54 protein-coding genes, 1 pseudogene and 1 other annotated feature are annotated in these 52347 nt (G+C 55.4%); of the genes and pseudogenes, 13 read left to right on the top strand and 42 right to left on the bottom strand.

The features are described from left to right. Positions 1-121: 121 nt before the first annotated feature. From cigR to ABVN44_RS19345, 5 genes are all read right to left on the bottom strand, one after another. Positions 122-601 carry an anti-virulence regulatory inner membrane protein CigR gene (gene cigR, locus ABVN44_RS19365; RefSeq protein ID WP_023231591.1) on the bottom strand — a complete coding sequence of 160 codons (480 nt, stop codon included), beginning with the start codon at positions 599-601 and terminating at the stop codon, positions 122-124. A gap of 101 nt (positions 602-702) precedes the next feature. Continuing rightward, positions 703-789, bottom strand: a complete 87-nt coding sequence (gene mgtU / locus ABVN44_RS19360) for a magnesium transporter protection protein MgtU (protein ID WP_251009859.1) — start codon at positions 787-789, stop codon at positions 703-705. Between the two features lie 12 nt (positions 790-801). Continuing rightward, positions 802-894, bottom strand: coding sequence for a protein MgtR (mgtR, locus tag ABVN44_RS19355; RefSeq protein ID WP_001082118.1), 93 nt, complete (start codon positions 892-894; stop codon positions 802-804). Between the two features lie 21 nt (positions 895-915). Beyond that, a complete protein-coding gene (mgtA, locus tag ABVN44_RS19350) occupies positions 916-3642 on the bottom strand; it encodes a magnesium-translocating P-type ATPase (RefSeq protein ID WP_023205353.1) in 2727 nt (908 codons plus the stop codon). A gap of 219 nt (positions 3643-3861) precedes the next feature. Next, positions 3862-4557 (bottom strand): MgtC family protein, encoded by a 696-nt coding sequence (locus tag ABVN44_RS19345; protein ID WP_000392699.1) that lies wholly within the window; start codon positions 4555-4557, stop codon positions 3862-3864. Positions 4558-5062: 505 nt separating this feature from the next. Here ABVN44_RS19345 and ABVN44_RS19340 point away from each other — a divergent pair. Further along, positions 5063-5965 (top strand): EamA family transporter, encoded by a 903-nt coding sequence (locus tag ABVN44_RS19340; protein ID WP_001682335.1) that lies wholly within the window; start codon positions 5063-5065, stop codon positions 5963-5965. A 42-nt stretch (positions 5966-6007) separates the two neighbouring features. Here ABVN44_RS19340 and ABVN44_RS19335 read toward each other — a convergent pair whose 3' ends face one another. From ABVN44_RS19335 to dagR, 8 genes are all read right to left on the bottom strand, one after another. Beyond that, positions 6008-6949 carry an Rpn family recombination-promoting nuclease/putative transposase gene (locus ABVN44_RS19335; RefSeq protein ID WP_023231592.1) on the bottom strand — a complete coding sequence of 314 codons (942 nt, stop codon included), beginning with the start codon at positions 6947-6949 and terminating at the stop codon, positions 6008-6010. A 235-nt stretch (positions 6950-7184) separates the two neighbouring features. Beyond that, positions 7185-7928, bottom strand: coding sequence for a 2-dehydro-3-deoxy-phosphogluconate aldolase (locus tag ABVN44_RS19330; protein WP_001186146.1), 744 nt, complete (start codon positions 7926-7928; stop codon positions 7185-7187). Continuing rightward, a complete protein-coding gene (dgaE, locus tag ABVN44_RS19325) occupies positions 7915-9024 on the bottom strand; it encodes a D-glucosaminate-6-phosphate ammonia lyase (RefSeq protein ID WP_023231593.1) in 1110 nt (369 codons plus the stop codon). Before dgaE ends, ABVN44_RS19330 begins: the two co-directional genes overlap by 14 nt. A 3-nt stretch (positions 9025-9027) precedes the next feature. Next, a complete protein-coding gene (locus ABVN44_RS19320; protein ID WP_001526325.1) occupies positions 9028-9888 on the bottom strand; it encodes a PTS system mannose/fructose/sorbose family transporter subunit IID in 861 nt (286 codons plus the stop codon). Then, entirely contained in the window at positions 9885-10634 is a 750-nt protein-coding gene (locus tag ABVN44_RS19315) for a PTS sugar transporter subunit IIC (RefSeq protein WP_023231594.1), read from the bottom strand. Before ABVN44_RS19315 ends, ABVN44_RS19320 begins: the two co-directional genes overlap by 4 nt. Before the next feature lie 145 nt (positions 10635-10779). Further along, a complete protein-coding gene (locus ABVN44_RS19310; protein ID WP_023231595.1) occupies positions 10780-11265 on the bottom strand; it encodes a PTS system mannose/fructose/N-acetylgalactosamine-transporter subunit IIB in 486 nt (161 codons plus the stop codon). A 10-nt stretch (positions 11266-11275) separates the two neighbouring features. Next, positions 11276-11701 (bottom strand): PTS sugar transporter subunit IIA, encoded by a 426-nt coding sequence (locus ABVN44_RS19305; RefSeq protein WP_000214111.1) that lies wholly within the window; start codon positions 11699-11701, stop codon positions 11276-11278. 218 nt (positions 11702-11919) lie between these two features. After that, positions 11920-14718 carry a transcriptional regulator DagR gene (gene dagR / locus ABVN44_RS19300; protein ID WP_001252675.1) on the bottom strand — a complete coding sequence of 933 codons (2799 nt, stop codon included), beginning with the start codon at positions 14716-14718 and terminating at the stop codon, positions 11920-11922. A 196-nt stretch (positions 14719-14914) separates the two neighbouring features. On the opposite strand from dagR, the gene ABVN44_RS19295 reads away from it, so the two are divergent. Both ABVN44_RS19295 and ABVN44_RS19290 read left to right on the top strand, forming a co-directional pair. Further along, positions 14915-15208 carry a YicS family protein gene (locus tag ABVN44_RS19295; protein ID WP_000824212.1) on the top strand — a complete coding sequence of 98 codons (294 nt, stop codon included), beginning with the start codon at positions 14915-14917 and terminating at the stop codon, positions 15206-15208. Between the two features lie 105 nt (positions 15209-15313). Continuing rightward, positions 15314-16696 (top strand): glycoside hydrolase family 1 protein, encoded by a 1383-nt coding sequence (locus ABVN44_RS19290; protein ID WP_023227863.1) that lies wholly within the window; start codon positions 15314-15316, stop codon positions 16694-16696. A 59-nt stretch (positions 16697-16755) separates the two neighbouring features. On the opposite strand, the gene nepI is transcribed toward ABVN44_RS19290, so the two are convergent. Continuing rightward, a complete protein-coding gene (gene nepI / locus ABVN44_RS19285; protein WP_001004798.1) occupies positions 16756-17949 on the bottom strand; it encodes a purine ribonucleoside efflux pump NepI in 1194 nt (397 codons plus the stop codon). A 215-nt stretch (positions 17950-18164) separates the two neighbouring features. Between nepI and ABVN44_RS19280 the strand changes: the two genes are divergently transcribed. Together ABVN44_RS19280 and ABVN44_RS19275 are read left to right on the top strand one after the other, a co-directional pair. Continuing rightward, positions 18165-18524, top strand: coding sequence for a type II toxin-antitoxin system RelE/ParE family toxin (locus ABVN44_RS19280; RefSeq protein ID WP_001217953.1), 360 nt, complete (start codon positions 18165-18167; stop codon positions 18522-18524). Further along, complete coding sequence (locus tag ABVN44_RS19275; protein WP_001274842.1) at positions 18508-18831, top strand: DNA-binding transcriptional regulator; 324 nt, start codon at positions 18508-18510, stop codon at positions 18829-18831. The genes ABVN44_RS19280 and ABVN44_RS19275 overlap by 17 nt, the downstream gene beginning before the upstream one ends. 456 nt (positions 18832-19287) lie before the next feature. Here ABVN44_RS19275 and ABVN44_RS19270 read toward each other — a convergent pair whose 3' ends face one another. From ABVN44_RS19270 to rbsK, 8 genes are all read right to left on the bottom strand, one after another. Next, complete coding sequence (locus ABVN44_RS19270) at positions 19288-19740, bottom strand: DUF1198 domain-containing protein (RefSeq protein WP_023231596.1); 453 nt, start codon at positions 19738-19740, stop codon at positions 19288-19290. Between the two features lie 192 nt (positions 19741-19932). Beyond that, positions 19933-21324, bottom strand: coding sequence for a hexose-6-phosphate:phosphate antiporter (gene uhpT, locus ABVN44_RS19265; protein ID WP_393954303.1), 1392 nt, complete (start codon positions 21322-21324; stop codon positions 19933-19935). A gap of 142 nt (positions 21325-21466) precedes the next feature. After that, the gene (locus tag ABVN44_RS19260; protein WP_000948164.1) at positions 21467-22795 is read right to left on the bottom strand and encodes an MFS transporter; all 1329 of its coding nucleotides are present in this window, start codon (positions 22793-22795) and stop codon (positions 21467-21469) included. 9 nt (positions 22796-22804) lie between these two features. Then, positions 22805-24307, bottom strand: a complete 1503-nt coding sequence (uhpB, locus tag ABVN44_RS19255; protein WP_001091257.1) for a signal transduction histidine-protein kinase/phosphatase UhpB — start codon at positions 24305-24307, stop codon at positions 22805-22807. After that, complete coding sequence (gene uhpA, locus ABVN44_RS19250) at positions 24307-24897, bottom strand: transcriptional regulator UhpA (protein WP_000633672.1); 591 nt, start codon at positions 24895-24897, stop codon at positions 24307-24309. The genes uhpB and uhpA overlap by 1 nt, the downstream gene beginning before the upstream one ends. 74 nt (positions 24898-24971) lie before the next feature. Beyond that, complete coding sequence (locus ABVN44_RS19245) at positions 24972-25985, bottom strand: aldose 1-epimerase family protein (protein ID WP_000213206.1); 1014 nt, start codon at positions 25983-25985, stop codon at positions 24972-24974. 11 nt (positions 25986-25996) lie between these two features. Beyond that, on the bottom strand, positions 25997-27313 hold the full coding sequence (gene fucP / locus ABVN44_RS19240; protein ID WP_000998359.1) for an L-fucose:H+ symporter permease: 1317 nt from the start codon (positions 27311-27313) through the stop codon (positions 25997-25999). Positions 27314-27343: 30 nt separating this feature from the next. After that, the gene (gene rbsK, locus ABVN44_RS19235) at positions 27344-28264 is read right to left on the bottom strand and encodes a ribokinase (RefSeq protein ID WP_000350272.1); all 921 of its coding nucleotides are present in this window, start codon (positions 28262-28264) and stop codon (positions 27344-27346) included. 324 nt (positions 28265-28588) lie between these two features. Between rbsK and ABVN44_RS19230 the strand changes: the two genes are divergently transcribed. Further along, entirely contained in the window at positions 28589-29374 is a 786-nt protein-coding gene (locus tag ABVN44_RS19230; RefSeq protein WP_198870406.1) for a DeoR family transcriptional regulator, read from the top strand. A 1-nt stretch (position 29375) separates the two neighbouring features. Here ABVN44_RS19230 and ilvN read toward each other — a convergent pair whose 3' ends face one another. The 3 genes from ilvN to ivbL form a co-directional block, all read right to left on the bottom strand. Beyond that, the gene (gene ilvN, locus ABVN44_RS19225) at positions 29376-29666 is read right to left on the bottom strand and encodes an acetolactate synthase small subunit (RefSeq protein ID WP_023231599.1); all 291 of its coding nucleotides are present in this window, start codon (positions 29664-29666) and stop codon (positions 29376-29378) included. Positions 29667-29669: 3 nt separating this feature from the next. Continuing rightward, a complete protein-coding gene (gene ilvB / locus ABVN44_RS19220; protein ID WP_023231600.1) occupies positions 29670-31358 on the bottom strand; it encodes an acetolactate synthase large subunit in 1689 nt (562 codons plus the stop codon). A gap of 106 nt (positions 31359-31464) precedes the next feature. Continuing rightward, complete coding sequence (gene ivbL, locus ABVN44_RS19215) at positions 31465-31563, bottom strand: ilvB operon leader peptide IvbL (protein ID WP_001541152.1); 99 nt, start codon at positions 31561-31563, stop codon at positions 31465-31467. A gap of 522 nt (positions 31564-32085) precedes the next feature. Here ivbL and ABVN44_RS19210 point away from each other — a divergent pair. The 4 genes and pseudogenes from ABVN44_RS19210 to emrD all read left to right on the top strand — a co-directional run bounded on the left by ABVN44_RS19210 (position 32086) and on the right by emrD (position 34626). Next, positions 32086-32200: pseudogene (locus ABVN44_RS19210) on the top strand (hypothetical protein). After that, complete coding sequence (gene tisB / locus ABVN44_RS19205) at positions 32197-32286, top strand: type I toxin-antitoxin system toxin TisB (RefSeq protein WP_000117642.1); 90 nt, start codon at positions 32197-32199, stop codon at positions 32284-32286. The pseudogene ABVN44_RS19210 and the gene tisB overlap by 4 nt, the downstream one beginning before the upstream one ends. Positions 32287-32378: 92 nt before the next feature. Beyond that, positions 32379-33239, top strand: a complete 861-nt coding sequence (locus tag ABVN44_RS19200; RefSeq protein ID WP_129339409.1) for a DMT family transporter — start codon at positions 32379-32381, stop codon at positions 33237-33239. A gap of 202 nt (positions 33240-33441) precedes the next feature. Further along, positions 33442-34626 (top strand): multidrug efflux MFS transporter EmrD, encoded by a 1185-nt coding sequence (gene emrD / locus ABVN44_RS19195; RefSeq protein WP_000828744.1) that lies wholly within the window; start codon positions 33442-33444, stop codon positions 34624-34626. Here emrD and ABVN44_RS19190 read toward each other — a convergent pair. After that, positions 34553-35638, bottom strand: a complete 1086-nt coding sequence (locus ABVN44_RS19190) for a cellulase family glycosylhydrolase (protein WP_000238925.1) — start codon at positions 35636-35638, stop codon at positions 34553-34555. The two genes, emrD and ABVN44_RS19190, sit on opposite strands and share 74 nt — an antisense overlap. Before the next feature lie 63 nt (positions 35639-35701). Next, positions 35702-36625, bottom strand: coding sequence for a DNA-binding transcriptional regulator DsdC (gene dsdC, locus ABVN44_RS19185; RefSeq protein WP_001541637.1), 924 nt, complete (start codon positions 36623-36625; stop codon positions 35702-35704). Between the two features lie 225 nt (positions 36626-36850). Here dsdC and dsdX point away from each other — a divergent pair, with 225 nt between their 5' ends. Then, positions 36851-38188 (top strand): D-serine transporter DsdX, encoded by a 1338-nt coding sequence (gene dsdX / locus ABVN44_RS19180; RefSeq protein WP_023231602.1) that lies wholly within the window; start codon positions 36851-36853, stop codon positions 38186-38188. A gap of 17 nt (positions 38189-38205) precedes the next feature. Beyond that, positions 38206-39528, top strand: coding sequence for a D-serine ammonia-lyase (dsdA, locus tag ABVN44_RS19175; protein ID WP_023231603.1), 1323 nt, complete (start codon positions 38206-38208; stop codon positions 39526-39528). An 81-nt stretch (positions 39529-39609) separates the two neighbouring features. Here dsdA and ABVN44_RS19170 read toward each other — a convergent pair whose 3' ends face one another. From ABVN44_RS19170 to ibpA, 6 genes are all read right to left on the bottom strand, one after another. After that, positions 39610-40140 (bottom strand): radical SAM protein, encoded by a 531-nt coding sequence (locus ABVN44_RS19170; protein WP_000147833.1) that lies wholly within the window; start codon positions 40138-40140, stop codon positions 39610-39612. Further along, the gene (locus ABVN44_RS19165) at positions 40137-40499 is read right to left on the bottom strand and encodes a DUF202 domain-containing protein (RefSeq protein WP_001113454.1); all 363 of its coding nucleotides are present in this window, start codon (positions 40497-40499) and stop codon (positions 40137-40139) included. Before ABVN44_RS19165 ends, ABVN44_RS19170 begins: the two co-directional genes overlap by 4 nt. Next, a complete protein-coding gene (locus tag ABVN44_RS19160) occupies positions 40489-40836 on the bottom strand; it encodes a YidH family protein (protein ID WP_000703964.1) in 348 nt (115 codons plus the stop codon). The genes ABVN44_RS19165 and ABVN44_RS19160 overlap by 11 nt, the downstream gene beginning before the upstream one ends. A gap of 443 nt (positions 40837-41279) precedes the next feature. Continuing rightward, positions 41280-42941: a putative transporter gene (locus tag ABVN44_RS19155; protein ID WP_001279793.1), complete on the bottom strand. Its 1662-nt coding sequence runs from the start codon at positions 42939-42941 to the stop codon at positions 41280-41282. Positions 42942-43134: 193 nt separating this feature from the next. Beyond that, on the bottom strand, positions 43135-43563 hold the full coding sequence (ibpB, locus tag ABVN44_RS19150) for a small heat shock chaperone IbpB (RefSeq protein ID WP_001246919.1): 429 nt from the start codon (positions 43561-43563) through the stop codon (positions 43135-43137). 109 nt (positions 43564-43672) lie between these two features. Then, the gene (gene ibpA, locus ABVN44_RS19145; protein ID WP_001532742.1) at positions 43673-44086 is read right to left on the bottom strand and encodes a small heat shock chaperone IbpA; all 414 of its coding nucleotides are present in this window, start codon (positions 44084-44086) and stop codon (positions 43673-43675) included. Next, positions 44080-44153: a sequence feature (ROSE (Repression Of Heat Shock gene Expression) occurs in the 5'-region of heat shock genes and acts as an RNA thermometer to modulate expression.), on the bottom strand. Its footprint overlaps the gene before it by 7 nt. Positions 44154-44395: 242 nt before the next feature. On the opposite strand from ibpA, the gene ABVN44_RS19140 reads away from it, so the two are divergent. Next, complete coding sequence (locus ABVN44_RS19140; protein WP_001581211.1) at positions 44396-44728, top strand: YceK/YidQ family lipoprotein; 333 nt, start codon at positions 44396-44398, stop codon at positions 44726-44728. 1 nt (position 44729) lies between these two features. On the opposite strand, the gene ABVN44_RS19135 is transcribed toward ABVN44_RS19140, so the two are convergent. The 9 genes from ABVN44_RS19135 to ccmA form a co-directional block, all read right to left on the bottom strand. After that, positions 44730-45956 (bottom strand): DUF3748 domain-containing protein, encoded by a 1227-nt coding sequence (locus ABVN44_RS19135; RefSeq protein ID WP_023231605.1) that lies wholly within the window; start codon positions 45954-45956, stop codon positions 44730-44732. Between the two features lie 121 nt (positions 45957-46077). Further along, on the bottom strand, positions 46078-47121 hold the full coding sequence (locus ABVN44_RS19130) for a cytochrome c-type biogenesis protein CcmH (protein WP_052895192.1): 1044 nt from the start codon (positions 47119-47121) through the stop codon (positions 46078-46080). Further along, positions 47118-47675: a thiol:disulfide interchange protein DsbE gene (dsbE, locus tag ABVN44_RS19125; protein ID WP_000828304.1), complete on the bottom strand. Its 558-nt coding sequence runs from the start codon at positions 47673-47675 to the stop codon at positions 47118-47120. The genes ABVN44_RS19130 and dsbE overlap by 4 nt, the downstream gene beginning before the upstream one ends. After that, the gene (locus ABVN44_RS19120; protein WP_001522061.1) at positions 47672-49603 is read right to left on the bottom strand and encodes a heme lyase CcmF/NrfE family subunit; all 1932 of its coding nucleotides are present in this window, start codon (positions 49601-49603) and stop codon (positions 47672-47674) included. Before ABVN44_RS19120 ends, dsbE begins: the two co-directional genes overlap by 4 nt. Next, complete coding sequence (gene ccmE / locus ABVN44_RS19115) at positions 49600-50079, bottom strand: cytochrome c maturation protein CcmE (RefSeq protein ID WP_001053607.1); 480 nt, start codon at positions 50077-50079, stop codon at positions 49600-49602. Before ccmE ends, ABVN44_RS19120 begins: the two co-directional genes overlap by 4 nt. Then, positions 50076-50288 carry a heme exporter protein CcmD gene (ccmD, locus tag ABVN44_RS19110; RefSeq protein ID WP_000074113.1) on the bottom strand — a complete coding sequence of 71 codons (213 nt, stop codon included), beginning with the start codon at positions 50286-50288 and terminating at the stop codon, positions 50076-50078. Before ccmD ends, ccmE begins: the two co-directional genes overlap by 4 nt. Continuing rightward, complete coding sequence (locus ABVN44_RS19105; RefSeq protein ID WP_000265997.1) at positions 50285-51022, bottom strand: heme ABC transporter permease; 738 nt, start codon at positions 51020-51022, stop codon at positions 50285-50287. Before ABVN44_RS19105 ends, ccmD begins: the two co-directional genes overlap by 4 nt. Positions 51023-51073: 51 nt before the next feature. Further along, complete coding sequence (gene ccmB / locus ABVN44_RS19100; protein ID WP_000990033.1) at positions 51074-51733, bottom strand: heme exporter protein CcmB; 660 nt, start codon at positions 51731-51733, stop codon at positions 51074-51076. Beyond that, on the bottom strand, positions 51730-52347 hold a 618-nt coding region (gene ccmA, locus ABVN44_RS19095), incomplete at its 5' end, for a cytochrome c biogenesis heme-transporting ATPase CcmA (RefSeq protein ID WP_023242830.1). The genes ccmB and ccmA, both read right to left, overlap by 4 nt.

Below are 52347 nucleotides of genomic sequence, written 5' to 3'. Positions count from 1 at the left end.
TGCGGCGGCCCGAAGGGCGAGCGTAGCGAGTCAAACCTCACGTACTACGTGTACGCTCCGGTTTTTGCGCGCTGTCCGTGTCCAAACTGGCTGCGCCAATAACGCCTGGTGGGATAGGCTCTTAATCAAATACGCCATTAATAATCGCCGTGACCACCGCGGTACTGAGCGCGATCAGCACCAGATTATCCCCAACGATTTTCCACTCATAGCCCGGATAATAAGGTAATTGTCCCAGCATAGACTCCGGCACCGTTTTTTTAGCGATTCCCGGCGGCAGCGGTTTTCCTCTCGCCAGATTTTTCGCAATCCCCGGAGGTAAAGACTGATAACCCGTCAGCCCTAAATTCACTGCCAGTTGCCTGGCGACAGCGTAGCTAATGTCCGACTCGACGTGATCCGGTTTACCGCCATTTTTACGGTGTTCCGTTTTTTGCCCGGCATTTCCTTTATGTCCGTTACCGTTATTACCCTGATTAGCCGCGTTATTACCATGTCCGCCGCCATTGCCATTTCCCGGATTCGCCAGCACAGGCGTAGCGCTCAGGGAAAACGTAATCAACGTCGCCAGGACGGCGGTTAAACCACGACGATTATTCATGATATTGCCCTTCTGATGTGGGATACCATGAAAATAGCGCCCCACCATAAAAAGAACAACTACATCGATTCTTATTTTAAGCGGGGCTCGCCAACAGCAGCTTATCGTATCCAGATAGTCAGTAAAATCAGGATGATTGCTATCAGGACAACCTGATAAAAAATTTTGTCCAACCCTTTTTTTTGCATGGCGTCACCTCGTTATAAAACGATTTGCCAGAGGGCTAAACACAACACCAACAGGCTAATCAGTAAAAATATCAGCGCGATGATTTTATCGGGTGAGCGATTCATCTGGGCGATCCTCAAACATCATTAAAACCACTGGCCAAAGCGTTTGATATAAAAGCGCTTCATGCCTTGCGCCACCAGACAGTAGCTCAATAGTGTCGCCACCAACCACGGGAAGTAGCTCAGTGGCAGCGGCTCCAGTCCAACCATCGCGCCCAGAGGTGAGAATGGAATATAAATGCCTATCGCCATAATCAAGCCGGTCGTCAATAATACCGGCAACGTCGCCCGACTTTGGATAAACGGTATTTTCTGCGTCCTTAGCATATGCACAACCAGTGTCTGCGAGAGCAGACCCTCAATAAACCAGCCGGACTGAAAGAGCGCCTGCGCCTCTACGTTATTAGCCGCAAAGACGTACCACATCAGCGCAAAGGTTGTGATATCGAAAATAGAAGACGTTGGGCCAATCCATAGCATAAAACGACCAATATTTTTCGCGTCCCATTTCCGCGGCTTACGCAGGAACTCTTTATCCATTTTGTCCCACGGCAACGACAACTGCGAAATGTCGTACATCAAATTCTGGATCAACAGATGAATCGCCAGCATCGGCAGAAATGGAATAAACGCGCTGGCTACCAGTACCGAAAAAACATTGCCGAAATTAGAGCTGGCGGTCATATTCAGATATTTAATGATATTGCCAAAGGTTTCCCGCCCTTTGATAACGCCTTCCTCAAGCACCATGAGATCTTTTTCCAGCAGAATAATATCTGATGACTCTTTAGCAATATCGGCGGCGCTATCGACGGAAATTCCCACATCCGCATCACGAAGCGCGGGCGCGTCGTTGATCCCATCCCCAAGAAAACCAACGGTATGACCATTTTTCTGTAGCGCTTGTAAAATACGTGTTTTTTGTAACGGCGTCAGCCGGGCGAATACTGCGCGTTTCTCCACTTCAGACGCCAGTTCGGCATCCGACATCGCCTCAACCTGGGTTCCGGTCAGGATATCGTGCGTATCAATACCCACTTCCAGACAGATACGCGCCGTCACGACCGGATTATCGCCGGTGAGGACTTTGACCGCCACGCCGTTATCCCGCAACGCGGCAATCGCTTTACCGGCGCTCTCTTTCGGCGGATCGAGAAAAGTGAGCATCCCTTCGATGGTAAGTTCGGTCTCATCCTCCACACTTAATGTCGGATTGTTCCCGGAGCCATCCAGCTTACGTGTCGCTATCAGCAATACACGGAATCCCTGCGCATTGTAATCTTCGGTTTTCGCCAGCAGCAGCTCGCGGCGTGTTTCCGTCAGCGCCACTACACGATCGCCTTCGCGAAGATGGGTGGCTACCATCATCATCTCTTCAACGGCGCCTTTGCAGATCAGGCATCTGTCTCCATGCTGCGTATCCTCCACCAGTACCGATACCCGGCGACGTACAAAGTCGAATGGCAGTTCATCGCGTTTAATGAAGCGCGCTTTTGTCGATGGTGCGATTCGCCCCTCGCCAAAACGCAGTATGGCGCGATCCATCACATTCCGGGCGCCGCTCTGGCTGCTACTATTCAGCCAGGCCAGCATCAATACCCGGCTGCTTTTTACACCGCTCACATCCAGATGATGCTCCAGAAAAATATTGTCCTGGGTTAAGGTGCCGGTTTTATCTGTACACAGCACATCCATCGCGCCGAAGTTTTGAATAGCGTTCAGGCGCTTGACGATCACTTTGCGCCGCGACATCGCAATCGCGCCTTTTGCCAGGTTGGAACTGACAATCATGGGCAACATTTCCGGCGTCAACCCCACCGCAACTGCCAGCGCGAACAGCGAAGCCTCTACCCAGTCTCCCTTACTGAAACCATTGATCAGCAGGACAACCGGCACCATGATCAGCATAAAGCGTATCAACAGCCAGCTCACGCTGTTGACTCCGCGATCGAAAGCCGTCTGGGTACGCGTACCCACAATGGATTTCGCCAGCGAGCCGAACCAGGTACGGCTTCCCGTCGCGACCACGACCGCTTGCGCTCTGCCGCTGGTTACATTGGTTCCCATCAGACAGATATTGCCCAAATCTAGCAGGCTTTTATCTTTATCAGGCAATTGCTCGCTGTCTTTACCTGCCACATCAGCCATAACATCGTATTTTTCTACGGGTAATGATTCACCACTAAGAATTGACTGACTGATAAAGAGATCGCGCGACGCCAGCAGTCGAACGTCGGCGGGCACCAGATCGCCTGCGGCCAGAAAAACCACATCGCCCGGCACCAGTTCTTCAATGGGAATCTCTTCCTGCACCGCGCCTATATTGCCCGGCCCACGACGCAACACCGTGGCGGTGGTGCGCACCATCTTTTTCAGCGCCTGTGCTGCTCTGTTAGTGCGAAACTCCTGCCAGAAACGCAATAACCCGCTCAAACTGACCATCGTCAGAATAATCAGCACGCCGGTGAGATCGGTCTCTTCGCCACGGCGTAACGGGAGCCAGTAATCCGTGATGAAACTGACCCCTGCCAGTGCCATCAGAACGTAAATAAACGGGTTATTGAATGCCTGCAGAAGCTGAACCAGCACCGGAGGAACTTGCTCATGCGCCACTTCATTGCGCCCATACACTTTCAACCGTTCGCTGGCCTCTTCTATCGTGAGGCCCTGACGATGGCTGTTCAGCCGCGCCAGTGTCTCCTCCGGGCTATGAAAAGCTTCCGCTTCGATCGGAAATACTTTTTTATGCTGCTTATCATTTTCTGACGCCGGGCGATTGAGTTTCCGGTTTTCAATGTTCATGTCAGTCATGATGAATCCCCAAAATTAAGGTGTAGTGTTTCCTGCATATCACGCCCAGGGAATAGCAAACTCACGATTTGAAGGTGAATGCCCCGGGAGAATTATCTATGCATAAAAAAGGTTATTGCTTACTCACTATTTTGAGTGGGTTTTATTTTATCGACTCGGGAATATCCATCATTCCCTCCTTATACGCCTGGCGTAATGTTGCAATTGAATAAAAAACTATTATTGACTATCAATGCTCCAGTGAATTGCGGTGATATTATCGTTATCACCTATTCTGGATATAATCAGTTCTCGCGTTTTACGATAATCAGCATGACCCACGAGCTCGGCACGAATTTCTTTATAGCCCTGTTCCTGAGCGGGGACCGAACCTAACCCTTGTAAACAGATCGCGGCCTCTTTTACGATATTCAGTAACCACTGACGAACCGCGCTCTCATCTTCTTTATTACAGGTTACTTTCAGGATATAACGTTTTTCTCCCTCGGCGGATACCGGGAGTTGATTTATACGCTGCGCCGCTTCACGCAATAAAATATTGGCACAAAGAATAATGATCGTCGCCGCCAGCGCATTTTTGAACTGCCCTAAGCCGCATAACACGCCGATGCCCGCCGAACACCATAGCGTTGCCGCAGTGTTCAGTCCGCGCACATTCATCCCTTCGCGCATGATGACGCCCGCCCCCAGAAAGCCAATACCAGAGACAATCTGCGCCGCAATTCTCCCGGGGCTGTCTGGCGATGTCGTCATGGAACTCAGAATAAAAACGGCGGCGCCTGTCGCCACCAGCGCATTAGTGCGTAATCCCGCCATACGTTGACGCCATTGTCTTTCCGCGCCAATCAGTGCGCCCAACAGCATAGCGGCCAGTAAATTCAAAATATAAGGAAACATTAACATACGTTCCTCCATTTTTTCTGGAAGAATAAGTACGTGCTATATTTAGCACACGACAAATTTCTGCCCTGAGGCAATTAGCGTCGTGTTGACGGCGGAGGAAATAAAGCGTGTTTAAACATGAACATGACGATTACCTCGCGACAATGCGCGTGTTGTAACATTATTGGGATGACAATCGTCACAAGGGGAGATTGCTGCCCACCGGTTCGGCAAGCAGCGCAGGAATAGCGTGCGTTAACTTGCCAGATGATTTACGTAAAAGTGACTGTCCAACATATTACTCCTGAATGAATTTGCGCTTATTATAGTCAGTCAATATGTTCTGTAAAGTGCAAAGGCGGGGATAGTGACGATTTGTTTAAGTTTGTTTGATATTTCCTATGGCAAAAAAATGACAATATTATGTCAATAACAGGCTCGTCTGAAATCATTAAACAATAAATTCCTGCTTAATACCGACGATAGCTCTGTTATGATGCCTGCACGTAAAAAAATAAAACAACATGACGAGGAAAAAATGGGTTCCACCAGAAAAGGGATGCTAAACGTCCTGATTGCCGCCGTATTGTGGGGGAGTTCAGGCGTTTGCGCGCAGTACATCATGGAGCAAAGCCGTATGTCGTCACAGTTCCTGACGATGATACGTTTGTTATTCGCCGGGCTGATACTGGTGACCTTCTCCTTTATGCACGGCGATAAGATATTTTCAATTCTTAAAAACCGCAAAGATGCCCTGAGTCTGCTGATTTTCTCCGTGGTGGGCGCGCTCACCGTTCAGCTAACCTTCCTGCTCACGATTGAAAAATCCAATGCCGCCACCGCGACAGTGCTGCAATTTTTATCGCCGACCATTATTGTAGCGTGGTTTGCATTAGCGCGAAGAACACGACCAGGCATTCTGGTCTTAACCGCCATTCTTACATCGCTTATCGGCACCTTTTTACTGGTGACTCACGGCAATCCAACATCGCTGTCGATCTCTTCAGCCGCGCTGTTCTGGGGTATCGCCTCCGCATTTGCCGCCGCCTTTTATACGACCTGGCCTTCCAGGCTAATCGCCCAATACGGCACGCTGCCAGTGGTCGGCTGGAGTATGTCCTTTGGCGGCCTTATTCTGCTGCCCTTCTACGCTAAAGAAGGAACGCACTTTGCGGTGAGCGGCAGCCTGATTCTGGCCTTTTTCTACCTGGTGGTGATCGGTACGTCGCTGACGTTCAGCCTGTATTTGAAAGGCGCGCAACTGATTGGTGGCCCCAAAGCCAGCATTTTAAGCTGCGCGGAACCGTTAAGCAGCGCCCTGCTGTCGCTACTGCTGTTGGGGATTAGTTTTACCTTGCCGGACTGGCTGGGCACGCTGCTCATTCTCTCGTCAGTGATTCTGATCTCTCTCGATTCCCGTCGACGCGCGCGGGCCGCTTAACGCCGTTGATAATCACGATGACCGGGCGGAAAAGGGAAAAGTTTAATGGCGCTTTGCCTTAATCTCTTCGTCAGAAAGCCCGGTAATCATCAGCACCATCTGCCGATCTATCCCCTGTTCCAGCATCGTATGCGCAATACGCAAGGCTTCCTCCTGCTTACCTTGATGTATACCTTGCTGTATGCCTTGTTGCACGCCTTCACGCTTACCTTTTCTGCGCCCCGATTCACGTATTCTGTCTACGATCGTCATTAATCTCTCCTTGTGTTGGGGAACACGACGCGCCACCTCGCGGATAAACTTGCCAAAACGAGGCGTGCTGCCATGCTGTATTAGCAAATAATTAAACAGCGCTTTTAGCTGACTGTCATTAGCGTTTCCCGTAATCAGAAGTACCGCTAAGCGCTCGACCAATCCCATCAGGTCGCGCTGACGTATATGCTTTTGTACCAGCTCCAGCATCGCGATACGTCGATGCTGCATAATCTCGTTATCCGGCACCACCGTAATGTCTACCAGTGGAAATGCCGTCGCATAAAGCTGACGCGCCAGTGCAGGATCGTCAAACTCATCCAGCCAGCACAGCGAAAAGGGATACGGGCTTTTCGCGCCATGGTAAAACAGCATGGGAATCACCAGCGGTAACGTTTTATGACCAGCATCCAGATGGCGCTGCATCGCGGCAGTCGCGTAACGCATTAACCGGAACGCCATATGCGCGTCCGGCGTACTCTGATGCTCTATAACGACATAGATATAACCGTCGCCTTCACACGTTTTTAGCGACCAAAGGACATCGGAATAAAACGCGCGTAAATTTTTCTCGATAAAACTGTCCGGCGCCAGTTTCAACGTCGTCAGATCGCAACGTATTCTTAGCGAATGGGGAAGATGAATATTGAGAAAATCCCGCACGGTATCCGGATGGCGTAAAAACGTTTTGAATACCGCATCATGAGGCGTGGACGTGGGGCTTTTTTTCATGGCGATCCGTCACCTGAGGAATAAGATGACGCCACTGTACTCGCCAAAAATACAGACAGCATTCAGGAAAATTTAACCCTGCGAGGAGGCTCGAAAGGGAATCACTGACGGCTGCAATACGTACATTTTTGCCCAGCCTGCTACGCATTATCGCCCGGTAGCGTAACGCTAACCGGGCCTACAAATACACGTCATCTGTAGGCCCGGTAAACGCAGCGCTCTTCGGCGATAAATCTCACACCAGAGCTTTGACTATCTCCATCAACCGAATGATGTCTTCGGGGCGCGTATTGCCGGTTTGCGGATCGATAATCGAGCTGTAAACATGCGGCATGACGCGCGGCACGCCTGCTTCCAGGCAGGTTTGCAGGATAATACCGAAATTATCCAGTGAGATACCGCCGGTCGGCTCGATAAGCGTCATGCCGTGGCGGGCGGCGGTTGTCGCCAGCGCATAGAGTTCCGGTAACGACTTCTCGCCGCCCATCGGGAAAAACTTCGCCGCATGTGCGCCCATATCCTGCATCATGCGTACCGCCGCTTCACAGGAAACGCGGGCTGGCGTTCCCTGGCTGCTGCTGACGCCGGTAGAAATCACCACCTCGCCAGGCGTTCCCGTCGGGCTGACCAGGGCGTTAATATGTGTTTGCTCGCCGCCTGTCGCCGCCAGTGCGCCCGCTGCGAAGCCGCTGCCGGTAAAGGTCTGGTTAACGTGGGCCGGGTGAGTATGGGCGGCAATCATCGCCGCTTTGTAGTACTGCGCCGGGTCGCCTGCGCCCAGTCCCACCGAGATAGACGGCACCTCCGCCATCCAGCGTTTCACCTCCGGCACGCCCTCTTCTACCGTAGCGAACTGCGCGGAAAGTACGCCGATGACCGCATGGCCTTCGGCGGCTTCATAGATAGCCTTCGCGTTGGCGATATCCTTTGCCAGTACGTTAATCGCTACCCGCTGACGATAAAAATTAATCTGCTGCATGTTCTGCAATCTCCCTGAGTCGCGCCACAATCAATGCCATTTCCCCTTCGGCTACCGTGCGTGGATCGAGGCTAAAAACCCCCTGATGAAGCTGATATTTGCGGGCGTAAATCGCTATCTCGCCGCCGCGCAACTGCGCTTCGACGTCCTGCGCGTTCAGTCCCAATTCAGATGCGTTCACCCGCACACGAATACGCCAGATTGCACGCCCGGCCTCATCCTGTTCGATATCGGCATAAAGCCCATGGATGGCGGAAATCGCTTCCGCGACCGGCTGTAACTGTGCTGCGGTCACGGTCGTCTGGCCCTGGTGGTAATTCTCCAGCGCATACACCAGCCCAACCATGTTTTCCTTGCCGATTTTCATTGCTCTGGCAATGCCATGATGCTGCGCTTTGCAGGCGGCAATCCACGTTTTCTTACCAGTGATAAAGCCGGAGGTTGGCGCATTAAAGGCTTTCGCGCCGCTATAGATAACCATATCCGCGCCGCTCGCCACCCAGCCGTGCAAATCCTCTTCCGCCGCGGCATCGACAATCAACGGCAGGTGGTTGGCCTGCGCCACCTGTACAAAATCGTCAATGCTCAACATGCCTTTCTGTACGCAATGGTGTGATTTCACATAGAGTAGCGCGGCGGTCTTTTCATTAATGGCGCTTTCCAGTTGCCAGCGGGCCGCCAGATTGCTCGACCCCACTTCCACTATGCGCCCGCCGCCAAGACGAATGGCGCTGGTGACTGGCGCGCCGTAGTCCACATTATGCCCGCGCAGCATCACTACCTCATTGGCCATACCGGTACTGTCCGGCATCAGGGCGACGCGCGCCCGATCGCCGTGGGTGATAGCGGCAGCGACGGCAATGGCAATACCCGCCGAGGCGCACGAGGTGATATAGCTATCTTCAGCACCCGTATAGCGCGATACCAGTTCGCCGGTTTTTTCCACCAGCGCGTCAATCTCGACAAAAGCGGAAGCCGCGCGCGCGGTGGCCTGCATGACCTCCGGCGCGACGCTTGAGACGCCCAGAATGGTCATTTTGCCGCAGGCGTTAATGACCTTTTTCAACCCCAGTTGTTGATAGATATTCGGCGTCATGATTTACAGCACTCCCAACAACGAACAGACTATGCTCAGTGCGACAATCGACAGCAAAATGGTGGTGTAGCGCGGCCCTTTTTTTACCAGATAGAAGTAGATGGCGAATACCGCCGCCAGTGGCAGTAAGCCCGGCGCGATAGAGTCGAGGATCTGCTGAACCACCACTTCAGATCCTTTCAAAGCGCTAATTTTTAACGGCGTGGTGATTTTGACGTAGCTGGCGGAAAGCGCGCCCATCATGATCAAACCCAGCACGTTGGCCCCGTAGATCAGTTCTTTGATTCGCCCCCCTTGCAGCAGGCCGATAATCGAATCACGCCCCAGCGTATATCCCTTGTGGACCATACCGTAGCTGATCGCCAGGGTGATCGCCGGGTAGAGAATCAGCGGGATAATACCGCCCATCGCGCTGCCATTTGCCGCGAACGGAATAAAGATCGCTATCAACAGCGGCATCACCGCCGCCCAGATAATCGAGTCGCCCATCCCGGCAAGCGGCCCCATCAGGCCAGTTTTAATGCCGGTGATAGACGAGTCGTTAATCGGCTCGCCGCGCGTTTTTTGTTCTTCCATGGCAATAGAGATGCCCTGAATCACCGCGCCGAAGGTCTGCTCGGAGTTAAAGAAGTTAAGGTGGCGTTTTAGCGCTTCTACCTGCTCCTCTTTTTGTGGGTAAAGTTTTTTGATGATCGGCGTCATCGAGGCGCAGAAAATCAGGCTTTGTAAGCGCTCATAGGAGCTGGAAACCTCGGCGCCCAGCCAGTAGATAAACCAGGCTTTGGTGATATCTGCTTTGGTCAGCGCCCCGCTTTCCCGCGCGCGCTCAACCAGTTCATGTTGCATTACGTCACTGCTCATCATGCTACTCCTTCATTTTTCGCCAGGCCTTTAATCAGGAAGGCGACACAGGTGCCGAAGATGGCCATCGCCATGATGTCGACCTTGAGGTATAACACCGCGAAGAACCCGCCGATAAACCACGGCAACAGGCTCTTTTTACCGATCACCATAATGGTGATGGCAAAGCCCAGCGCCGGCAGAATGCCGCCCATGATTTCAAAGGAGTGGGTTAACCAGTGCGGCATCAGTTTAAGGAAACTTTCCACCACATCCTGGCCAAAGTAGTTAGCGGCAAAGACCACCGGGAAGCGCAGCACCAGCCCCAGCAATGCCGGGTAAAGAAAGGCGCAACGCATGATGCCCGCCATGTTTGCCGTTTCCGCGTGTTTATCCGCCATATGCACCCAGGCGGCGTTCAGCGTGCGCCTAAGCTGATCGAGAAACACGCCAATCACGCCAAACGGGATTGCCAGCGCGATCGCCAGGTTTGGGTCCATACCGGCCTTCACCGCGATAGGAATGGAGATACAGGCCGCCAGCGCCGGGTCCGACGGCACGTTGCCGCCCGGCGTTGAGGTCACGCCCAAATAAACGAGCTGCATCCCTGCGCCGATGATCATCGCAGTCTGCATATTGCCAAGCAAAAGCCCGACAAATACCGCGATCACCACCGGTTGTAACAGCATCGCGGAGAAGGTGTAGCCGAGGCGTAAACGGGCAAACCAGTAATACAACCCCATCAGGCTTGCAAAAAGTAAGGTATCCATAGTGTTATCCTATACACTTCATCCTTCAGGCTGCCTCTTTGTTGGCTGCCTTCGCTCACCCCAGTCACTTACTTTAGTAAGCTCCAGGGGATTCACTCAGTTGCCGCCTCGATGCATCCAGAATGATTTTGTGTCTATTAAAGGGTTAGAATTTTTTCAGGATATCGTCGAGCGGCTGCGGCTTATCTTCCAGAATGGTCTGGAAAAATACCTGAACGCCACGGTTTTTCAGGTCGTTAAGAATGCCGACGTCTTTTTCATCCAGCGTAATATTCTGAAAAACCGCCTTGCGGTTTGGCCCGCCGCCGAGACCGCCAACCTGAATGCGGGTGACGTCAAAGCCCAGTTGTATGGCGTCCTGCACCGCCGCCAGTGAGGGAAAAAGCACCAGCACGTTACCGTCGCCAAGCTGATTTTCTTTCCATGCGGCGGCAAAACTCTGGTTGCCGAAGCAATCCACTTTGATATTTGGCGGCGCCGCCATCAGGTAGATATTTTTCATAAACGGATCGGCGTCCAGTTCATCACTCACAACGGCTATCCGGTTCGCCTGAGATTGTCCGACCCACTTCGTGACAACCTGCCCATGAATGAGACGGCTGTCGATGCGGCATAAAACGATATTGGCCATGATGTTTTCCTTAGAGTGATTGTTGTAGCTGACGTACATGGGCGACCACATCCAGGCAGCTACTGCGCCCGGCCTCAACTAACTCGTCCACGCAGGCGGTTAGCATCCCTTGTTCGCGCCTGTCCAGCGCCTCCAGCAGTAGCGACGCATTCAGTCCGGCGATCACCGCCACCGGATAATCGGCGCTTAGCCGCGCCGCGACGTTGGACGTCGTGCCGCCGACAAAATCCGTCAGGATCAGCGAGCCTTCCGGCAGCGTTTTCACCACGGCCTCGACGCGTTGATAAAACTCGCCCAGCGTATCGACAGGCATTAGCGCGATTTCCGTCACGCCTTTAATTTCGCCCGTGACCATACGCAGGCTGTTGCAAAGCGATTGTCCCCAGCCGCCATGCGTCAGCAGCAGGATGTGGGGCAACGGTTGTGTGGTAGTCAAAATGGCCTCCTGGCGCAATTACATGAGAACACCGGCATATATTGCCCGGTGGTACTGCGCTTACCGGGCCTACAGAACGCTCCCGTTAGGCCGGATAAGGCGTTTACGCCGCTATCCGGCATAACGCATCATCAGAAGAGCAAAGGTTGTGCCAGAATTTGTGTCACGCGAGAAAGAAGAAAGGTCTGGCGAGGCGCGAAGCCCCGCCAGTAAAAGGATTAGCTATAGAGCAGTTCGTAGATATAAAAATATTCCGCATCCGATAAACGGATGGCGTAGGCGTCTTCGATCGGCAGAAAAGCGGATTTGATGACACTAAACGCGCGCGCGTCCAGATTCGGCTGACTTTCCAGCGCCATCTGTAACGGTTTACGGTTAATCACAATACGCTCTACCATACAGCAGCAGTGGATCAGGAAGCGCAGTGTCACCTGGCGGCTTGGTTTCAGGGAAAGCGAAGACGTCAGATGGTTAAAAACGCCCTCCATCTCTTTCAGAATACGCTGCGGGTTAAGCACGGAAATATGGTTGATGATGCTCTCCATCGTTAGCGCGCTGATAAAGCGCATGGCGCTGCGCTCCATCTCCAGACGGCGTTCAGCGTTGGACAGATCGGGTGTTAACAGGCTCAACACCAGTTCCGGCCCTTGTTCGGAGAAAAGCTCTTCCAGCGAAATAAACGGAATATCCGGCAACCCCGGCTGGAAAGTGCCGACAATCCCCGCCAGCCGCTCGCTGGCATTCAATGCCTGCTGAACGCGCTCCAGACTACGTACCTCGTTATAATCAAGGATCACCATCCTGGTGTCCTGCGACATCAGCTCGCCAAAGCTCTCCTCCAACACCTTTTTGATTTTTTCCGCCGTTCCCATGCCGGTAATACAGGAGATGACCAGCACTTTGCCGCCGTTCTCCTGCTGCGGCGTACAAAGCTGGCAGGGGATATTTTTACTCTGCAGGAGCGCCGTCAACTGTGGTAAGTCGCTGGTTTCATAGCTTAAATCCAGCCCGACTTCCAGCAGACTGGTCAGCGTGATGTTCGGCATGAGCAAAACATCTATCTGGAATAACTTACTGATCGTACTGCCGAAATGGATCAATGAACCGATGTCCACCAACAGGATAAGCCGCCGATATTGGCGGGTTTGAATCATTTGGGTCAGCGTTTCCAGCGTGTCATGCACCGACTGTTCAAACGGCATGTCGATGGCGCTGAACAGCTCGCGCTCCAGCACGCGGTTAACATATTGCGCCTGGCTGGTGGCGGTGGTCGCGCCGTGGGCGATCAAAATGACCCCGCAGTCGGGGCTGGCATCGATACGCTGACGATAATGGCGGCACTCTTTCAGGAACAGGCATAGCCAGACCACTTCCGTCGCCGGACACTGAATATGCAGCAGTTCGTTGATTTTCCGACACAGCAGCGTGGCGTTGTCATATTCGTCTTTGCAGCGATCCAGGATCAAACTGGAAGAGTAAAGCTGCGGGATCAGGCCGCGCTGCACGTAGCCTATCAGCGCCAGGAAGTGTTTACGCAGTGGGTTAACCAGATTTTCCGGCAGCGAAAAACCCAACACCTGCTCTACGCAGCCAATCAGCAGCGTCACGCGCTCTTCAATCTGGTCGCCATAGCGCGGCGGATGCGCCACGCTGTCGCGGCTGTAGAGACCGTATTCAAAAATCGAGCTGAGTTTATTTTTCAGGATCGCCAGCGTCTCCGCCGGGGGGACGTTACTGTTGCGCAAATTAACATATTCGCGCGTCAGGAAGCTGTAAAAGAGGTCGCTCTCTTCAATTTCCGCCCCGGTCGCCAGCGACGTCTTCAATGCGGGCAGCGTGCGCGCGTCTATATTTAGCCGCGCTTTACCCTCAAACAGAGTATCCACCAATAGACGCTGTTCCGGCGTCGGGTTAACCGACATTTCCGCCAGCCGCTTATCCAGCTGTAGCGTGTCGTTATGCTCGGTCATTCCCGATGCCCACGCCTGAGCGCAGAGAAACTGAATATCGCTTTTAAGCTGACCGATATTGCCTTCCAGGGGTTTATTCAGCAACCAGAGCAACAACGGTTTATCAATGCTGACCGTGCGTTCTATTTTGCGGCTTTCCCGTTGTAAGAACCCCACGATCAGTTCGATCTGTTCTTCAACGGAGCGCTGGCGAATACCCGGCAAATCAATGCATACCTGAATACGCCGCTGGAAAGTACGTAACAGCGCCGACCCGACCGGCTCGGTAGTGGCGCAAATCAGGCGTACCGAAATTGATCGCGGCTGGCTGCTCACGCCAAGCGGACGGTACTCGCCTTTATCCAGAATAGAGAACAGCTTTTCCTGCCCTTCATAAGACAGACGGTGCACCTCGTCCAGCAGCAGATAACCACCGTCCGCCTGCTCCACGAGGCCTGTTTTATGTTCATTCGCGCCGGTAAACGCCCCCTGCCGATGACCAAACAGATGCGAGGAGAGCAGTTCCGGGTTATGGGCGTATTCCGCGCAGTTAAAGTAGACCAGCGGCGGGATAGCGCCGCTCGCCTGTTCACAGGCGAAACGGTGCATCAGTTCCGCAAAAAAGGTTTTACCGACGCCGGACGGCCCGGTAAGCAGAACGTGTAAACCGTGCGGATAGAGCACCGCCGCACGGCCTTTTTCTACCGCATCGCGCAGGCTGCGATCGTAACCAATCAGGCTGGTAAACGGATCGTCGGGCGCGTAATGCTCTTCATGCGGCAGCACATCCGCCACCGACCGCACCTCGCGTTCAGACTCTTCCAGCTGTCGTCCCAGCAACGTTTCCAGCGCCTGGCGATGCAGAAAATAGACCGGGCGGCCACGGCTTTTGATTGCCAGGCCGTCATTCCATAACTGATTGAGATCTTTGCTGACGGAGTTACGCGCCAGCCCAAGATTGAAACCTATCGCCTCCGCCGTAAACGCCGTCTCCTGCGCCAAATCGGCAAGGCATAGCCCGCGCGTCAGCCGTTCCAGCTCTCCCAGTACGATCTCAATACGTCTCATTACACTACCGCTTACGAAATAAAAGAGTAGTCAGAACATACACTATTCTGCCACGCAAGAAAGTGAAGGCGCAGCGAGAAACCGCCTTCCCACTTTTGCCTGACTTCAACGCCAACGGATAGCACGCCCCGATGAGTGAACGTCGCACGGTCTACACTTACTCTTGAAAAAGTGCAAACCGATAAGGATACCGTTTATGAAACGAAAAACGCTTCTGCTTATTGCCGCGCTTGTCGCGCTACCGGGCGTCACGTATGCCGACTCTCCGTTTAGCTCACTCCAGTCGGCGCATGAAAAAAATACGATTTTAAAGGATTTGCGCAAAATGTGTACGCCCAAAGGCGCGCTAACCGATGAAGCCTGGGAGAAAAAAATCATGGCAAGCGAGGGGAACCAGCAGCATATTCGGGAGGCGATGATCGCGATAGAGCGCAACAATCAGCATAACTACTGGCAGGCTCTCGGCAAGGTGGAATGCCCGGAGATGTAGCACAGCTTTTCCGCTTTTTGGTCGCGAAAATGCGGACTGTAACCGGTTTCTGTTCGCTAAAACCGCGTATTCTGGAGCGAATTTACGCGATCAAGGAGTACGACAATGCGATACCGTTTTCCCGATAACTTCTGGTGGGGCAGCGCCTGCTCAGCGTTGCAAACCGAAGGGGATAGTCTGAATGGCGGTAAAAGCCAGACCACGTGGGATGTGTGGTTCGAGCGCCAGCCTGATCGTTTTCACCAGGGCGTCGGTCCAGCGGAAACCTCAACGTTCTATCGCCACTGGAAGCAAGACATCGCGCTACTGAAACAGTTAAAACATAACAGTTTTCGCACCTCGCTAAGCTGGGCGCGGCTCATTCCAGACGGCGTAGGCGAGGTGAATCCACAAGCGGTGAGCTTCTACAATCACGTCATCGACGAGCTACTGGCGCAGGGCATCACGCCGTTTATTACGCTGTTCCATTTTGATATGCCGATGGTCATGCAGGAGAAAGGCGGCTGGGAAAATCGCGACGTCGTAGAGGCGTTTGGTCGGTACGCGCAAACGTGTTTTACCTTGTTTGGCGACCGCGTGAAGCACTGGTTTACCTTTAACGAGCCGATTGTGCCGGTGGAAGGCGGCTATTTGTACGACTTCCACTATCCCAATGTGGTGGATTTTAAACGGGCGGCCACCGTGGCGTACCATACCGTGCTGGCGCACTCGACCGCCGTGCGCGCCTGGCGCGCCGGGCGCTACGACGGTGAAATCGGCATAGTACTGAATCTGACGCCGTCCTACCCACGCTCGCAGCATCCCACCGATGTGCAAGCCGCGCACCATGCGGATCTGTTATTCAACCGCAGTTTTCTTGACCCGGTATTAAAGGGAGAATACCCGGCGGACTTGGTGGCGCTGCTGAAAACCTATGACCAGCTGCCTGCCTGTCAGCCAGGCGACCGTCAGCTTATTGCCGACGGCAAAATCGATTTACTGGGGATTAACTATTATCAGCCGCGCCGCGTGAAATGCCGTGATACGGCGGTGAATCCGCAAGCGCCGTTTATGCCGGAGTGGTTATTTGACTATTACGACATGCCGGGGCGCAAGATGAACCCTTACCGCGGCTGGGAAATTTACGCGCCAGGAATTTACGACATCATCACCAACCTGCGGGATAATTACGGCAATCCGCGCTGTTTTATCTCCGAAAACGGGATGGGCGTTGAGAACGAGCAGCGTTTTGTGCAAGCGGGACAGATTCACGATGATTACCGGATTGACTTTATTTCTGAGCATCTTAAATGGCTGCATAAAGGCATTAGCGAGGGCTGTCACTGTCTTGGCTACCACATGTGGACCTTTATCGATAACTGGTCATGGCTGAACGGCTATAAAAATCGCTATGGTTTTGTACAACTGGATTTAGCCACCCAAACGCGCACGGTGAAAAAAAGCGGAGAATGGTTTGCCGCCACCGCAGAGCATAACGGTTTTGATTAAGCGTTTATTATTGCCGGATAACGACTAACGTCGTATCCGGCCTAAAAATGGTAGCAATATCAACTCATTGGCGTAATACGGACTTTCGCCGCCACGACTAACGCCGTCAACAGCATCAGTCCGCCGGAAAGCGCCAGCGGCGAAAGCAGCCCGAAATTGTCGAGCGCATAACCGCCCACCGCCGCGCCACAGGTATTTGCCAGTTGAATCACCGCGACCTGGATGGAACCGGCTTTTTCCGCCTGATCGGCAAGAGAACGAGTGATCCACGTTGACCATCCCACCGGCACCAGCGCAAACGCCAGTCCCCAGATAATCGCTATTGCCGCCGCCACGGTTTTGTCGCTTCCCCACACAATGAGCGTCAGCGCGCTCAGCGCCAGTAGCAGCGGCGCACCGGCCAGCGCCAGCTTTACCGAACGTTTCAGAACGTAAGATGAGAAAGAAGTGCCAACGAAGCTGGCAATACCAAAACTGAGCAACACCAGCGTCAGACCATCAACGTCAAAGCCCGCCAGATTCATATAGACCGGGCGAATATAGGTAAAGAAAGCGAACTGCCCGGCAAAAGACATAAAGATGGCGATCATCCCGGCCATCACGCCAGGGCGTTGCAACAGGCTAAACATATTCTGTTTCTGGTGAGAAGGTTCGCCCGGCAGCGACGGCAGTGATTTCACCACCCAGATGACGCACAGTACGCCCATCACCGCAGCGGCGTTAAAGACATTACGCCAGCCAATAATACCGCCCAAAAAACTGCCCAGCGGCGCGGCGATCACTAACGCGATGGAAACCGCGCCAAAAATCACCGACAGCGCTTTCGGCACGGTACGCGCGGGAACCAGTCGCATGGTCAGCGACGCCGACATCGCCCAGAATCCGCCCAGCGCCAACCCAAGACAGGCGCGGCCCAGCAACAGCAGCGTAAAGCTGTTGGCAAAGGAGACCATCAGACAAGAAGCCGTCAGCAAAACGGCGAACAGAATAACGATATAACGCCTGTCGGTCGCCTGAATAATCTGGGTAATGAACAGGCTGGAAAACATCGCGACAAACGCCGTAACGGTGACCGACTGACCGGCGACGCCCTCGGAGATCCCCAGATCCTGCGCCATCGGCGTCAACAGACTAACGGGCAAAAACTCAACGGTAATCAGGCAGGCGACACAAAACGCCACGGCAAAAACGGCTGACCAGTTAGGCCTGGCAACCCCATCAGCGCGGAATTTTTCTGCGATATTTTCATTCATTGTGGTCACCTGCGTCGTTTTAGTGCGGAAAATCCACGCAGTGTAACATTACAAAATGTGATCTGATTAACGTTTTAGCAACTGACATTGTTGCGCTGCATTTTGCGAGGCTGGTCGAGCGTTGAGAATTATCTTCTCTCGCTGCGTGTAAAACCAAAAGGTAAGACATAGTGTATCACCTGGTGCTATACTTTAGATTACAGGATGTCAACCTGATGCGAATCTTCAAAACCAGGTGGTTTAACAGAGAAGCGAAGTCCCACACGATAAAAGACGACGAGTTAAGCGAGGCCATCAACGCCGTACTGCAAGGAAAAGCAGATAATCTTGGCGGCGGAGTTTATAAAAAACGTCTCAATCAAAACCGCGATCGCGCAATCGTGTTGGCAAAGGGAGGCGAACATTGGTTTTACACCTTCCTGTATGCCAAACAGGATATGGCCAACATTAGCTATCGCGAACTCGCGGGTTTCCGTGAGTTAGCAAAACACTATGCTTGCCTGACCGAAGATCAGATAACGGCACTCATTAATAACAAAGAACTGGTAGAGGTGCGCCATGTCAGCAAAAACTAAATTCAAAAGCCCTGCCTTTGAAGCGATTCATAGCGCGGCATCTGGATTATTTAGCGTGGATGCCATTCCCCAGGAGACAATGCGCAGTTTTGACACGGCCTGCTTAAGCAGCATCAAAGACCTGCAGCCACTTGAAATAAAAGCGTTACGAGAAGAACTCAACGTTAGCCAGTCGGTTTTCGCTCGGTACCTGAATACCAGCGTATCAACGGTTCAAAAGTGGGAAAGCGGCGCCAAGCGTCCCAGCGGGATGTCACTGAAACTACTTAATGTTGTCCAAAAACACGGGCTAAAGGTGCTGGTATGAGGGTTTTACCGATGGTCTGTTAAGGCTAAGTCGGATGTCTGGGGCTGGGCAAATTCAGTGTGCCACTACAATGTTTTCATGGTGCGCGCCTAAACATTTAGAGTTGTCTATAGACAATCATGTACAACTTCGAGTTTATGATAAGAAATTTTGAGACAGGAGGTATGGCAAGGAGTCACAGTTTTAGTGTTCAAAACAAGATCACATTTCCGTGATATATGTCACGGAAATGATGAACTATAAGTCTCTGACGTTTTGGTGTCGTTAGCGGTTATTCGGTGCGTTACTTCTGTGGTTCACCCTTAGCAAATACGATGGCGGCTACGCTTTATTTGGCTAACGATGAATCGCGTCTCCAGGCCGGATAAGCGCAGCGCCATCCGGCCGTTAATCGTGGCTCGCCGCCCTTGCCAGCCTCATTCATCTCGTCTTTTGTTAACGAGATAGTGAAGAGTATCAATGCAGCCAGTGGACACCCTCTTCCGGCTGAAAAAAGGCGTTATAGCGCAGTTGAAACGCGTTGATCTCCGGCATATCGGGTTCCATTTCGCGCAAAAAGCCCAGCGCCAGCCGTACCTGTGTGTCGGTGATCGGCGCGGCTAAACGCGCTTTTTGCAACAACCGATGCCACCGTTGCAAATTCTGATCGCCGCCATCGACAATCACCATTTGCCAGATCAGTAACACCTGAGCGGCATTTTGCAAATGCGACTCATCAGGGCGATGCAGATACTGTAAAAATTCACCGCCTGCCGTTTTACCCATCTGATCAATCATCGATTCTATCGGCACTACATCAATATTCAGACGTTCGCTCAGGCGGCGAATCGCCCGGCGGGTATCCGATGTCAGCACCCGAAAACCCACAATAAACACCACCACAAACGTGGCCAGAATCAACCAAACCATGCGCACATCCGTCACCAAACAGGATGCCCATCATAACGGTAAATTTATAACTGTCGACGTTCTGGCCTGTCAGGATGTGATTTATTAACGCCTGTCTTCATTTACGCCAGACGCCGGATGTCCTGTCTGACGAACGCAAGGCATAAAAAAGCCCGGCGTTAAGCCGGGCAAAACGTTACCAAATGCACACATTTAAGCGATATTAACTTGCTGAATTTTTTTCTCACGGCGGATTTTGCGCTCTTCCATCACGGCGACCATCGCCATCAGGCAGATACAGCCGATCGCGGCGGCGTCCAGCGCGGCGAAGGTACCCGCCCAACCGGTCAGACCAAAAATGGGGGTGCCGTCGGCAATCATGCCCAGACCCAGCTTGGCAAAGCTATCGCCGATAAGATAAGCGAAGGTTCCTTTGATACCGTCCGCAGCGCCGATGGCTTTTTTCGGTACGAAACCGACAGCCGCCACGCCAATTAATAGCTGCGGCCCAAACACCAGGAAACCGAGCGCGAACAGCGAGGCCAGATAGACATACTGGTTGCTGGCGTGCTGGTAGACGCCGAGGGTGGCGATGATTAACGCCAGCGCCACACAGGCTACCAGCGCACGACGACCGTTCGCCAGGTCAGAGAGCCAGCCCCACAGCAACGTGCCGACCAGCGCGCCCACTTCAAACAAGGTAAAGCCCTGAATCGCCACCTCTTTAGAAAGTTTCAGCTCCTGGAAGGCGTAGACGGTTGACCACTGGTCGATACCAATACGTACCACATACAGGAAGATATTGGAGAAGCACAGCAGCCAGATCACTTTGTTTTTCAACACATATTCAACAAAGATCTGCCACTTGGTCATTTCGTTTTCTTCAGTCTCTTTATCCTCTTCGCTGATCTCTTCGCCGAACAGTTCTTCAGCTTTACCCAGACCGTAAGACTCTGGGGAGTCGCTGCCAAAACGCAGACCGATAAAGCCAACAATCAGCGCGATAATCGACGGGAAGATAAACATGCCGATGACGTGACCGTCGAACAGGTAGTTGGCGCCGAACAGCGCCACGCCTGCCGCGCCCGCGCCGCCGAGGTTGTGGGAGATATTCCAGAAGCCGAGAAAGGTGCCGCGTTTACGACGCGGAGTCCATTTGGTGATGGTCGAGTAGCTGCACGATCCGCCGGTACTCTGGAAGAAACCGCTCAGGGCATAGAAAGCGATCATCAGAAACAGACTGGTTGACCCCGCGCCCATGCTGGCGCTGAAGCCGAGCATACAGATAGCGGAGAGGATCAACATAAACGGTAGAAACTGCTTGGTATTTTTACCGTCAGCATAGTAGGAAACCAGCGTTTTCCCCACGCCGTAGGTAATCGAAAAGCCCAGGCCAATCATCCCCAGCTCGGTCATGTTCAACCCGTAGGTAGAGATCATGTCGTTCTGCGCGATGTTAAAGTTTTTGCGGATCAGGTACATGGTCAGGTAGCCGATAAAAACCACCAGATAGGACTGCATGAACGGCTTGAACCACATTTTACGCCGCACATCGAGCGGCAGATCCAGGGTCGGCTTGCGCACCTGGTTTAAGAAGGCCAGCATGGATTACTCCTGAGCTAATTTTTATACCTGCGAATGGCAGGCATTGTAAAAATCCACAGGAAAAGTGGCCTGCGACAGCGTCCAGGCAAAACCGGGAAAATTTCTTAGTTTTGCCCCATTCAGCGCAAAAAGGTGAGGTGCATCACGCTTCGCTGGTCTCGCGCGGGGCCTGAGCGTTCAGAAATGGCAGCAGCAATAGCGCAGAGATCCCCGCCGCGATGGCGATGACCGCAAAAAAACCGGTCCAGTGCCAGATCTCCAGCACTTTCGCTAACGGCCAGCCGGAAAGCGACGCGCCGAGATAGGCGAACAGGCCGACAAAGCCGGTGGCCGCGCCCGCCGCCTCTTTATGCGAGCACTCCGCCGCCGCCATGCCAATGAGCATCTGCGGGCCGAAGACAAAGAAACCGGTGGTGAAGAAACAGGCCGCCTGCATGACGTAGCTGGCGAATGGCATCAGCCACAGCGACCCCACAGAGAGCAGAATCCCGGCAGCGAAGATTAAATTCATCGGTCCGCGGTTACCGTTGAAGAGTTTGTCCGAGCCCCAGCCCGCCACCAGCGCGCCGATAAATCCACCCAACTCAAACATCGATACTGCCGTGTTGGCCGTGACCAAATCCACGCCCAGCGTCTCGGACATATACAGGTTGCCCCAGTCGTTGATCGCCGCGCGCACCACGTACACTAAGACATAACACAGCGAAAGCAGCCAGATATAGGGATTCAACAGCACATATTTAGCGAGGATTTCTTTGCGACTTAGCCCCGCGCCCTCTTGCTGTTGGGCGACCTCCAGCGCATCGTGCCGCCAGTCGCCTACCGGCGGTAAACCAATCGCCTGCGGACGGTCGCGCAGCCGCCAGCAGAGGACCATGCCCACCCCGATGGCAAGCAATCCGGCCACCATCATCCCGACGCGCCAGCCATAATGCAGGGCGACAGCGGCCATAACGAGAGGGATCAGCGCCCCGCCGACATTGTGCGCGGTGTTCCATAACGCCCACCAGCCGCCGCGCTCGGTACGCGAGTACCAGGCGGTCAGCAAACGGGCGCAAACCGGCGATCCAAACCCCTGGAAAAAGGCGTTCAGCGCCCATAGCAGAGCAAAGGCCCACAGCGAGGTCGAGAAGCCGAACAGAATATTCACTACGCCGGTCGCAATCAGCCCGATGCCCATAAAATAGCGAGCGTTAGAGCGATCGCTAACGATGCCGGAGACAAATTTCGACACCCCGTAGGTGATGTAAAACAGCGTCGCCAGCAGGCCGATATCGCTGCGACTCAGAATGCCGCTGGCAAGGATTTCCGGCGCGGCGGCGTTAAAGCTTTTACGGGTGAAATAGAACAGCGCGTAACCCAACCAAATGGTGATCAGGATGTGCCGCCGCCAGTAGCGATAGCGGGCGTCAACCTCATGCTTATCGGTGATGAGCGGCGCGTTGGCCGGGGCTTTTAAAAACGAAAGCATTATCCTTCCTTAAACGTAACGCTGGGGCAACGAGACGCTCACCCGCGTACCGTGGGTACAAGAGATGGTTAGCGTCCCGCCGAGCGCCGACACGCGTTCGCGCATTCCGGTCAGGCCGAAGCCCTGCTGGTGAGAGCCCGGCGGCAGGCCGCTGCCGTCATCCTCAATCACCAGCATCAGCCGCTCATCCTGCTGCCAGCCCTGGAGCGTCACCGCGCTGGCATTGGCATGTTTTACGATGTTATTCAGCCCTTCCTGACAGACGCGAAACAGCGTCACGCGCTGACTTTCACTCAACGCCGTTTCGTCAATTCGCCAGTCGAGGTGACTGACAATACCGCGGCTTTCCAGCTCCATTTCGCGCAGCAACGAACGGATGGCCTGCGCCAGCGTTAAGTCGTCTAGCTGACGCGGGCGCAAGCGCCCCAGCAGGCGACGCACGGCGTCATACACACCCAGCGAAAGCTGCTCGATAAGTTGCCCGCTCTGCTTCACGCCGCCGTTATCCGCCGCCAGTCGTTGCACAATGCCCGCCTGGGTTCGAATCGCGGTGATGGTCTGCCCGATGTCATCGTGCAGCTCACGCGCAACATCGCGCCGCACGCTCTCTTCGGTCTCCAGAAGACGCTCCGCCAGCCGATGGTTGCGCGCCAGCTCCTTTTGCAACGACTGGTTCAGCTCGCGCAGACGCTGAATGCCCGCGCCAAGCAGTAGCCCGGTCAGGCTTTGCGCCAACAGCGAAAGTAATAAATCGACGGGATGATCGTGCCAGGTCTGGCTGGCGATCAGCGCGATAGCATTCATCAGCGTGGCAATGAGCGCGCCCTGCCAGCCATAATGCCAGGCGAGCGCGATAATCGGCAACGCCAGGCAGAACGGCGTAAAGCGCGAAAGTTCAGCAGGTAAACCCAGTTGCAGCCACAGACTGACGATAAATAGCAGCAGATACCAGATCAGATGCCGCCCGCGCCAGTTTACCGGCTGCGATACCAGCGATGGTCCCAGCGGCAGCCAGGTAGTGCTGGTGAGATAGTGCCAGAAAACCAGGCAGATGGGGGCCAGCGTCAGACCACCCGTGAGGGTCAGCAGTAGCGCGTTCCATGCCGCTTCCCCCTGCCCCAGCCAGGGCAGGGATTGCAGTAGCGCCGCGGCGGTGAGGGCCGCGCCCTGAAGCAATAACGTGCGCCAGTCGCGCTGATGGCGGTAACGCGAAGTCAGCGCCACGGGCAGTAGCGTCAACACACCACCGATCATCAAAAGCGGCAGATGGGCCAGCGCAACTTCCTGCGCCAACCAGTACACCAGCAGCCACTCCGCGCCCAGCAATACTGGCCAGTATCCGCGCGGACATTGCAGCATAAGTCCCAGGCGCAGGCCGAAGGGAAAGAGTAGCGCCGCCAGCTCCGGGCGCTCTACCAGATGCAGGCTGATACTCCACAGGCAGAACCACGCGGCGGAGAAAATAAAAAAGCAGGCAACAACGGTGATTAAACGGGAAAAAAAGGTGTTCATTACCAACCGTCAAACATGCGATGCGCCAGTTCAACGTCATTGCTGACGCCTAATTTTTCCAGCAGATTCGCGCGATGGACATGCACCGTTTTTGGCGACAGCCCCAGCTCGGCGGCAATCTCTTTTACCGCCATACCCTGGGCGAGTTTTTCCGCCACTTGACGCTCGCGTTTGGTCAGCGGATCTTGCCGACCCGCCGCCAGTTTCACGGCAATATCGGGGGTCAAATAGCAGCCGCCCGTCGCCACCGTATGCACCGCGGCGATCAGTTCATCCGGACTACAGCGTTTAGAGAGGAAACCGCGCGCGCCGGCGTTCAACGCCTGTTCCACCAGCGCCGGGCTATCGTGAACCGAGAGCATGATCGTCGCCATCCCTTTTGGCAGTTGGCTTAGCAGCTCCAGTCCGGAAATATCCGGCATCGAGATATCGCAGATACACACCTGTACGCCGCGCCCCGGCAAGCCTGCCAACGCTTCGCGCCCGGAACCAAATTCGGCGACCACCTGCAAATCAGGTTCCAGCCCCAGTAGCTGTGCAAAGCCGGAGCGGACGATAAGGTGGTCGTCGATAAGGGCAACGGTAATCATGGGTTCTGTCCTGATGGATAAAAAAAACGCGCTTACCTTAACGATAAGCGCGCGGCTGTTCAAGCCTTGAGCGGTCAGACAATGCCTGTCGTGACGGTGAACGTCCGGGTTTGCTGCGGTTCCAGTTGAAGCAAGGTTCCATTTCGCTGCGCTGCGAGAAAACCTTCAGGCCGACAGGTCGCGGGCAGGGCAAAGGCGGCTACCTGCTGATCGCCGTTATAAAGAATCCAGCGGGTCACGTAATTCAGCTCCGCGCTGGCGAAACGTGTCACGAACGTAGTGCCATCCGGGGCGATCATACTGAATTCCGGGGTATCCGTGTACCTGTCCAGTTCATCGGCGAAGAACACGATTTCCGGGTCGTAAAAGCCAGGCTCGTTGAGCGTTGCCAGCGAGGCTTCACCCTGCAAAAGTCGTTGATTAAACGCCAGCCACTGCGCCGTGGGTTTGACATGCGCCGGCACCGACTCGCGTAGCTTCAGCGCGGTATCCGGGATATTCTGACGGAACGTGGCGTTCGGCACATAGGCATAGTTCATGTGGCACATGTACTGTAGCGGCATGGCGACTGAAGCCAGGTTAGTCACTGTCATCTGAATATCAAACAGCGCGCTTGCTTTACGCATTACCACCGCAGGTTGCGCCTGATAATGATGACCGAACCCCATCACATACTCGTAGCGCCCGGTCACGCGCAGACTGTCGCCCTCTAACTCCAGCCAGGCGTCGTCCATGGCAGCGCAGGGCATCTCGCCGTGCAGCGGATGTGTATCTTCCGGCGACGGGCAGCCATTCGCCAATAGTCCGGAATGGAAAGCAAAGCAACCATACGTTGCCACCACTTCCGCAGCCGGCTTCGGCTGGCGGAACATGTTGCGCATAGTCAGATCATGACCGTCAAACTGCGCGTCCCAAATCATCTGCCCCATCCAGGGCAGAATCACCAGATGACCGCGGCTGTTTTGTATTTTCAGTCCTTCCACGCCGCTGGCGTAACGAAACGCCGTAACCGTAAAATCATCATTTTCCAGCAAGATACGCGGCTGCTCGCTAAAAAGCTCCCGCCATAATGTAATACGTGTTGTCATGGTTGATCTCCTCAGGACGCGGCGACTTCAGCCAGGTTGCCGCGCACTTTGCTTTCGCGCCAGAAGTAAACGCCAACGTAAACAAAGCACAGCATGGAAACCAGGAATGAGAGCTGTAACGAGTGGAACATGTCCGCCACGTAGCCCTGAATCGCGGGAACCACCGCCGCGCCGACAATCGCCATCACGATGACCGCCCCCGCCATTTCGGTATGCTCGTTATCGACGGTATCGAGCGTTCCGGCATAAATGGTCGCCCAGCAGGGGCCAAACAGAACACTGACCAGCACCGCCACGTATACCGCGCTAAAGCTGGGCGCCAGCGCCACATAGGCAAGGAACAGCGCGCCGATCACAGAGTAAAGGATCAGGACTTTTTCCGGGTTAAAGCGTGTCATCAGAATGTTGGCGATAAACTTGCCGATAAAAAAGCAGGCGAAGCTGTAGACCATAAAGGTTGAGGCATCGCGCTCATTGATATCGCCTAACTCCAGCGCCAGACGGATAGTGAACGACCAGACCGCCACCTGCATTCCCACATACAGGAACTGCGCCACAATACCGCGACGGAAACGGGCGTTGCTGGCGAGATAGCGTAACGTATCCAGCGCCGAGGGGCGTTTATGACTCGCGGTTTGCGCGACTTTACAGGTCGGGAAACGCGTCAGCAGGAACAGTACCATCACCACTACCAGAACCATAATCATGTACTTATAGGGTTCCAGAGTGTTTTCCAGCATCAGCACCTTGAAGTTGTGGACCTGCTCGGCATTCATGCCCGCCATCTGTTTTTCCAGGCTTTCCCCTTCGGAAAAGACCAGATATTTACCCAATAAAATGCCTGCCGCCGCGCCGATCGGATAAAAGGTCTGGCTGATATTCAGCCGCAGCGTGGCGTAGGCTTTCGGCCCGATCATCGAACTGTAGGTGTTCGCCGCCGTTTCCAGGAAACTCAGGCCAATCGCAATGGCGAAAATCGCCGCGAGGAACATGGTGTAGGTCGCCATGTGCGACGCCGGGAAAAAGAGCGTACAGCCGACAATGTATAGCGTCAGGCCGATAAGTATCGCCACTTTATAACTGGTTTTTTTAATGACCAGCGAGGCCGGAATAGCAATTAAAAAATAACCGCCATAAAAGGCGCTTTGTACTAATGCCGAAGCAAAGTTGCTCAGCGAAAATACACTTTTAAATTGCGTAATCAGAATATCATTTAACGCGGCTGCGCATCCCCATAATGGGAATAAACAGGATAACAAAATAAACTGGAACAGAGGTGTCTTATTCAGATACCCGTCGGGCATCTGAACGATGTTTTTATCGTTCATAGTGCTACCTTTAACAGTGCAGGGTGATTGTTATTCGTTCAACGAAAGATACTCATTAAATTGCTCAATGCTTGGATAAGAGGATTGGGTGCCTTTCCCGGTGACGCTGAAAGCGGCAAAGAGGACGGCTTTTTTCATGGCGGCTTCCACATCCCCGCTCTGGACGTAGTAATGCGCGAAACAGCCGATAAAGGCATCGCCCGCGCCGCTGGTATCGACAGCGTTCACTCTAAACGCCGGGACATGGACTTCCTGGTCACGCGTCATCCACAGCGCGCCTTTCTCACCCATGGTGACGATAATATTGTTCAGCCCTTTATCCACCAGCGAACGTGCCGCTGCGCGGATATGGTCATAGGTATCCACTGGCATACCGGTTAATATTTCCAGCTCGGTTTCATTGGGTACAAAGAAATCGCATTTACAGGCATAAGACATATCTAATTCCCGTAATGCTGGCGCAGGGTTTAATAACACTTCAATCCCATGTTTCTTGCCAAATTCTATTGCGTGATAAACCGTTTCAAGCTGAACTTCCAGTTGCAGAACAATAAGCTGGCATTTTTTTAAATCTTCCGCCGCGCGATCGATATCTTCCGGCGAGAGAAACTTGTTGGCGCCTTTGATGATCAGAATGCTGTTGCTGGAGTTGGCGTTGACGAAAATCGGCGCTACGCCGCTGCTGGTACACGGTACTTTTTCTACATACGTCGTATTGATCCCCCAGGATTCGAGATTACGAATGGTGTTGTCGGCAAAAATATCGTCGCCCACTTTGGTCAACATCAATACTTTTGAATTGAGCTTAGCGGCCGCCACGGCCTGGTTCGCCCCTTTTCCGCCGCAGCCGATTTTAAACGCCGGCGCTTCCAGAGTTTCCCCTTCTTTGGGCATCTGGTTGGTGTAGGTGATAAGGTCCACCATGTTAGAGCCAATAACCGCGATATCCATTTTACTCCCTCTCAGAAATCGTCACACGACAATGATATTAAAATAACATTATCATGTTACTTCCGTATCATTTGTGACTATGATCGCGATTAGAGGATCATTTTGCCATTTACTTCGTGAACAATCCCTGGCGGAACATACGCGCATTAAATCATTTTTAGGGTTACAATTTACTGAAAATTAACTATTTATTGTTATAAAACGCGAATAAACCCACTTTTATTTCCTGACAGCCGGACGTATAGTAGTGCCACACTGTAATGTTCTCAGAAACACATAAATGTTACTGATGAAACATAACAACATGATTTGTGGAGAGGGTGAATGGAGACCAAGCAAAAAGAACGTATCCGACGCTTGATGGAGCTACTGAAAAAGACCGATCGAATCCATCTGAAAGACGCCGCGCGGATGCTGGAAGTTTCGGTGATGACCATTCGCCGCGATCTCAGCCAGGATGATGACCCTTTACCGCTGACGCTGCTCGGCGGCTATATCGTCATGGTAAATAAGCCTACGTCTTCAACCAATATGCCGCTGCCGGCGAAAAAGACGCATCATAGGGACGACCTTCCCGTTGCGATCCTGGCCGCCGGCCTGGTGCGTGAAAACGATCTGGTTTTTTTTGATAACGGTCCGGAAATGCCATTAGTTATCAGCATGATACCGGATGATATTACCTTTACCGGGATTTGCTACTCGCATCGGGTATTTATCGCGCTGAATGAAAAGCCTAATGCCACGGCGATTCTGTGCGGCGGCACCTATCGGGCCAAGAGTGATGCCTTTTATGATGCCAATAATCTTTCGGCGCTGGATTCGCTCAATCCGCGCAAAGTGTTTATTTCCGCCAGCGGCGTACATGAACATTTTGGCGTGAGCTGGTTTAACCCGGATGATCTTGCCGCCAAACGTAAAGCGATGGAGCGCGGTCTGCGCAAAATTTTGCTGGCGCGTCACGCCCTGTTTGATGAGGTCGCGCCTGCCAGCATTGGTCCGCTTTCTGCCTTTGATGTCCTGATTAGCGATCGCCCATTACCGACAGATTATGCCGCTCACTGTCGGAATGGTTCCGTCAAAGTCATCACGCCTGATTCGGAAAGTGAATAACTTACTCAAAAAAGACGGCAATTTTATTGAACATGGTGGGATCGGACTGGTTTCGTACCACCTTCGCCACGTCTTCCAGTTTATCGATCTGACTGATCATCTGTTCAAGCCGCTGATCGTCATTGACCAGAAGCCAGATGCGGCTCTGATCGCTACCCTGAATCGGTAAACAGAGAATACCCTCAACGTTGAAAGCGCGTCGGGCGAACAGCCCGCAGACGTGGGTCATCACGCCAGGATGGTTGCGAACGGTCAGCTCCAGAATAACGTTATCATATGATTGTTTCTGCATGGCTTATTCCCCCACCATCTCTGTATTTGCCGCGCCCGGCGGCACCATCGGATACACTTTTTCTTCTGCATCAATGCGCACATGGATCAACGCCGGTCCAGGACGACGAATGATAGCCTGCAACGCCGCCTGCGGATCGGCTTCGTTATTCAAATCACAGGTATCCAGACCAAACCCGGCGGCAATCTGCATAAAGTTGATGCTCCCCGGATAGGTCGCCGCAAAAACGCCCTGTTTATAGAACAGACTCTGTTGCTGATGTACCAGTCCCAGCGCGTCGTTATTCATCAGGATAATTTTCACATCCAACTGGTTTTCACTGGCGGTAGCCATCTCCTGAATATTCATCATCAAACTACCGTCGCCGGAAAAACACAGCACCTTGTTGCCCGGATTCGCCAGCGCCGCGCCAATCGCCGCGGGCAGACCAAACCCCATGGTGCCCAGCCCGCCGGAAGCCAGCCACTGACGCGGACGGTTGAGCGGATAAGCCTGCGCGGTCCACATCTGATGCTGACCTACGTCAGTGGTAATAATCGCGTTGTCGTCCACACAGGCGGCGACCGCATTAATCAGCCCATAGTGACTAAGCGGGTTATTTTCCTGGGGAATACTGCAAGGGAATTCTTGCTGCAAGTCCGCCACCAACTGATGCCATGCTTCCCGCGGCTGTGCCTCGATATGGGGAATTAACTGTGCCAGTACATCATCGACATCCGCCTGAATAGCCACATGCGGCTGCTTAATTTTGCCTAACTCGGCGCGATCGATATCCACATGGATGATTTTGGCGTTCGGACAAAACTGCTCCGTTTTGCCAATCGCCCGGTCATCAAAACGTGCGCCCAGGACAATCAGTAAATCGGCCTCTTGCAGAATAAAATTGGTACTGCGCGCGCCGTGCATCCCCAGCATTCCTAACGACAGAGGATGCGCCTTAGGCAGCATTCCCAGCGCCATTAAGGTCATTGTCGTCGGCAGTTGCGCTTTTTCCGCCAGTTCGCGCACGCGTGTCGGCGCATTGATCACGCCGCCGCCCAGATACAGCACCGGACGCTTCGCCGCGTTAATCATTGCGGCGGCCTCGCGGATACTCTCCGCGCTAAACTCCGGCGGGGGTGATTTTTCCGCCGGCGACGGTAACGCATCCAGCTCAATTGTCGCCGTCTGCACATCTTTAGGAACGTCTATCCACACCGGGCCAGGACGCCCCGACTGCGCCAGACGAAAAGCATCGCTCATCACCTGAGGCAGCTCGTTGATATTTCTGACCAGATAGTTGTGCTTGGTGATGGGGATAGAGATACCGTAGGTATCCACTTCCTGAAACGCGTCAGTACCGATCATGGACGCCGGAACCTGCCCGGTAATGCAGATTAACGGAATGGAATCCAGGCGTGCATCGGCAATGGCCGTGACCAGATTGGTCGCGCCCGGCCCGCTACAGGCCATACAAACAGCAGGTTTACCCTCCGTCCGCGCCATCCCCTGCGCAATAAACCCCGCGCCTTGTTCGTGGCGCGCCAGAATATGACGGATTTGCGTGCTTTGGCTTAACGCGTCGTAAACGGGGAGGATCGAACCGCCGGGAATGCCGGTGACGATACGAATCCCCTGGCGCTCCAGAAAATGAACAATAAATTCCGCGCCCGTAAAGCGCTGAGGTGTAGATGTTGTGCCCGAACTTGCCATGCTCCATTCCTTTTATTCTGAGCCGACGTTCCGGGAAGGTGTCTTAAACAAAAAACCCCGCCCGGTTTGCGCCGGCGGGGTTTTGGAATCGTGTGTGTTCCGGACCCTACGGCGCATTGCCGACGACCACCACCACACGCACGACGACCACTGCGCGAGATGGCGCAGTTGTTAGTAGGGTCGCGTTCAGCATGGAAGGGTTCATTAGGGGCCTTGTCTGTTTGTTATTAACACGTTTTATACAAGCACAGCGCTTTCAGCATGACAACGGAAAAATTTTCATCTGCACAAAAATGCGTCAGCGATCACATTTTTCTACGAATTTACACGTTTTGAGTATAGGCGTAATAAGCGTAGCGCCCTCCGGTAATCGCCGGGATTGATGATTACGCGTTTCACAATGCCGGAAAACAAAAAACCTCGCCGAAGCGAGGTTCTTACAGCGTAATGCGGGTGGTAGCCGCGAAGCACACTGTGTTATGTCAACAGCAGAAGTATACGCGTTCTGTGCAGAACGCGCAATTTCGGCGCGAATTTTGATGAATTTGAGTATGGATCAGAAGCTCCGTTCTGTCTATAAATTACTGTTCATTTATACAGTATTTAACTATAATGTCTTTGACACAATGTGTTATGCGGGGGCCGCATCGTAAACCGGCGCAACGAAGTCCTGGCTGAAACGGGTGGTGCCGTCAGCGCCTTAACCCCCTCGTGAGCACACTGTGTTATGTCAACACGCACACTATTCCTCGCAAAAGGGATCGCGTGCGCAACAGCTGGCAACAGGCAGCGGAAAGGTACGTCGGCTGGCAGTGCTCCTTAACCACAGGAGACGCGTATGAGCGTAGTGGATATCACCATTCTTATCCTGAAACTCATTGTTGCAGCACTGCAACTGCTTGATGCTGTTCTGAAATACCTTAAGTAATTCAGATTCAAGCCGCACCGAAGGGGAGCGGGCAACCGCTCCCCTTTCACCTTATCCGCTGGTCTTTCGCTTCCCGGGTATGTTACGTTTTTATGACACCCTCAACGACGCCTGACGCTATGACCCTTTCCGTTTTCTGCATTTTGCTGTTCGCCGCGCTGCTACATGCCAGCTGGAACGCTATTGTCAAAGCGGGAAACGATAAGCTCTACGCCGCGATCGGCGTCAGCGGTTCCGCGGCGGTCATGGCATTGATCCTTTTGCCCTTCTCGCCGCAGCCAGCTCACGCCAGTATCCCTTTTTTAGCGGCCTCTACCGCGCTCCAGGTGGTGTATACCGTCCTGGTGGCGAAAACCTATAAGGTCTCGGACATGAGCCAGACCTATCCTCTTATGCGCGGCACCGCGCCGCTGCTGGTGGCGCTCATTAGCGTTCTGTTTCTTGGCGACAGCCTGTCGTCGATGGCCTGGGTCGGCATCGCAGTGATCTGCATGGCGATACTTGGGATGGCCTGTAATGGCCGCGCCAGCTCTCAACGTGGTGTCGTGCTGGCATTAACTAACGCCTGTTTTATTGCCGGATATACGCTGGTGGACGGGACCGGCGTAAGACTCTCCGAAACGGCGCTGGGCTATACGCTATGGTCATTTTTTCTCAACGGCGCCTGCCTGTTAACCTGGGCGATGATTGCGCGGCGGCGGGAAGCGTCGCGTTATCTGGCGCAACAGTGGAAAAAAGGCATTTTTGGCGGGATTGGCACTATGGGATCTTATGGGCTGGCGCTATGGGCCATGACCCAGGCGCCGCTGGCGGTGGTCGCCGCGCTGCGTGAGACGTCGATTTTATTCGGCGCGCTGATAGCCTGGCTGTTGCTTAAAGAGAAAGTGGCCGGGCTACGTCTGGTGGCGGCTGGCGGGATTGCCCTCGGGGCGATTTTACTCCGTCTGTCATGATCGCCCAATAACAGCCGCAGACGTAACACATTCTCGGCAACATTTGTTGCCGCTTTTGTTTACATATCCTGCCGTTCCTTCGTCTGCCATTGCTGGTTGCTGTCTGGCCTTCTTTTTCTGGTGTGATAGATTCCTCTCGCATTTATGGGAATGCGCAGCAAGTTATTCTTATTTTTTCTTTTTTTGAAAAGTAATCAGCGAAATGAAAAGGCAGAGAAACGTCAATTTGTTGTTGATGTTGGTGTTACTGGTGGCCGTAGGGCAGATGGCGCAAACCATTTATATTCCCGCCATCGCCGATATGGCGCAAGCGCTAAACGTCCGGGAAGGCGCCGTCCAGAGCGTAATGGCTGCTTACCTCCTGACCTACGGCGTCTCGCAACTGTTTTACGGCCCGCTTTCCGACCGGGTTGGGCGCCGCCCGGTAATCCTCGTCGGCATGTCTATTTTTATGGTAGCGACCCTGATCGCCATGACCACGCATAGTTTGACGGTGTTGATTGCCGCCAGCGCCATGCAAGGGATGGGAACCGGCGTTGGCGGAGTAATGGCGAGAACGCTCCCGCGCGATCTGTATGAAGGAACGCAACTTCGTCACGCCAATAGCCTGTTAAATATGGGGATTCTGGTCAGCCCGCTGTTAGCGCCGCTGATTGGCGGTCTGCTGGACACCCTGTGGAACTGGCGCGCGTGTTACGCTTTCCTGCTGGTGCTTTGCGCTGGCGTCACCTTCAGCATGGCGCGCTGGATGCCGGAAACCCGCCCCGCCGGCGCGCCGCGCACACGGCTGATCGCCAGCTATAAAACGCTGTTTGGCAACGGCGCATTTAACTGTTACCTGTTGATGCTAATCGGCGGGCTGGCTGGCATTGCGGTCTTTGAAGCCTGTTCCGGCGTGCTGATGGGGGCAGTATTAGGTCTCAGCAGTATGGTGGTAAGCATTCTGTTTATTCTGCCGATTCCGGCGGCGTTCTTCGGCGCCTGGTTTGCCGGACGCCCGAATAAACGCTTCTCAACCCTGATGTGGCAGTCAGTTATTTGCTGTCTGCTGGCAGGCCTTATGATGTGGATTCCCGGCTGGTTTGGCGTGATGAACGTCTGGACGCTACTCATCCCCGCTGCGCTGTTTTTCTTCGGCGCCGGGATGTTATTTCCACTGGCTACCAGCGGCGCGATGGAGCCGTTTCCGTTCCTCGCAGGCACCGCTGGCGCGCTGGTCGGCGGGCTGCAAAATATTGGTTCCGGCGTACTGGCGTGGCTTTCGGCAATGCTGCCGCAAACCGGTCAGGGCAGCCTGGGACTGTTGATGACCCTTATGGGATTGCTGATCCTGGCGTGCTGGCTGCCGCTGGCGTCACGGATATCGCATCAGGGACAGACGGTTTAACGTTCCCCTCGCCCGGCTTTTTGCCGGGCGTTTCACACTCCGGCGCGATCATCGCATTGAGCAGGGGCTCCTGCGCCGGACGCCACGCTCCTTCTTCGCCGTCATAAAACTGAGTATCCGCGTTTATCGCATACGGGATATGCGCTTTTTTCAGCTCGCAGGCCATAAAACGGGCAAACGCGAACTGTGAAGCGACCGGCGTCATTTTTATCGACTCTCCCGGCGCCCATCCGCCCACCCAGCTTGCATGGCCGGTCTTATGCTGCCAGCGAACCGCGGCATTAATCCGTGCCCGAATCGCCGCTTTTTCCGCCGCCGTGCCTGATGTCCACGGATATTTACCGCCGCTTTTCAGGGGGCCCCACGGGAAGATGTGCCACTCCGCCAGTACATAGTTCTGGCTTTGCGCCGGCAGTTTAAGCGCCGACAAATCCTCCGGCGCGGCGCGCATGCGGGGGGCAACGAAAATCATACGCTGTGGATCAATGGCGTGAATCAGGCGGATGGTTTTGTCATATACGCGATTCAGCGACGCCATATTATGATTAAGTTTGTCGGCAGGCTCATAAATGAGATCGAACCCCAGAAGCGGGGATGTCTGGCCAAAATAGCGCGCGACCACGCTCCACCAGTTGATCAGCTCCTTTTCATGGCTGGCGCTGGGATCGGTTTTATACGCATCCGCCTGATAGGCAATAATGGGTATGACGCCATAGTATTCGCAGGCCTCTACCAGCTTACGCAAATGGATGAGGCGCGCTTCCGTCGGCGCGCCTGCCACACGAATACGGACATGCGTTAACCCTTTTGCCTTAAAATCCCGCACGACCAGCGGATCAAACTCGCGGATACCCCGTTCCGTTCGCGCCCAGTCAACATCCATCCCAACGCCAAGCTGCTGCGCATAGCGCGCCGCCGTCAAAGGCATCGGTTTCGCATAGACGACCGCGCTGGTCAGCATGAGAGAGGCAATAAGCGGTTTAAACACGACGCCCCCTAAAATTTTTACCACGGTGATAGCACGTATTTAGCATATTCACTCCCGGCAGGTGTAGCGACAAAGCGTAATAAATCTTCACACCTGTTCCTGCAACCAGCGAATAAATGCCTCGATTTTCGGCCACTGCCTGCCAGGCAGAGTGGTGACATAATAATGCTGATGACATTTCAGCCTCATGTCACCAAAAGGCGCAATCAGTTCACCGCTGTCGAGACGCTTTTGCACCAGCCGTTTACGCCCCATCGCCACGCCAATGTGGTTCATCGCGGCAATCACCGCTAAATCAGAACGATCGAAGCCAATGCCGGATGAATCCGGCAAATTTACTGCAAAATGCTGCGCCCAACTGTGCCACTCATCGGTGCCCGAATCGTTACTCCACGCCTGTCTGTCGTGTAAGAGCGTACAGTGCCGCAGGTTATTCAGGTTGTCCTGCAAGGCGAAACGACGGGCGTAATCCGGGCTGCAAACGGGCAAAATCGCCTCATCCATTAAAAAATGGTGCGTGAGCTGCGCCGACGGCGCATCGTCAAAATAGATAGCCAGGTCAATGCCGGCACGCTGTAGGTTAACGTTATCGTTGCCGGTCAGCATAGTGAGAGAAATTGACGGATAGCGACGGGTAAAGTCCCCCAGCGCGGGTACCAGCCAGCACTGGGCGATAGAGGGACGGGAATACACGGTCAACGTGCCGGACAGTTCCTGATTTTTGATATCAAGGATTTCCTGATTCAACGTATCCAGCGACGATTTCAGCGCCCAGAATACCCGTTTGCCTTCATGGGTAAGCTCCACTTTACGGTGAGAGCGGACAAATAGCTGGATTCCCAACTCGGCTTCCAGTTGATTGATACGATGACTTACCGCACTGGGGCTTAACGACAGCTCATCTGCCGCCAGAGCAAAGGACTGGTGTCTGGCCGCGACTTCAAAAGTATAGAGTTTGGATAACTGCCAGCCGTTGAGTAAGCGGTTTCGGGTATCGCGAAGGGGTTCCATGGCAACCTCAGTCATCTTTTAATTTCCCGAAGTGTAAAAAAACACGCTGAAAAAATCCGCACATAGATGAAGCAAAATGAACCATATCGCAAAATAAAAGCAATATTAGATGGAAATCACATAGTTGATTCAATTTACATCATGTTAATGGCAAATTATATCGTTTGTCAGGGGGTGCTGTTTTTCTGTCCAATAAGAACAGATTAATCACAGGGTAGGTGAGATATGCACGCTCAAATCTGGGTAGTGAGCACGCTGCTGATCAGCATCGTGTTAATCGTATTGACCATCGTGAAGTTTAAATTCCACCCCTTCCTGGCGTTACTGCTCGCCAGTTTCTTTGTCGGCGCGATGATGGGCATGGGGCCGCTGGAGATGGTCACGGCGATAGAAAACGGAATAGGCGGTACGCTCGGTTTTCTGGCCGCCGTTATCGGTCTTGGCACCATCCTCGGCAAAATGATGGAGGTTTCCGGCGCGGCGGAACGCATCGGGCTTACGCTCCAGCGCTGCCGCTGGCTCTCTGCTGACGTGATCATGGTACTGGTGGGGCTGATTTGCGGTATCACGTTGTTCGTGGAAGTGGGCGTCGTGTTGCTCATCCCACTGGCGTTTTCTATCGCTAAAAAGACCCATACCTCGCTGCTGAAGCTGGCCATTCCGCTGTGTACCGCGCTGATGGCCGTCCATTGCGTGGTACCGCCGCATCCGGCTGCGCTGTTTGTCGCAAATAAACTGGGGGCGGATATCGGCTCGGTGATTGTCTACGGTCTACTGGTCGGGCTGATGGCCTCATTGGTCGGCGGCCCGCTGTTCTTAAAGTTTCTGGGTAATCGTCTGCCGTTCAAGCCCGTACCGACAGAGTTTGCGGATCTTGAAGTGCGCGCCGAAAACACCCTGCCGTCGCTGGGCGCAACGCTGTTTACCGTTCTATTGCCGATTGGCCTGATGCTGGTGAAAACCGTCGCTGAACTGAATATGGCGAAAGACGGCACGTTGTATACGCTGCTGGAGTTTATCGGTAATCCGATCACCGCAATGTTTATCGCTGTCTTTGTGGCGTATTACATACTCGGTCTGCGCCAGCATATGGGTATGAGCGCGCTACTTACCCACACCGAAAACGGCTTTGGCGCCATTGCGAACATCCTGCTGATTATCGGCGCGGGCGGCGCGTTCAACGCCATTCTCAAAAGTAGCGGGCTGGCGGACACGCTGGCGGTGATCCTCTCAAATATGCATATGCACCCGATTCTGCTGGCATGGCTGGTAGCGCTGATTCTGCACGCGGCGGTCGGCTCTGCGACGGTGGCGATGATGGGTGCCACCGCGATTGTTGCGCCAATGCTGCCGCTCTATCCTGACGTCAGCCCGGAGATCATTGCGATTGTCATTGGTTCCGGCGCCATTGGCTGCACGATCGTGACCGATTCCCTGTTCTGGCTGGTCAAGCAGTATTGCGGCGCTACGCTGAATGAAACGTTTAAATACTATACGACGGCCACGTTTATCGCATCTGTCGTTGCACTGGCTGGCACATTCCTGCTTTCCTTTATCATCTGATCGTAAAGAGACGTACTATGGAAAACATACAAAAGCTCATCGCCCGGTATCCTTTGGTCGAGGATCTGGTCGCCCTCAAAGAAACCACCTGGTTTAACCCGGGCGCCACCTCTCTTGCACAAGGTCTACCGTATGTCGGCCTGACGGAGCAGGACGTAAACGCCGCCCATGACCGTCTGGCGCGCTTTGCGCCGTATCTGGCGAAAGCGTTTCCGCAAACCGCTGCCGCTGGCGGCATGATCGAATCTGACGTGGTCGCTATTCCGGCCATGCAAAAGCGGCTGGAAAAAGAGTATGGGCAAACGATCGACGGTGAAATACTGTTAAAAAAAGACAGTCACCTGGCAATCTCTGGTTCCATTAAAGCGCGCGGCGGCATCTACGAGGTGCTAACGCACGCGGAAAAACTGGCGCTGGAGGCGGGTCTGTTAACCACCGACGATGACTATAGCGTGTTGCTTTCGCCGGAATTTAAACAATTCTTCAGCCAGTACAGTATCGCCGTCGGTTCAACCGGCAATCTGGGGCTATCGATCGGTATCATGAGCGCCTGCATCGGTTTTAAAGTGACGGTACATATGTCTGCCGACGCCCGCGCCTGGAAAAAAGCGAAGCTGCGTAGCCACGGCGTGACGGTCGTAGAATACGAAGATGATTACGGCGTGGCGGTTGAGCAGGGCCGTAAAGCAGCGCAATCCGATCCAAACTGTTTCTTTATCGACGATGAAAACTCTCGCACGCTATTTCTGGGCTATGCGGTAGCGGGTCAGCGTCTGAAAGCGCAATTCGCGCAGCAGGGACGCGTCGTTGACGCCAGCCACCCACTGTTTGTTTATCTGCCGTGCGGCGTTGGCGGCGGCCCTGGCGGCGTCGCCTTTGGCCTGAAACTGGCGTTTGGCGACAACGTCCACTGTTTCTTTGCCGAACCGACCCATTCACCCTGCATGTTACTCGGCGTTTATACCGGTCTGCACGATGCCATCTCAGTACAAGATATCGGTATTGATAACCTGACGGCGGCTGACGGCCTGGCGGTAGGTCGCGCTTCGGGCTTTGTTGGTCGGGCAATGGAGCGTCTGCTTGACGGCCTCTATACCTTAGACGATCAAACAATGTACGACATGCTGGGCTGGCTGGCGCAGGAGGAAGGAATTCGACTGGAGCCATCAGCTCTGGCGGGGATGGCCGGGCCACAGCGCATTTGCGCCGCCGCCGCGTATCAGCAAAGGCATGGATTCAGTCAGACGCAGCTCGGCAACGCGACGCATCTGGTATGGGCAACCGGGGGCGGCATGGTGCCGGAGGATGAAATGGAACAATACCTGGCGAAAGGACGCTAATACTCGCTCAGTGCCGGAAAGACGGCTGCGCCATCCGGCACGCCATCGCCTGATGGCGCTACGCTTATCAGGCCTGTAACGTTAACGCAGCATCGCCATCAACTCCTCAGGCGAGCGATGCTGTTTCAGTAAATCCCGCATCACCCGCATATGCGGCGAGGAGTAGTTAAAAAAGGTCTGGTAGCCCTCGCAAAGCTGATTTTTCCCCTGGCTATCCCGATGCTCAGGGCATCCGCCGCCGCAAAATCGTAATAAAGAACACTTCTGACATTCAGCGCTTAACGGCGCCTTGTCCGGCGTTTTAGCACCATTCCTGCCGCCGCACCACTGCTGTAGCGTCTCATCAAAAAGGCGGACCGAGATACGCTGAATATCTTCACGTACCCAAATATCAAATACGCTATTTAAAAACCGCCCCCAGTCTGCTGAACACAATGAATCCTCGGTCAACATTCCGTTCCGGTCATGTTCCAACAATGGGATAAAATGGACATTGCGAATGCCGAGCCGTTGTAAGTTACGGTACAGTTGCTGAGGGCGCTGGCTATTCTGGCGATTTACGACGACCTGAATCTGGTCATCACTCACGACAATGTCCTGACGTCCTGTCATATAAAATTCCCGATAAATGCAATAAGTTGGCGAATATGGGTAACAGCAAACAGGATTGCGAGCGACAACACCGCGAGGGAGATCAAAAATTTGTCACGCACGACATGAGTTTCGGAAAAATCGCTATGCGCGACATCCATCAAATTACGACTCAGGGTATAACGCCAAAGAATCACCGCCACTATCGCCAGAACGCTGATTGACACCCAGAACAAGAACCCCGCCTGATGCCAGTGGTGCCTGACGGCTAACGCCATTAACGCCCCGTATCCCAGCAGCGTGCGAAACCAGGCCAGCGACGTACGCTCCGGTTGCAGTCCCGGATCGTTCTGCCGACGGGCTTTACGACTATCCGGCATACAGTACCAGCCCCATCACTATCACCGCGACAATCATCAAAATAACGCTGATGATCAACAGGCTATGGGTATAGGGCAAATCCTCTTTCAGACGCATCGCTTTTTCATTACGTAACCAGCGTAGATAGCCATAAATCGCCAGGCCGCCCGCAAACAGACACAACAGTAGCGCCAGCAGTTCACGGATCACCGGCGTGGCAAAATCCGGGGCGAGCTGATCAAGACCGACGCCTGCCGCCAGAAATCCCAGCGAGGTGCGAATCCACGCCAGAAAGGTGCGCTCATTTGCCAGTGAGAAGCGATAATCCGGCGCTTCTCCGAGGCGGGAAATCTTCATGACGACTCCTTTTACGTTCTTATGTATTCCCGTTCGTTTTCAGAATACCACTCACGTTGTTGCTGATATGCTTCACATTATCCCGCAGCAAGGGAATCTTATTGCAAAATAACTGTAGTTCACTGGTGATGCGTTTTGGCGCAACCACGCTCATTGCCGCTATTTTTCATTTCAGTTACGACCTTTTTCAACGCCACCGCCAGGAAAGGCATTATTGCCGAATTAAAAGCTGAAAAACCACCCGTCGCGACGAAAAAAAAGGCGAAGAAGATTGATAACTAGCTGAAAAAAATTGGAATTATGCTCGTTGGCATTACGCTGATTAGCGCGTTCATTGAGGAAAGAGATAAGAAGAAGAGCAGAAGTGTGGCCGGTGCGGCGCGCGTTATCCAGCCTGGATTTAACACAGTGCATAGGCCGGATAAGCAACGCGCCATCAGGCGCTAACCCATTCCCCAAAAAATCACCGCCAGCAGTTGTGGCGTGATAATACGCAGGAACATCACTAACGGATAGACGGTCGCGTAAGAGAGCGCCGCCGCGCCGCTGGTGGCGTGCAGATTGTTGGCAAATGCCAGCGCTGGCGGATCGGTCATCGAACCGGCCAGCATCCCGCACAGCGTCAGATAGTTCATTTTGGCAAAAATCCGCGCCAGCAAACCGACGGTAATCAGCGGAATAGCGGTGATGAAAATACCGTAGCCAATCCAGCTTAATCCTTCGCCCTGCGTCAGCGTATCGACAAAATCGCCGCCGGATTTCAGCCCAACGACCGCCAGAAACAAAACGATGCCTAACTCACGCAGCGCGAGGTTGGCGCTCGGCGGCATAAACCAGTACAGCTTACCGATGCTGCCGATACGCCCCAAAATTAGCGCCATGATCAGCGGCCCGCCGGCCAGCCCCAGTTTTAAAGCGACCGGGAATCCCGGCACAAACAACGGGATTGACCCAAGCAGAACCCCTAATCCGATGCCGATAAACACCGGCAGCATCTGCACCTGCTGGAGTTTTTGCTGCGCGTTGCCGACCACATTGGCTACCGCATCAATCGAGGCAGGACGCCCCACCAGATTGAGAATGTCGCCAAACTGCAGGCTGGCGTCGCTGCTGGCGACCAGCTCAACGCCCGCGCGGTTAAGACGGGAGATAACCACGTCATAACGCTCTTTAAAGTGCAAATCGCGGATACGTTTGCCGAGCACTTTTTCGTTGGTGACGACCACACGCTCGACGCGTAAATCCGTGCCGCGCGTCGACAACGAGGTGTCCACTTCCTTGCCGATCACCAGTTGCGCGTTATGCAGGTCGGTAGATTGGCCGACGAGGTGCAGCAGGTCGCCTGCCTGGATAATCGTCCCCGGCGACGGTACCATCAGCGTGTCATCGCGTTTCAGGCGTGAGCAAATGATTTTATCGCTGTTCAGGATCGGCACATCCTGGATAGCCATATTATTGAGGTTCGGATTCTCGACACGGATATTCATTGTTTGAATTAATGAATGACCGTTAGCGAGAGAGGATTCGTGCTTCTGCGCCTCCGCCTCGACGTTAACGCGAAAAATCAGCCGCATCAGCCACATGGTGAGCAAAATACCGCAGATGCCAAACGGATACGCCATCGCATAGCTCATCCCCATCTGATCTACCAGATCCACTGGCGTTCCCAGATCGCGCAGGATTTGCTGACCCGCCCCTAACGCAGGCGTATTGGTGACTGCGCCGGAGAAAATCCCCAGCACTACCGGCAGCGGAATAGCGAAAATTTTATGCAGAATCGCGGTGACCAACCCGCCCATAATCACAATCAGAACGGCAAACAGATTGAGACGTAGCCCGGAAACGCGCAGCGAGGCGAAAAACCCCGGCCCCACCTGTATGCCGATGGTATAAACAAAAAGGATCAGGCCGAACTCCTGGATAAAGTGCAGCATATCGCCGCTCAGCGTCACCCCAGCCTGATCGACGAAGTGGCCGACGATAATACCGCCGAACAACACACCGCCAATACCAAAGCCGACACCGCGCACTTTAATGTTGCCGATCCATAAACCGACAACCGCCACCAACGCCAGAACGCTGACCGTCAATGCGATATCACTCATCTCATCTTCTCTTCCCTGTGAGTAACATTTCAATTTATAGGGATTATGACTGAACCGTTAAGGCATATATACAGCATGGCGCACATTCTCATATTACAAAACCGCCCAGACGTCCTGACTTCGGCAGCGTCTTACCCTTTTTCGTGGCACAAAAAAGCCCCGCCATCTCTGGCGGGGCAAGGCAAGGAGCTCATTAGCTATTTAATGCGGAGCGTTCGTTAATGGCGATACGCTGCGGCGCAATGGTTTCCGGCTCGTTACGGGTTAAATCAATATGCAGCAGGCCGTTGGTAAACGTCGCGCCGGAAACTTCCATATTCTCAGCCAGCGTAAAGCTCAGGCTAAAAGGCTGCATGACCAGGCCCTGATGTAACCATTTGGGCTCGTTTTCCGGCTGTTCCGGCGTACCTTTCACCGTCAGGCGCGTGCCTTCCAGTTGAATATCCAGATCTTCCTGACGGAAACCGGCTAACGCTAAGGTAATGCGATAATGGTTATCGTCGCTTTTTTCGATGTTATAGGGCGGGAAGCTCTGGCTTTCGCCGCTGTTTTGCAGCGCATTGGCCAGCTTGTCAAAACCGATCCATTGACGCAGCAGTGGGGATAAATCGTAGTTACGCATAATCATTTCTCCTTCTAAGAAGCGAGTTTTTACCTTCACACTTTACGTGCGAATATGCTCCCTGACGGCGAGCATGGGATGACAGGCCGCGCAACGCGACCTGACGGAATCAGTTAATTTCGATACGGCGCGGTTTGTTCGCTTCCGGAATCACGCGCTCCAGTTCGATATACAGCAGCCCGTTGACCAGGTTTGCGCCGCGAACGTGAATGTTTTCCGCTAACTGGAACTTACGCTCAAAGTTACGCTCGGCAATGCCCTGATACAGGTAAGTACGTTCTTTCTGCTCGTCCGCATGAGCGCCTTTTACCACCAGTAAATTATCCTGGGCGGTAATCTCCAGTTCGCTTTCCGCGAAACCGGCAACGGCAATGGCGATGCGGTAGTGGTTTTCGTCTACCAGCTCAACGTTGTACGGAGGGTAGCCGCCATTACTTTGGCTTTGGTTATTTTCAAGCAGGTTAAACAGACGGTCAAAACCAATGGCAGAACGGTACAGCGGGGATAAATCAAAGTTACGCATAATCATAAACTCCTGAAATCAGCGAGAATGTCAGACCTTCCATCATGGACAGGCCAGGATTGCCAGAACACCCATCAGGCGTGCCCTTCTATTCACTACGTCTTATAAATGGGTCTGAATACGTACTTTTCAAGTATTTTAATCCGACTTTTTTTTGCAGTTTATTGGCTATTGCATAGACTGGTTGGGACAGCACTGATTGTTAAAGTGCGATTACCGCCACAGTGCCACGTACTGGTGATGTTATTTTTAGCAACGGATCGCTATAACTCATCATGCAAATAACGACAACCAATAGATGAATGAGTGATGATAAAAAACGTGTGGTTAACGCTGATAATATGGAATGGGATGCTTTTATTAAGCGGTTGTTCAAGCGTCATGTCGCACACCGGCGGTAAAGAGGGTACTTATCCTGGCACGCGCGCCAGCGCTACGATGATCGGTAACGATGAGACAAACTGGGGCACAAAATCGTTGGCCATCCTGGATATGCCGTTTACCGCCGTGATGGATACGATCCTTCTGCCGTGGGACATCTTCCGCAAAGACAGTTCGGTAAGATCGCGCGTCGAGAAAAGCGAGGAGGAGACGAAAATGACCAATGCCGTCATCCCCCCGGCGAAGATGCCTCCTCCCTGATTTATCGCCCGGTTTCCGTCACCCATAGCTGACGGAACCCTTTCACCTCTTCCATCCATGCGACGTGTCGCCCATCCGGTGAAAAAACGACGGCGTCCGCAGACGGCGGGTTGTCGTGCCTGGCGGTTAAGAAGTCGATCTTCCCACTTTGTGCGTCGCAGCAGGCAATCCGGTTTTCCAGCACCAGTCCCAGCCATTTACCCGACGGATGCCAGTTAAACGCTGACTGTACGCCGGTCGCATGATGCGTTAACTGCCGGGGCTCGCCTCCCTGAGGCGATATCAGCCACAGTTGCGCTACGCCGTTATCGTCCCGCATCAAAAAGGCGATCGCCGTCGCCTGCGGATTACTGCGGACCCAGTGGCGTGGTTCGTTAGTGAGTCCAGGATAAACACGCTGGTGAGTAAAGGTAAGACGCCGCTGAACTACGCCCAACGGCGGCGATGGCATTGTTGATTCGGTTCCCGTCAGCGGCGTGTCGCCTGCCTGTTTCCAGCCGTTTTCATGACACGGTAAATCGACAATAAACAGCTCCGGGACTTTTTTGCCCGTCAGCGACAGCGTATCGCCAATAAAGGCGATCTGGCGGTTGCCCACCCAGCCCTCTTCATAGGCGCGGTTAATGTCATCGCTGCCAGGTCTCGGCGCAGGCGTCGTGCGGCTAACCAGTACGCACCAGTGGCTACCGCTGTATTCGCGCGGATGCTGAGCCGGCACCGTAACCGGCCCATACGGCACGGCCACGCCGACATTACGCAGATCCAGCGCCGGATCTCGCTCATGCAGAACGTGGTCATTATAGGTAAAACTCACCAGCTCGCCGTTCGGGCTAAACACATGGACGTGGCTGCCGCCGCGCAGCGCGCCGGGAGTATACGGCGCAGTAATATCCATCGCATCGAGGTTAGTCACGCCCCCCGGCGTTGCAATAACGCCCCGACGGTGGTGGAAATCGTAATGCCACGTCTCATCAGGGTTTTCAGGGCCATGAATAAACACATAGTGATTGTCGGCAGGATGCACCGTCACCACACCGACATGCGCGCCCTGCACGGCGCGATAAATCACCTCCACGTCGCCGGTATGCACATTGACACGCTCAATAGTCTTGCCCGTAAATGACGCGCCTGAAGGCCGCACATCAAAGACCAGCCACTGGCTGTCAGGTGTCCAGGTATTGGTGTTGGTAAGCTGGTGATGGCGCGGCGTAAAGGTGATTTGTTTCATGGGATGTCCTGATAAGAGACGATGCTCGTCATCATACTGCACACGGGCTTCACTTTCAGGCTTTAGCGTATCGTTGGGATAGCCAGGCCCGGTGGCGCCACGCCACCGGGCCGTCAGGGTCTTATTTCTCCTGCGCCAGCCGGATACTGCGCTCTATCACCGCCCGCCGGGCGTCACCCGCCGGCAGCAGTTTCAGCATCATCTCCCAGGCCGCCACCGCCTCGCCAAAGCGCTGCTGCTCAAAGGCGTTAAACGCATACAGGCTTAACACCCGGATATCCGTGTGGTCGCGGCTCACCAGCCGGCGCAGCAGCTCCCCGCCGCGGCGGTTATCCTCCGGGTCGGACGAGCGCGTCAGCGCCTCCGCGTAGCCCAGCGCCGCATCGCTGTTTTTCGGGTCCAGGCGGTAGGCGTTCGCATACGCCCCGGTGGCGGTACCGGCATTACCCAGTACCATACCGGTGCGCCCCAGCATGAGCCAGCCCTCAACATTGCCGGCATCATTCTGCAGGCGGGTGCGCAGCCCCAGCGCCAGCCGCGCCATCTCCTCTTCATTCAGCGGCTGCGCCTGCGGGTCCAGCGCCCGCGCCAGCAGCCCGGGCGTCTGCGCCGTCGCCTGCTGCCAGACCCTGACCTGCTGATAGCTGCCGGTCAGGGCGTAGCTGCCGGCGCCGACCGCCAGCGCAATGACGGCCCCCGGCACGTAAACGCCCCACCCGGCGCGCGCGCCGCAAACCGGGGTGTCTGCCGGCAGCGGCTCCCGGCGCAGGCGCACCCGCCGGCGCGTGCGGGCGACGATTATCCACCCGCCCGCCACGATGGCGGCCAGCGGCAGCACCCACAGCAGCACCGTCAGCGGGGTCAGCGGCGGGTCGTAGGTGACAAAGTTGCCGTAGCGCGCCACCATGTAATCGATGATTTCCTGGCGGCTCTTCCCCTCCTGCATCAGGTCATACACCCTGCGGCGCATGTCAGTGGCTATCATCGCGTTCGAGTCCGCAATGCTGTTGTTCTGGCATTTCGGGCAGCGCAGCTGCTCCGTGAGCTGGCGGAACTGCTGCTCCTGCGCTTCATCTTTAAACGGCATCACGTCGGTGGTTGCCCGCGCTGACCCGGAGATAACCAGCACCAGCATCAGCATCACCATGCCCGGTAACAGTCTCATTGCGCCGCCTCCCGGCTGTATCTGTCCCACAGTGGTTTCAGTTCACTCTCCCATACCCGGGCATTCAAATCGCCCGCATGGCGGTAGCGGATAATCCCGTTGCCGTCGATGAGGAAGGTTTCCGGCGCGCCGTACACGCCCAGGTCCAGCCCCAGCATCCCGTCGCTGTCCGATAAACTCAGCGCATACGGGTTGCCCAGTTCCTTTAACCAGGCCACCGCCTTCGCCCGGTCGTCCTTATAGTTCAGCCCGACCACCCGGATACCCTGCGCAGAAAGCTGGTTCAGGTACTGATGCTCGGCGCGGCAGGTCGGGCACCAGGTGGCCCAGACGTTAAGCAGCACCGGTTTCCCCTGCGTCAGCACCTCCGCCTCATAGTACTGACCCGGCGTCTCCAGCGATTCCAGGCGGAACGCCGGCACCGGCTTCCCGGTCAGCGCCGATTCGAGATTCGTCGGGTCATCCCCCTGCGCGTTGCGCGTCAGCTGCCACAGCAGCGCCGCGGCAATCAGCAGAAAAATCAGCAGCGGTAATAACAGTACGTTGCGTTTCATCCGGCCTCCGGCAATGGTTTACGGCGGCGGTAGCGCGGGTCCGCCAGGCACAGCAGCCCGCCCAGCGCCATCAGCAGTCCCCCGGCCCATATCCAGCGGACAAACGGTTTGTAGTACAGGCGCACGGCCCACGCGCCGTTGTCCAGCTCCTCCCCGAGCGCGGCGTACAGGTCGCGGGTCAGCCCGCCGTCAATCGCCGCCTCGGTCATCACCATCCGGCTGGTGTTGTAGAGCCGTTTCTCCGCGTGCAGCACCGCCTCCGGCTCGCCGTGGCGCGTCACCCCGATGAGGGCCACCCCGCCGCGGTAGTTGGGGCCGGTGATGTCCCGCACCTCCCGGAAGGTGAAGCGGTAGTCGTGAATGGTCACGCTGTCGCCCGCCCGCATCCGCACGTCACGCTCCACGCTGTAATTCTGGCTGAAGGCGATGCCGGTAATCGTCACCGCCAGCCCGAGGTGCGCCGCCACCATTCCCCAGTAGCTGAGAGAGGTTTTCGTGCCGCGGGACACGCGCTGTACGGCTTCGGCCACCGCCAGCACCGCAATCCAGCAGGCCATCGCCATCCCCACCGCCGTCATGGCGATGATTTTATCTTCCAGCAGCCATGGCAAAAGTACCGACAGCACCAGGGTGGAGACCAGGGCGGTGAGCAGCAGCGTCCTGATGTTACGCGGCCGGTCCCGGCCCCAGCGCACTAAAGGCCCCACCCCCAGCAGCAGGGCAAAGGGGACCATCAGCCAGGTGAACATGGTGTTAAAGAACGGCTCCCCCACCGAAATGCTGCCCAGCCCCAGCTGTTTGTGCACCAGCGGCAGCAGGGTACCCAGCAGCACCACCAGCATGGCGGCCATCAGCAGGACGTTGTTGCCGAGCAGCAGCGACTCGCGCGACCACAGCGTGTTGTTCACCCGCGAACGCACCCTGTGCCCGCGCACGGCGAACAGCAGCAGCGAGCCGCCGGTGACCAGCACCATAAAGGCGAGGATAAACATTCCGCGCGCCGGGTCGGAGGCGAAGGCGTGCACCGACACCAGCACCCCGGAGCGCACCAGGAAGGTGCCCAGCAGGCACAGCGAGAAGGCGCAGATGGACAGCAGCAGCGTCCACGCCTTAAAGCCGGCGCGCTGTTCCGTGACCGCCAGCGAGTGCAGCAGGGCGGTGCCCGCCAGCCACGGCATAAAGGAGGCGTTCTCCACCGGGTCCCAGAACCACCAGCCGCCCCAGCCCAGCTCGTAGTAGGCCCACGCCGAGCCGAGCACGATGCCCAGCGTCAGGAACACCCACGCCGCCAGCGTCCACGGGCGGGCAAAACGGGTGAACGCGCTGTCCAGACGCCCGCTCAGCAGCGCGGCGATGGCGAAGGCGAAGGCCACCGAGAAGCCGACATAGCCCATGTACAGCAGCGGCGGGTGGAAAATCAGCCCCGGGTCCTGCAGCAGCGGGTTCAGGTCGCGCCCCTCCACCGGAAAGGCCGGCAGCGTGCGGGCGAACGGGCCGGAGGTGAACAGGATGAACGCCAGAAAACCGGCGCAGACCATCCCCATCACCGCCAGCACCCGGGCGACGATATCCGCCGGCACCTGCCGGCTGAACACCGCCACCGCCAGGGTCCAGCCGCTCATCAGCAGCACCCACAGCAGCAGCGAGCCCTCGTGCGCCCCCCAGGTGGCGGCCACCCGGTACCACACCGGCAGCTGCGTGTTCGAGTTGCCGGCGACATAGGCCACGGTGAAGTCGTTAACCACAAAGGCGTGCACCAGCACGAAAAACGCGCCCGCCACGCAGATAAACAGCAGCCAGGCGAACACCCCGGCCGACGCCATCATCCGCGCGTCGCCGCGCGCCACGCCCCACAGCGGGTAAACGGACAGCAGCAGCGCCACGCCGAGCGCCAGGCACAGCAGTGCGTGGCCGTATTCAGGCATCATGATGAGGTGTCCTTATCAGCGCGTTGCGGGCGGCGGTGGTTTTCCTGCATCGCCTTTTCCACTTCCGGCGGGGTGTAGTTCTCGTCATGCTTGGCCAGCACCTCGTGCGCCAGGACGTGGTTGCCCTTCTCCAGGGTGCCCTGCACCACCACCCCCTGCCCCTCGCGGAACAGGTCCGGCAGTATCCCCTCATAGCTCACCGTCACCGACCCTTCGGCGTCGTAAAGGCTGAAGTTCACCTTCAGCGAGTCCGGGTCGCGCCTGACGCTGCCGGGCATCACCATCCCGCCGACGCGCAGGCGCTGGCCCACCGCCGGCAGCTGCTGCGTCTCGCGCTTGCCGTAGAGGATTTCGCCGGGGGTATAGAACAGGTCGATATTCGCGCGCAGCGCGTACAGGACCAGGGCGGTGGTCAGCGCCAGGCCCGCCAGCACCGCGCAGACCACCCATAGCCGGTTTTTACGTCGCAGGTTCACGCCGCCTCCTGTTGCGCCTGTGCGGCACGCATCCGCGCCTCTCGCGCCCGCTGCTGCGCCACGCCGCGCAGAATGGCCCGGCGCTGCAGCACCGTGTGCAGCGCCAGCAGCACCAGCGGCGCCACGGTCATCGCCACCGCCAGCCAGACAAAAAAGGCGTACCCGCCCATGGCGAAAAAATCGCTCCACGATGAAAATGCCGGACTCACCGGTGCCCCCTTTTCAGTATCAGTTCGCTCACCCACGGGCGGCGTTTTTCCATCAGTAAAATCAGGTTGCGCATCCGCATCAGCGAAAGCGTCATAAAGAGCAGCAGGTAGCCGGCGATGGCCCAGCGCAGCGGCGAGCGCATCGCCGGGTCGATACTCTGCTGCATCCGCGTCGAGCCCTGGTGCAGGGTGTTCCACCACTCGACGGAATAGTGGATAACCGGCAGGTTCACCACGCCGACCAGCACCAGAATGCCCGCCGCGCGCCCGGCCATTTTACGGTCGTCAAAGGCGTGCCACAGGGCGATGACCCCGGCGTAGAGAAACAGCAGCACCAGCTCCGAGGTCAGACGCGCGTCCCACACCCACCAGGTGCCCCACATCGGTTTGCCCCACGCCGCGCCGGTGACCAGCGCGATGAAGGTGTACACCGCCCCCACCGGCGCCATCGCCGCGACGGCAAGGCTGGCCATTTTCATCTGCCAGACCAGCCCGGTAAACGCCGCCACCGCCATCGCCGCATAGATACCCATTGACCAGATGGCCGCCGGGACATGCAGGTACATAATGCGGTAGCCCTCCCCCTGCTGGTAGTCCGCCGGGGCGAAACCAAAGCCCCGGACCCAGCCGGTGGCCAGCGCGATGATGCCGGCTGCCGCCAGCCACGGCACGAGCCTGCCGCAAATCTGATACAGCCGGGGCGGCGCCGCCAGCTGATGAAGGGTTTTCCACATCGTTGTCACCTGACCTCCTGAAACCAGTAAAATGTCCGTCGCGCCGGGGCGCTACTGCACGCTGAGGCGCAGCGCCGCCGCAGTGGCGAAGGGGCTTAACGTCGCGCTGCCCGCCAGCAGCGCCCCCAGCACCGCCAGATAACCGTCAGCGGGTAAATGCATCGATGCCGCGTCCATCGCCGCGGCGGCGAAAATCAGCACCGGGACACTCAGCGGCAGCACCAGAATGCCCAGCAGGACGCCGCCGCGCCGCAGGCCGGCCGTCAGCCCGACGCCCGGCGCGGCGAGAAACCCCAGCGCCGGCGTGCCGAGCAGCAGCGTCAGCGCCATGATTTTCCAGCCGTACACGTCCATCCCCAGCAGCAGCGCCACCAGCGGGGAGAGCATAATCAGCGGCAGGCCGGTCACCGCCCAGTGGGCCAGCACCTTCGCCAGCACCACCGCCGGCAGCGGCACCGGCAGCAGCATCAGCTGCTCCAGGCTGCCGTCCTGCAGGTCGTCGCGAAACAGCCGCTCCAGCGCCAGCAGCGAGGCCAGCAGCGCCGCCACCTGGATGATGCCCGGCGCGATACGCGCCAGCAGCTGCGGCTGCGGCCCGACGCTTAACGGAAACAGGGTGATGACCATCAGGAAGAACCACAGCGGGCCGGCGATGTCCGCGCCGTGGCGGAACGCCACGCGCAGCTCGAGACAGAAGACACGCCACATCACAGCCCCGCCTCCCCGCCGGTCAGCGCCAGACGGCGGACGGTGTCCGCGGCCCCCGGCAGCGGCTGGTGGGTGGTGAGAATGACCATCCCGCCCTGCGCCGTGTGCGCCGCCATCCGCCGGGTGAGGCGCGCCACGCCGTTAACATCAATGGCGGTGAACGGTTCGTCGAGCACCCACAGCGCGGCGCGGGTCAGCCACAGGCGGGCCAGCGCCACCCGGCGCTGCTGCCCGGCCGAGAGCCGGGCGACCGGCACGTCCTCAAATCCCGCCAGCCCGGCCTGCGCCAGCGCCTCCGGGAGACGCGCGCCGTCGCCGGGGTGGAAGAAGTGCAGGTTCTCCCGCGCCGTCAGGCGGGTTTTAATCCCCGGCTGGTGCCCTATCCACAGCAGGCTGCGATGGAAGCTGTCGCGCACGCGGCGCAGGGGCTCGCCCTGCCAGTACACCTCGCCGCCGTCCGGGCGCGCCAGCCCGGTCAGCAGGCGCAGCAGGGTGGTTTTTCCCGCGCCGTTGCCACCGGTGACCTGCACCCACTCCCCGGCCTCCACGGTGAACGACAGCCCGCGAAACAGCGTCCTCTCGTCCCGCTCGCAGTACAGATCTCTGGCTTCAAGCAT

The organism is Salmonella sp. SJTUF15570 (assembly GCF_043357055.1).
GTDB classification, from domain to species: domain Bacteria; phylum Pseudomonadota; class Gammaproteobacteria; order Enterobacterales; family Enterobacteriaceae; genus Salmonella; species Salmonella enterica.
The sequence above is the reverse complement of the archived record's forward strand: the minus strand, read 5'-3'. Positions and strand labels throughout refer to the sequence as shown.

What these genes read in the sequence shown, in the direction of transcription:
- ABVN44_RS19280 (WP_001217953.1), top strand. Translation starts at nt 18,165, where the DNA reads ATGCGAATCTTCAAAACCAGGTGGTTTAACAGAGAAGCGAAGTCCCAC.
- ABVN44_RS19230 (WP_198870406.1), top strand. Translation starts at nt 28,589, where the DNA reads ATGGAGACCAAGCAAAAAGAACGTATCCGACGCTTGATGGAGCTACTG.
- ABVN44_RS19320 (WP_001526325.1), bottom strand. Translation starts at nt 9,888, where the DNA reads ATGATGAGCAGTGACGTAATGCAACATGAACTGGTTGAGCGCGCGCGG.
- ibpB (WP_001246919.1), bottom strand. Translation starts at nt 43,563, where the DNA reads ATGCGTAACTACGATTTATCCCCACTGCTGCGTCAATGGATCGGTTTT.
- ABVN44_RS19335 (WP_023231592.1), bottom strand. Translation starts at nt 6,949, where the DNA reads ATGAAAAAAAGCCCCACGTCCACGCCTCATGATGCGGTATTCAAAACG.
- ABVN44_RS19340 (WP_001682335.1), top strand. Translation starts at nt 5,063, where the DNA reads ATGGGTTCCACCAGAAAAGGGATGCTAAACGTCCTGATTGCCGCCGTA.
- dsbE (WP_000828304.1), bottom strand. Translation starts at nt 47,675, where the DNA reads ATGAAACGCAACGTACTGTTATTACCGCTGCTGATTTTTCTGCTGATT.
- ABVN44_RS19260 (WP_000948164.1), bottom strand. Translation starts at nt 22,795, where the DNA reads ATGCTTTCGTTTTTAAAAGCCCCGGCCAACGCGCCGCTCATCACCGAT.
- uhpB (WP_001091257.1), bottom strand. Translation starts at nt 24,307, where the DNA reads ATGAACACCTTTTTTTCCCGTTTAATCACCGTTGTTGCCTGCTTTTTT.
- rbsK (WP_000350272.1), bottom strand. Translation starts at nt 28,264, where the DNA reads ATGGATATCGCGGTTATTGGCTCTAACATGGTGGACCTTATCACCTAC.
- dgaE (WP_023231593.1), bottom strand. Translation starts at nt 9,024, where the DNA reads ATGACGCCGAATATCTATCAACAACTGGGGTTGAAAAAGGTCATTAAC.
- ABVN44_RS19140 (WP_001581211.1), top strand. Translation starts at nt 44,396, where the DNA reads ATGATAAAAAACGTGTGGTTAACGCTGATAATATGGAATGGGATGCTT.
- ABVN44_RS19120 (WP_001522061.1), bottom strand. Translation starts at nt 49,603, where the DNA reads ATGATGCCTGAATACGGCCACGCACTGCTGTGCCTGGCGCTCGGCGTG.
- fucP (WP_000998359.1), bottom strand. Translation starts at nt 27,313, where the DNA reads ATGAACGATAAAAACATCGTTCAGATGCCCGACGGGTATCTGAATAAG.
- mgtA (WP_023205353.1), bottom strand. Translation starts at nt 3,642, where the DNA reads ATGACTGACATGAACATTGAAAACCGGAAACTCAATCGCCCGGCGTCA.
- uhpA (WP_000633672.1), bottom strand. Translation starts at nt 24,897, where the DNA reads ATGATTACCGTTGCCCTTATCGACGACCACCTTATCGTCCGCTCCGGC.
- mgtR (WP_001082118.1), bottom strand. Translation starts at nt 894, where the DNA reads ATGAATCGCTCACCCGATAAAATCATCGCGCTGATATTTTTACTGATT.
- dsdX (WP_023231602.1), top strand. Translation starts at nt 36,851, where the DNA reads ATGCACGCTCAAATCTGGGTAGTGAGCACGCTGCTGATCAGCATCGTG.
- ABVN44_RS19135 (WP_023231605.1), bottom strand. Translation starts at nt 45,956, where the DNA reads ATGAAACAAATCACCTTTACGCCGCGCCATCACCAGCTTACCAACACC.
- ABVN44_RS19245 (WP_000213206.1), bottom strand. Translation starts at nt 25,985, where the DNA reads ATGACAACACGTATTACATTATGGCGGGAGCTTTTTAGCGAGCAGCCG.
- ABVN44_RS19170 (WP_000147833.1), bottom strand. Translation starts at nt 40,140, where the DNA reads ATGACAGGACGTCAGGACATTGTCGTGAGTGATGACCAGATTCAGGTC.
- ABVN44_RS19310 (WP_023231595.1), bottom strand. Translation starts at nt 11,265, where the DNA reads ATGGCCAATATCGTTTTATGCCGCATCGACAGCCGTCTCATTCATGGG.
- ABVN44_RS19155 (WP_001279793.1), bottom strand. Translation starts at nt 42,941, where the DNA reads ATGAGTGATATCGCATTGACGGTCAGCGTTCTGGCGTTGGTGGCGGTT.
- ABVN44_RS19200 (WP_129339409.1), top strand. Translation starts at nt 32,379, where the DNA reads ATGACACCCTCAACGACGCCTGACGCTATGACCCTTTCCGTTTTCTGC.
- tisB (WP_000117642.1), top strand. Translation starts at nt 32,197, where the DNA reads ATGAGCGTAGTGGATATCACCATTCTTATCCTGAAACTCATTGTTGCA.
- ABVN44_RS19345 (WP_000392699.1), bottom strand. Translation starts at nt 4,557, where the DNA reads ATGGAGGAACGTATGTTAATGTTTCCTTATATTTTGAATTTACTGGCC.
- dsdC (WP_001541637.1), bottom strand. Translation starts at nt 36,625, where the DNA reads ATGGAACCCCTTCGCGATACCCGAAACCGCTTACTCAACGGCTGGCAG.
- ABVN44_RS19290 (WP_023227863.1), top strand. Translation starts at nt 15,314, where the DNA reads ATGCGATACCGTTTTCCCGATAACTTCTGGTGGGGCAGCGCCTGCTCA.
- mgtU (WP_251009859.1), bottom strand. Translation starts at nt 789, where the DNA reads ATGCAAAAAAAAGGGTTGGACAAAATTTTTTATCAGGTTGTCCTGATA.
- ABVN44_RS19105 (WP_000265997.1), bottom strand. Translation starts at nt 51,022, where the DNA reads ATGTGGAAAACCCTTCATCAGCTGGCGGCGCCGCCCCGGCTGTATCAG.
- ivbL (WP_001541152.1), bottom strand. Translation starts at nt 31,563, where the DNA reads ATGAACCCTTCCATGCTGAACGCGACCCTACTAACAACTGCGCCATCT.
- ABVN44_RS19275 (WP_001274842.1), top strand. Translation starts at nt 18,508, where the DNA reads ATGTCAGCAAAAACTAAATTCAAAAGCCCTGCCTTTGAAGCGATTCAT.
- nepI (WP_001004798.1), bottom strand. Translation starts at nt 17,949, where the DNA reads ATGAATGAAAATATCGCAGAAAAATTCCGCGCTGATGGGGTTGCCAGG.
- ABVN44_RS19160 (WP_000703964.1), bottom strand. Translation starts at nt 40,836, where the DNA reads ATGAAGATTTCCCGCCTCGGAGAAGCGCCGGATTATCGCTTCTCACTG.
- ABVN44_RS19165 (WP_001113454.1), bottom strand. Translation starts at nt 40,499, where the DNA reads ATGCCGGATAGTCGTAAAGCCCGTCGGCAGAACGATCCGGGACTGCAA.
- ABVN44_RS19270 (WP_023231596.1), bottom strand. Translation starts at nt 19,740, where the DNA reads ATGGTTTGGTTGATTCTGGCCACGTTTGTGGTGGTGTTTATTGTGGGT.
- dsdA (WP_023231603.1), top strand. Translation starts at nt 38,206, where the DNA reads ATGGAAAACATACAAAAGCTCATCGCCCGGTATCCTTTGGTCGAGGAT.
- cigR (WP_023231591.1), bottom strand. Translation starts at nt 601, where the DNA reads ATGAATAATCGTCGTGGTTTAACCGCCGTCCTGGCGACGTTGATTACG.
- ilvN (WP_023231599.1), bottom strand. Translation starts at nt 29,666, where the DNA reads ATGCAGAAACAATCATATGATAACGTTATTCTGGAGCTGACCGTTCGC.
- dagR (WP_001252675.1), bottom strand. Translation starts at nt 14,718, where the DNA reads ATGAGACGTATTGAGATCGTACTGGGAGAGCTGGAACGGCTGACGCGC.
- ABVN44_RS19315 (WP_023231594.1), bottom strand. Translation starts at nt 10,634, where the DNA reads ATGGATACCTTACTTTTTGCAAGCCTGATGGGGTTGTATTACTGGTTT.
- ibpA (WP_001532742.1), bottom strand. Translation starts at nt 44,086, where the DNA reads ATGCGTAACTTTGATTTATCCCCGCTGTACCGTTCTGCCATTGGTTTT.
- uhpT (WP_393954303.1), bottom strand. Translation starts at nt 21,324, where the DNA reads ATGCTGGCCTTCTTAAACCAGGTGCGCAAGCCGACCCTGGATCTGCCG.
- ABVN44_RS19330 (WP_001186146.1), bottom strand. Translation starts at nt 7,928, where the DNA reads ATGCAGCAGATTAATTTTTATCGTCAGCGGGTAGCGATTAACGTACTG.
- ABVN44_RS19295 (WP_000824212.1), top strand. Translation starts at nt 14,915, where the DNA reads ATGAAACGAAAAACGCTTCTGCTTATTGCCGCGCTTGTCGCGCTACCG.
- emrD (WP_000828744.1), top strand. Translation starts at nt 33,442, where the DNA reads ATGAAAAGGCAGAGAAACGTCAATTTGTTGTTGATGTTGGTGTTACTG.
- ABVN44_RS19130 (WP_052895192.1), bottom strand. Translation starts at nt 47,121, where the DNA reads ATGAGACTGTTACCGGGCATGGTGATGCTGATGCTGGTGCTGGTTATC.
- ilvB (WP_023231600.1), bottom strand. Translation starts at nt 31,358, where the DNA reads ATGGCAAGTTCGGGCACAACATCTACACCTCAGCGCTTTACGGGCGCG.